Source organism: Streptomyces sp. NPDC014907 (genome assembly GCF_055562975.1).
Window position 1 is genome coordinate 330713 of the sequence record NZ_JBVHEG010000005.1, and the last position, 55985, is coordinate 386697.

The following is a 55985-nucleotide window of genomic DNA, read 5'->3' on the forward strand; positions in this document are numbered from 1 at the left end:
CACCACCCGCGAGGTGGCGGAGGCGATGGACGTGCCGTACGCCCACATGGCCAAGGTGGTCACCCGGCTCCAGCACCTCGGCGTGATCGAGGCGCGTCGCGGGCGCGGCGGCGGACTCGCCCTGACGGAGCTGGGCAGGCGCTCCTCGGTCGGCTGGCTGACCCGCAGCCTGGAGGGCGAGGAGGAGGTCGTCGCCTGCGAGGGCGATCCGCCGTGCCCGCTGCGGACCGCGTGCCGACTGCGGGGGAAGCTGCGCGAGGCCCAGGAGGCGTTCTACCGCGTGCTCGACCCGCTGACCGTGGCGGAGCTCGTGTCCTCGCCGACCGGTCCGCTGCTCCTGTCCCTCACGCCGCGCCCCCCTTCCTGACGACGCCCCTCCCCCGCCGCGCCCGCCCGGGTGCGGCTCTCCCTCACCTTTTAACAGTTAGATGATCTACCAGATTGGAAGTCCTCATGCTGTCCGAGCAGGCCGTCCCGGTCGTCCGCGCCACCCTGCCCGCCGTCGGCGGCGCCCTGGACGAGATCACCGAGCGTTTCTACGGCCGTCTCTTCGCCGCCCACCCCGAACTCCTGCGCGACCTGTTCAACCGGGGCAACCAGGCGAACGGCGAGCAGCGCAAGGCGCTCGCCGGTTCCATAGCCGCCTTCGCCGTCGCCCTGCTGGAGCACCCGGACCGGCGGCCCGACGCGATGCTGTCCCGGATCGCCCACAAGCACGCCTCGCTCGGAGTCACCTCCGAGCAGTACAAGATCGTGCACGAACACCTCTTCGCCGCGATCGTGGAGGTCCTCGGCGCCGCGGTCACGCCCGAGGTCGCCCGCGCCTGGGACGAGGTGTACTGGCTGATGGCCAACGCGCTCATCGCCGTGGAGGCCCGGCTGTACCAGGAGTCCGGCGTCACCGAGGGCCAGGTCTGGCGGACCATGGAGATCGCCGAGCGGCGGGAGGAGACGGCCGACACCGTCTCGTTCACGCTGCGTCACGCCGACGGGAGCCCCGCCGCCGCGTTCCGGCCGGGCCAGTACGTGAGCGTCCGGGTCGCCCTGCCCGACGGCGCCCGGCAGATCCGCCAGTACAGCCTCTCCTCCGCGCCCGGACGCCCGCAGTGGCGGATCACCGTGAAGCGGGTCGACGGCGACCCGGCGGGCGAGGTCTCGTCCTGGCTGCACGCCCACGCGCGCGAGGGGGACACCGTGGTGGTCTCGGCCCCGTTCGGCGACCTGGTCCTGCCCGCGGGCGACAGCCCCCTGCTGCTCGCCTCCGCCGGAATCGGCAGCACCCCGATGCTGGCGATGCTCGACCACCTCGTGAGCACCGGGTCGACCCGCCCCGTCACGGTCGTGCACGCCGACCGCGCCCCCGGACACCACGCGCACGCTACCGAGCTGCGGCGCCTCGTGGACGCCCTGCCGCAGGGAACGCTGCACCTCTGGTACGAGGAGCCGGGCGACTCCGGGGCCCGGCCGGGCCGCGCGGACGTCACGGCGCTCGACCTGCCGGAGGGCGTGACCGCCTACCTCTGCGGGCCCCTGCCCTTCCTGCGCACGGTGCGCGGCGACCTCCTCGGCATGGGCGTCCCCGCCGCCGGCATCCACTACGAGGTGTTCGGTCCCGACCTGTGGCTGGGCGCCGAAAGCTGACCCGTCCTCGACGGCTCGCCTTCGATCCCAAGAGGCATGGCGCCGTCGTGTCGGATACTGCATAGTGAGGGGCCGGGTCGGCCTCGCATTCAGCGGGTCCGCGACGATCAGACGGAAGCGACGGAGACGATGGGTTCGTTCGGGTCGGCAGAGGGCGCCCGGGGCGCCGGGCAGCCGGTGCGCGGGATCGCGCTCGACATCGGCAGTTCCCGGACCCGCGCCTGGGCGCCCGGGGCGGGCGTCTTCGCGGACGTGCCGAGCGGCCCGGTACGGCGCGGTCGCGTCACCGACGCGGCCTCGCAGCTCCGGCTGCTGCGGCGCCTGACGGCGGCGGCACCGGGCCACGGGCACGACACCGTGGTGATGCTGACCCATCCGGTGCTCGTCGGCCGGGAGGAGCGGGAGGCGGTGAAGCGGGTGGTGGACGGCCTCGGCGCGGTCCGGGTCTTCGCCGTGGACAGCGCCCGGGCCGCGGCGGCCCACGCGGCCCCGGCCGGCGGCGGTCCGCTGCTGGTGGTCGACCTCGGCGCACAGCTGACCGAGGTCACGCTCGTCGTGGACGGTCTCGTGCAGGACGCGCGGCTCGCCGAGATAGGCGTCGACGACCTCCCGGAAACGGGAAGCGCGCCGGACGCGGTCGCCGGAACCGCCACCGACATGGTGAGCGACCTGTGGCGGCACGACCGCACCGGCGCCGTCCGAGGGGCACTGCGCCGGGGCGTCCTGGTGACGGGCGGCGGGGCCTTCCGCCTCGACGTGACCGCCCGGCTGGCCCACCTCCTCGGAGCCCGCCTCCGTCTGGCGAACGACCCGTCGACCAGCGTCGTCCGGGGCGCGGGCCTGATGCTCGCCTCCGCCCTCCGCCACCCGGCCGCCTCACCCGCCCGGGTCTGAGACCGGACGGGGCCGACGCCGGACGAGGCGGGCGGACGAGGGCGGGGAACGACAGAGCCCCGGTTGGACGGGGGGTTCCAACCGGGGCCGTTCGCCGTGACGGGCGAAGGGCGGTCGCCTCCGGGGGGGGAACCTTGGGGACCGGGCCCCTTCGCCGTCACACAGGTGAAAACGGCGGACCGCTCCGGAATGTTCCGGGAGTTCCCTCATGGGCGGTGTGAGGCGCCTCACCCGTTTTCGGCGGGTCCCGTCAGTCCCTCTCGGGACGGTAGACGCTGCCCGGCTCGGCCTTCCCCGGGGCGAGGAGCTCCGGCACCGTCACGAAGGTGAAGCCCCGCCGCTTCAGTTCGTCGATGATCCGGGGGACCGCCGGGACCGTGCCGTCGTAGATGTCGTGGAGCAGGATGATCCCGTCGCCGTGCGCCTGGTCGAGCACGCGCCGCTCTATGAGGGCCGAGTCGGTGGTGGAGTAGTCCTTGGCCGTGATGCTCCACAGGACCTGGGCGAGGCCGAGTTCCCGGCTGACGTCGGACACCGTGCCGTCGGTGCGGCCCTGGGGCGGGCGCATCAGGGTGGGCTTCCGGCCGGTGATCTTCTCGACGGCCTCCTGGGTGCGCGACAGCTCGTCGCGGATCTCGGCGGCGTCGAGGTCCGTCAGTATCCGGTGCGTCCAGGTGTGGTTGGCGACCTCGTGGCCCTCGTCGGCGATGCGCTTGACCACCTCGGGATAACGGTCGACGTGCTTGCTGCCGAGCAGGAAGAAGGTGGCGGGAACCCCCTTCTCCTTGAGGACGTCGAGGAGCCTGGGGGTGTCCTTGCCCGGCCCCGCGTCGAAGGTCAGCGCTATGCACGTGGCCTCGGCGCAGTCGACGCGGCGGGCCGCGGCGCCCGCCTTGCCGTCCGGACCGGCCTCCTTCCGCGCCTCCCCCGGGGTGAGGGGGTCGACTCCACAGCCGCTCAGGGTCACCATCAGCGACGCGGCGGCGAGCAGGGCGACAGCCGCTCCCCCGCGTCGGCGCGGCCTGGATCGGAACATGGTGGAACCCGCTTTCCCCGGTGACGTCTTCGGCACGGCCGCCGCCGGCCTGGTCAGAGCGGGACGCGCGGTCGCACACGCACTCTACACAGGGTGTATAGCGAGGTCAGGGGCGGGTACGCCGACCTCGCGCGGGCACGCGGGCACGCGCGACGGGGTTGCACCTGCCGCCGTCCGCGTGCGACGCGGGCGCCGGGAGCGGCCATTCCTCCCGGACACTCCCGGCGCCCGTATGCGGCCGGCTCAGCGGGAGGCGAGCAGCAGGCGCGCCTCGGTCTCCTGGTCGCCGGAGACGGCGTGCAGGGACCGGACCTCGAAGCCCGTGGCCAGTGTCTTCTCCACCTCGCCGACGGCGTGGTAGCCGCCGGTGAGCGTGACGCCGACCGGGGCGGACAGACGCGTGGGGCGCACGTCCCGGTGCGGTCCGCCGGCCGTGTCGAACGTGGCCGTCCAGACCGTGGGAGCCGGTCCCGTCGCCGCCGGCGCGTCCGGCGCCGTCATGTCCTCCAGCCGGTAGACCCCGTCGAGGACCCCGAGGACGGCTCGGGCGTCCTCCCGGTCGCAGTCGCTCACCTGGACGGTGACGTCGGTGTCGATGTGCAGGTCGTACACGTCGCTCATCTCCTCGTGGCCCACCGGTCGCTCGTGGCGCCACGCGCGCCTCGCGCCGGGCACCCGTGGTGCCACCCCTCCAGCATCCCTCCCGGAACGCCGCACCGCGAGGGGCGTCGCGGCGCTCCTCAGTGGCGGCCGGTGATCTCCTCCACGGTGTCCGCCTCCGAGGCGCGCTTGTCGGGACGGTGGCGTACGACGCGGGCGAAGCGGAGGGTGACCCCGGCGGGGTAGCGCGTCGAGGTCTGGAGTCCGTCGTAGGCGATCTCCACGACCAGCTCGGGCCGCACCCGTACGGTGACCCCGTCGTCCGACACCGCGAGTTCCCCGAGCCGTTCGGTCTGCCAGCGCAGCATCTCGTCGGTGAGCCCCTTGAAGGTCTTCCCGAGCATGACGAACCCCCCGTCGGCGGAGCGCGCGCCGAGGTGGAGGTTGGAGAACAGGCCGGTCCTGCGCCCCTGCCCCCGTTCGACCGCGAGGACGACGAGGTCGACGGTGTGGACGGGCTTCACCTTCAGCCAGCCGCGCCCCCTGCGGCCGGCCTCGTAGGGCGCGTCCAGGGACTTGACGAGGACCCCCTCGTGCCCCCGGGCGAGGGTGTCGGCGAAGAACCGCTCGGCCTCAGCGATCGCGGCGGGGTCGTCCGGATCGGTGACGACCGTGCGGCGGACCCTGCGGTCCTCGGGGAGCAACCGGGCGAGGGCCGCGTGGCGGTCCCGTCCCGGCAGGTCGATCAGCTCCTCCCCGTCGACGGCGAGGACGTCGAAGAAGACGGGCGTCAGCGGGAACGCGGCGCTCGCGCCCGCCACGTCCGTGCGGGAGCCGACCCGCGCGGCGACGGCCTGGAAGGGCAGGGGGCGCCCCGTGCCGGGAGCGAGGCCGACGACCTCGCCGTCCAGGACGAAGGAGTCGGCGGGGACGGCGCGGGCGGCCGCGACCACCTCGGGGAGACGGTCGGTGACGTCGTCGAGGGAACGGGTGTGGACCCGGACGTCGTCGCCGCGCCGGTGGACCTGGACACGGATGCCGTCGAGTTTCTCCTCGACGGCGCAGGGTCCCGCGGCGGCGACGGCCTCGGCGACGGAAGCGGCGGTGTGCGCGAGCATGGGCTGCACGGGGCTGCCGATCCGCAGGGTGAACCGGCCGAGGGCGGCGGCGCCCTCGGCCAGGACGGCCTGGGCGACCGGGGGGAGGGAGCCCGCGAGCATCACGGCGCGCCGCAGGCCGGCGGCGGGTACGCCGGCCGCCCTGGCGACGCCCTCCAGGGCGACGGCGTCCAGGGCCCCCTGCCGTACGTCCCCGGTCAGCAGCCGCAGCAGGAGGTCCTGTTCGTCACGGGTGGCGGCGGCGAACAGGGCGTGGACGAGACGGGCCCGCTCGGCACGGGAGCCCGCACCGGAGACGGCCGCCAGCTCCGCCATCACCCCGTCGACCCGCTCCAGGGTGAGAACCGGCCGTACGGCGGGCGGGACGGCCGGGGGGACGACCTCCTTGAGGACGCTCCACCCGACCCCGATCCGTCCCTGCGGAAGGCGGCCCGACAGGTACGCGATGGCCAGGGGGCTCTCCGCGGGCGCGGCCTCCGCGAACAGTTCCGCCAGCAGGGCGGTCTTGCGCGACCGCGCGGGAGCGGCGGCGACCTCCCGGGACACCTCCGCGACACGGGTCAACAGCATGGGCCCATCCTCTCCAGCCCCTCTTTCCCTCGCACGTCGGTGACCCGCCGTTCCGTCCCGCGCGGGAACGGGGCCGCCGTCAGGGCCGCTCCACCGGGCGCCTCCGCCGCCGGGTGCGAGCCGCGCCGCCCGGCCGCCCCCGGCGGAAGCGGTCGAGGAGCCGGGTGCGGGCCGGACGGGAGGGCGGACGGCCGGACACCGCCGCCGGCCGCCCCGACGGCTCCGGAACCGGGGCTTCCGGGGTGGGTTCTTCCGAGACCGGTCCTTCCGGAAGCGTGGCCGCCGGGAACGGGCCTTTCGGAACCAGGGCTCCTGGGAGCGGATCTTTCGGAACCGGGCTTCCCGGGACCGGGCCCTCCGGGACAGTCCGGGCGGAGACGTCCGGGACCAGGGTCCACGCCGGTACCGGCCCCCCGGGCGGCACCGGCGACACCGGCGGCGTCGGTCGCGCCGACAGGGCCCGCGGGCCGCCCCGTACCGCCACCGGCAGGTCCCACGGGTCCGCCACCCCGGGCCGTACGGCGGGCGCCGCTCCCGGGAAGGAAGGCGGGCCGCCCGGCCGCGCGGAGGACACCGCACCCGTGCCCCGCCCGGCCGGGGGTGGCGGCACGGTCACGCTCTCCCCCGGATAGGGGGCCGGGCACGCGGCCCGCGCCTCGTCGAGGGCGAGCGCCAGGTTCAACCGGTGCCAGAGGATCTCGTCCGGATCGTCGGCCCGCGTCAGCCGCCCGGCGATCTCGCGCGCCGCCGCGGACACCGGCATCCCGGCCGGGGGCGGCGGACGCAGCCGGTCGAGGTGGGCGCGCTCGTACGGATCGTCCACGACCTCGGCCACCTGGACCGGGTCGAGCAGGGAGGCGACGGCGGCGGCCCGCGCCCACGGCTCGCCGGCGGCGCGCAACAGCAGGGCGAGCCGCCGCGCACGCCAGTTCCTCGGCCGCAGGTCCTCGTGGGCGGCCAGCCGCTCCCTCAGGTCCGGCGGCAGCCGCCCCGTGAGGAGCGCCGGACACGTCCGGCCGAACTCGGCCACTTCCGCCGCCGGGTACGTCCACACCACCGCCCGATAGCGGTTCAGCGAGAACCGCACCGGGCTGAGGTGCCCCGTCCGGGCCAGTCCGGCGAACCGGCCCGGGGCGATCCCGAGCAGCGCGGCGGCTTCCCCGGTGCCCACCGTGCGCACCCGGTCGCGCAGCCCTTCGGGGAAGTCCGGCGCGGCCCTGAGGCGGGCGAGCTCGCGCCGCTCGACGCGCCACCGCCCGGCCTCCCCGGCGGGCACCGTCCTCACCAGACCGAGCTGGACGCCGAGCCGGAACTCGTCGCGTCCCAGCTCCAGCTCCCGTGCGGCCCGCGCGGGCGTCACCGTGCGCGCCCCTTCGTCCACGGCCTCGTCGCGACCGTCCACCGGCCCGCCACGACCGCCCATCGCCCCGCCGTGGCCCTGCTCCGCCGGGCCGTGCCCGTCCACCGCCCCGCCGTGGTCGTGCGTCACCCTGTCGTGCCCGTCCGCCGTCATCCCGCGGCCCTCCCCCGTACGTCCGTGCTTTCCCGTCTCGCGCTCCCGCGTGATCCTCGTGACCCGCGTGACCCGCCGAAGAAAAGGTAACGCAGAGTGACGAGCCAGGGGCACCCTGTGGAAAACCGCCTGTGGACAACCCGCGGCAGAGGGTCAGAACAGGCCGTCGTCCGGATGACCGGGCTGCCGCGCCGCCACGGCGAGGTGTTCGCCGACGCGGTTGACCAGCAGCGTCATCTCGTACGCCACCTGACCCACGTCGGCCTCCGCCTCGCTCAGGACGCACAGGCAACTGCCTTCGCCCGCCGCCGTCACGAAGAGCAGCGCCTCGTCGAACTCCACCATCGTCTGCCGCGCCCGGCCCGCCCTGAAGTGCCGGCCCGAGCCCCGGGCGAGACTGTGCAGGCCGGAGGAGACGGCGGCCAGGTGTTCGGCGTCCTCGCGCGCCAGCCCGCCGCTCGCGCCCGTCACCAGACCGTCGTTCGAGAGCACCAACGCGTGCCGTATGTGCCCGACCCGCTGGGTCAGGTCGTCCAGGAGCCAGTCCAGTCCCTTGTCCAACGCCATCGGTGGTCCTCCCCCTAGGTGATGCGTCCCCGCCGACCGGGTTCCCGTGCTCCCCGCGTCACCGAGGTCCGCGTGTCGCCGCAAGCCTTACGCACTGTCGTGGACAGGGCAAGCACTGCACCGCGCCCGCGCGTGCCGCAGGATGGGGAACATGACGAGGATGACCGAGGAACAGTGGCGGGCCTTCGTGTCCGCGGGCACCCGCACCGGCAAGCTGGCGACCGTACGCGACGACGGCAGTCCCCACGTCGTACCGGTCTGGTTCGTGCTCGACGGCGACGACGTGGTGTTCAACACCGGCAGGACCACGGTGAAGGGCCGCAACCTCGCCCGCGACGGACGGGTGGCCCTGTGCGTGGACGACGACACCCCGCCCTTCTCCTTCGTTTCACTGTCCGGACGCGCCGAACTCAGCCAGGACGTGGAGGAGTTGCGCCACTGGGCCACCCGTATCGCCGCCCGCTACATGGGGGAGGACCGGGCGGAGGAGTTCGGCGAGCGCAACGCCGTCCCCGGTGAACTCGTGGTCCGGGTGCGGATCGAGAAGGTCGTCGCCGAAGCCGGCCTCGCCGACTGAGGCCCCGCGGGAGGGTTCCCGCCCTCGCGGGCGGCGGACGCGCCCCTCGCTCCCCGGGTGCGGAACCATGGCCGCATGAGCGACGACCCCATACGCGTCCGAGAGTTCTTCGGCGTACGCGCCGCCGGCTGGGACAGCAGGTTCCCCGACGACGGCCCCGCGTACGCCGCTGCCGTGGCCGAGCTGGGCCTGCGTCCGGGCGACGCGGTCCTCGACGCGGGCTGCGGGACCGGCCGCGCGCTCCCCGCGCTCCGTGCCGCCGTGGGCCCCTCCGGCACCGTCGTCGGGGCGGACCTCACCCCCGAGATGCTCGAACGGGCCGTGCGGGCCGGACGCGGCGGCGAGGACGGCGGAGCGCTGCTGCTCGCGGACGTGGGACGGCTTCCCCTCCGCGAGGGCGCCCTCGACGCCGTCTTCGCCGCGGGACTCGTCTCGCACCTCGTGGACGCCGCCGGCGGCCTGCGGGAACTCGCCCGTGTCGTGCGGCCCGGCGGTCGGCTCGCACTGTTCCACCCGGTCGGGCGGGCCGCCCTCGCGGCACGGCGGGGCCGTCGGCTCGACCCCGACGACCTGCGCGCCGAGCACCGGCTGCGCCCCCTGCTCACCGGGGCCGGCTGGCGCCCGGCCGGTTACACCGACGAGGACACGCGTTTCCTGGCCCTGGCCGTCCGCGAGGACCGGGCCGCCGACGACGGCGTCCGGACGGGACCCGCGTGACGGAGAAGCTCGCGTGACGGAGAGGCCCGCGTCAGGGGCGGGCCTGTGTGACGGGCGGGGTCGTATGACGGATGAGCCCGCGTGACGGGCGGGGTCGTGTGAAGGACAGGTCCGCGTGACGGGCGGGGGCGCGTGACGGGCGGGGCCCGAGGGCGGCAATGGGCGTGGGACAGGTGACCGGTCCGAGGGTGCTGCCGGGCCCGGGTACGAGACCTCCGGCGCGCGGACCGGACCCTCGACGCGCGGGTTACTCACTGGTTAAGGTGCGCCGACGACCGGATGGGGAGGCTGCCGTGGCTGGGACGGACCCGATCGCCGAGGCCGAGGCCGACGCCGACGCGCTGCTCGTGCTGACCGCCGCGCTGCTGACGCCCGCGAGCTTCCCGAGCGTGCTCGGCGACGACTACCCGGCCGCCTGCGCGGCGCTGGGGCTGCGGCCCCACCCGGAGGGGTACGGCCTCGTCTTCGGTCAGGACGGCCACGGGGCGCGGTGGACCGTGGTCGTCGACGACGTGTCGCTGGTCGCCGTGGCCATCTCCTCCTGGGACTGCGGCATGGCCTACGACCTGTCCCCGGACGAGCGTTCGGTGGTCACCGGCCTGCCCGGCTGGCCCCTGGACCTGGCGACCGCCGCCCCGGGGGTGCCCGCGCCGCACGACCCGGAACCGGAGGAGGGCGACCCCGCTCCCCTGGTCCCGCCGTCGGGCGACGAGTGGGGGCCGGCCCAGCGCCGTCTGGGCGCCGACGAAGTGGCGCTCCACTGGACCGCCTGGCGGTCCCGGATGAACGACGACGGCACGTACGCGGACGCCGGGGGCACGGAGGACGGGGACCCGGGGGGGGGGGGGGGGGCGGGGGGGGGGGGGGGCCCCCCCCCCCCCCCCCCCCCCCCCCCGCCCCGGGAAACCTCAGCTCTCCTGCTCGCGCTCCACCTGGTCGTTCCACTCGCGCTTGATGGCGCGCCACGCCTCGTCCGTCTTGCCCAGGCGCCAGTAGCCCGAGATCGACAGGCGCTCGCGCGCCACGCCCCGGTCGAGCCGCAGATGGCGGCGCAGCTCCTTCACGAAGCACGCCTCGCCGTGGACGAAGGCGTGCACGTCGCCCGCCGGGAAGTCCAGGGCCCGGACCGCGTCGACCAGCGCCTCGCCCACCGGGCGGCCGCCGCGGTGCAGCCACGTGACCTCGACGCCCGGTCCCGCCGCCAGCTTCTGCTCCTCCGCCGCGTCCGCGACCTCCACGAAGACGTGCGCCCGCGCTCCGGAGGGCAGCCGTTCGAGGGACGCCGCGATCGCCGGCAGCGCGCTCTCGTCCCCCGCGAGCAGGTGCCAGTCCGCCGCCCCGTCCGGCGCGTAGCCGCCGCCGGGGCCCAGGAACCGCACCGTCTCGCCCACCCGGGCGCGTGCCGCCCAGGGGCCGGCCAGGCCCTCGTCGCCGTGGACCACGAAGTCGACGGTCAGCTCGCGCCGCTCCGGGTCCCAGGCCCGTACCGTGTACGTCCGCGTCGTCGGCCACTGCTCCCGGGGGTACTCCTCCCGGATGCGCTCGATGTCGAACGGCTCCGGATAGGTGACCCCCTCCGGCGCGAAGAGCAGCTTCACGTAGTGGTCGGTGTACGTGCGGGCGTCGAACCCGTCGAGCCCCGGACCGCCCAGGACGACCCGCACCATGTGCGGAGTGATCCGCTCCGTGTGCACCACGCGCGCTTCGGTGGCCCTCGGTGCCTTGCGGGCCGGCTGTTCTGCCACGACGGACTCTCCTGACTGTGTGTACTTAGGTATGCCTAAGCTAGCACTTCGCCGTGCGAGCGGCCGGGGTGGCGCTCCAGGGCCGGCAGCAGCCGTCCGACGGCTCCGGCCAGGCCCCACCGCTTCACCAGCGCGTCCAGGGCCGCCGGGTCCCGGGGCGCCGGGGGCAGGGCCGGGTCGAACTCCGGCAGCGGCACGTCGGTGGCGACCCGCACCACCTTCGGCGCCACGTCCAGGTACGCCGCCGCCTCCGTGATCCCGCGCCGCTTGGCGGGCGTCAGGCCCGACGCCGGGTCGGCCGCCGCCGCCCGCACCCCCGCCAGGTCCCCGTACTCCGTGACGAGCTGGGCCGCCGTCTTCTCCCCGATGCCCTTCACGCCCGGCAGCCCGTCGCTGGCGTCCCCGCGCAGCGCCGCGAAGTCCGCGTACTGGTCGGGGCGCACCCCGTACTTCGCGCGGATCAGCTCCCCGTCCACCAGGTCGCAGTCGCCGACGCCCTTGCGCGGGTACAGCACCCGCACCCCCCGCGCGTCGTCCACCAGCTGGAACAGGTCCCGGTCGCCGGTGACGACGTCCACCGGGCCCCGGGCCCGGACCGCCAGCGTCCCGATCACGTCGTCCGCCTCGTACCCCGCCGCCCCGACCCGCGCGATGCCGAGCGCCGCGAGGACCTCCTCGATCACGGGCACCTGCGGGGACAGCGTGTCCGGGACCTCCTCCTCGTCCGGGCCCGCCCCCGTCTCCGCGGCCACCCGGTGCGCCTTGTAGGACGGGATCAGGTCCACCCGCCACCGCGGCCGCCAGTCCTCGTCCCAGCAGGCCACCAGGTCGTCCGGGCGGTGGTCCCGGACGAGCCGGCCGATGAAGTCGAGCAGTCCGCGCACGGCGTTCACCGGGGTGCCGTCGGGGGCGCGGACGGAGTCCGGCACGCCGAAGTACGCGCGGAAGTAGAGGCTGGCGGTGTCGAGGAGCATCAAACGTCGCGTCACCCGGCCGAGTCTAGGGCGCACCCCGCTCCCGGAAGGCCCGTACGGGGCCTCCGGGGGGTGGGGGCCGGAAGGCCGGCGGGCGGTCCGGACGGGACGGTCCGGGTGCGGCGTCCCGGCCGGCCCGCCGTGACCCGCGTCACCTTCGCGTTTGCACGCGCAGACCCCGGGCATGGGCGTGCCCGGAGCGGACCCGGTACGGAATTCAACCAAAGGAACACCGTGCGTGACGGGACGCGGGCCGATCCCGCCCGCTCCACGGCCCGGCCTCGCGGGGGTGGCGGGGCCGTTCTTCATCGCTACCCGTGAGGTGTATGTGTCCAGGCTCCAGGCCGACCATCTGTACAAGGTGTTCGGCAGACGACCCGACGAAGCCGTCCGGAGGCTCGTGAACGGCGCCGACCGAGAGGAGCTGCGCGCCGAGGGGACCACGGCGGCCGTCATCGACGCCGGATTCGTCGTCGAACCCGGCCAGATCTTCGTCGTGATGGGCCTGTCCGGCTCCGGGAAGTCCACCCTCCTCCGCATGCTCAACGGCCTGCTCGAACCCACCGCGGGCCGGGTCGTCTTCGACGGCGACGACCTCACCGCGCTCTCCCCCCGCGAACTGCGCGCCGTCCGCTCCCGCCGGATCAGCATGGTCTTCCAGCACTTCGCGCTCTTCCCGCACCGCACCGTCCTGGAGAACGCCGCCTACGGCCTGGAGGTCCAGGGCGTGGCCCGCGCCGAGCGCGAGACCCGCGCCGCCGAGGCCCTCGAACTGTGCGGCCTCGCCGGCTGGGAGAAGTCCTGGCCCGACGAACTCTCCGGCGGCATGCAGCAGCGCGTCGGCCTCGCCCGCGCCCTCGCCACCGACGCCGACCTGCTCCTCATGGACGAGTCCTTCAGCGCGCTCGACCCGCTGATCCGCCGCGACATGCAGGACCAGCTCCTCGTCCTCCAGCAGCGGCTGAAGAAGACCATCGTCTTCATCACCCACGACCTCAACGAGGCCATGCGCCTCGGCGACCGGATCGCGGTCATGCGCGACGGCGGGATCGTCCAGCTCGGCACCGCCGAGGACATCCTCGTCCGGCCCGCCGACGACTACGTCGCCTCCTTCATCCAGGACGTCGACCGCTCCCGGGTGCTCACCGCCTCCTCCGTCATGACGGAGGGCGCCGCCGCCGTGTGCCCCGACGGCTGCGCCTGCCGGGCCGTGGGGCCCGACACGCTCGTCGCCGACCTGTGCGCCGTCGCCGCGCTCGCCCCGCACCCCGTGACCGTGGAGGACGCCGACGGCAGGGTCCTCGGCGTCGTGCCCCCGGAACGCCTGCTCGGCGTCATGGGCGGACTCGACGCGGACGCCGGTGCGCCGGGCGGGTCCGGCAAGGGCATCCCGCGCGCCCGGAAGCCCCGGAACGCGCAGGGGGTGACCGCCGGTGCCTAGGCTTCCCCTCGGCCGGTGGGTCGACACCTCCGTCGACTGGCTCCAGGCCCGTCTCTCCTGGTTCTTCGACGCCGTCAGCGCCGGCGTCACCGGCCTCTACGACGGCATCGACGCCGTCCTGTCCGCGCCCCAGCCGCTGCTGTTCGCCGGCATCCTCGCCGTCGTCGCCTGGTGGCTGCGCGGATTCGCCGCCGGAGTCCTCGCCTTCGCGGGCTTCGCCCTGGTCGACTCCGTCGAACTGTGGGACGAGGCCATGGCGACGCTCTCCCTCGTCCTCGTCGCCACCCTGGTCACCCTGGTGATCGCGGTGCCGCTCGGCGTCTGGGCGGCACGGTCGAAGAGCGCCAGTGCCGTCATGCGGCCGGTCCTCGACTTCATGCAGACCATGCCGGCGATGGTCTACCTGATCCCCGGCATCATCTTCTTCGGCGTCGGGGTGGTCCCCGGCATCATCGCCACCATCGTCTTCGCGCTGCCCCCGGGCGTCCGGATGACCGAGCACGGCATCCGCCAGGTCGACGGCGAACTCGTCGAGGCCGCCGAGGCCTTCGGCACCACCCCGCGCGACACCCTGCTGCGCGTCCAGCTCCCGCTCGCCCTCCCGACGATCATGGCCGGTGTCAACCAGGTCATCATGCTCGGCCTCTCCATGGTCGTCATCGCCGGCATGGTCGGCGGCGGCGGACTCGGCGGAGCCGTCTACCGCGCCATCGGCAACGTCGACATCGGCCTCGGCTTCGAGGCCGGCGTCTCCATCGTCGTCCTCGCCATGTACCTCGACCGGATGACCGGCGCGCTCGGCCGCCAGGTCTCCCCGCTGGGCCGCCGCGCCGCCGCCAAGGCCCGCGCCGCGGGCGCGGGACGGTCCGGCGCGAAGCTCTGGGCCCACCGGCCGCAGCCCGTCACCGCCCTCGTCGGCGTGGTGGTCCTCGCCCTCGTCGCGGGAGGCACCGGCCTCCTCGGCGGAACCGGCACCTCCTCCGCCGGGAGCAACGGCAAGAAGGTCGCCATCGGCTACATCCCCTGGGACGAGGGCATCGCCTCCACGTACCTGTGGAAGGAACTCCTGGAACGGCGCGGCTACGAGGTCGACACCAAGCAGCTGGAGGCCGGCGCCCTCTACACCGGCCTGGCCGGCGGGCAGCTCGACTTCCAGACCGACGCCTGGCTCCCCGTCACCCACGCCCAGTACTGGAAGAAGTACGAGAAGGACCTGGAGGACCTCGGCTCCTGGTACGGCCCCACCTCCCTGGAGCTCTCCGTCCCCTCGTACGTGAAGGGCGTCGACTCCCTCGCCGACCTCAAGGGCAGGGCGGGACAGTTCAAGGGCCGCGTCGTCGGCATCGAACCCAGCGCCGGGATGATGGGCATCCTCAAGGACAAGGTCCTGAAGGAGTACGGCCTGGAGGGCGAGTACGAGGTCGTCGACGGCTCCACCCCCGGCATGCTCGCGGAGCTGAAGAGGGCGTACGAGCGGAAGGAGCCCATCGCCGTGACGCTCTGGTCGCCGCACTGGGCCTACTCCGCCCACGACCTGAAGAAGCTGAAGGACCCCAAGGGGGCCTGGGGCAAGGGCGACGGCGTCCACACCCTCGCCCGCAAGGGGTTCACCGAGGAGAACCCCGAGGTCGGCGACTGGCTGAAGAAGTTCGAGCTGTCCGAGAAGCAGCTCACGGACCTCGAAGCCGTCATCCAGGAGACCGGCAAGGGCAAGGAGCAGCAGGCCGTCCGCACCTGGCTCGGTCGGAACCCCGGCCTCGCGGAGAAGCTCACCCCGCGCTGACCCCCCGGCGGGACCGGAACGGTTCCCGTCCGGAAAGGGGTGGTCGCCGAGCGTGTCCGGCGGCCGCCCCTTTTTCGGCACGACGCGAAACCCCGCCCGAAAGCTGCGTAAGGTTCGGGTAACCGACCGGTACGAGGATCGCGACGGGCACGAGGCGCGAGGGAGGGAGCCGACATGGACGAGAAGGAATCGCCCCGCGTGGGCGCGGCCGTCAAGAGGCGCCGCAGGGCGCTCCAGCTCACCCTGGCCGTCGTCGCCTCCCGCAGCGGCCTCTCCGTGCCCTTCCTCAGCCAGGTCGAGAACGACCGGGCCCGCCCCAGCCGCCGCTCCCTGGAACTCGTCGCCGGGGCCCTGGAGACCACGGCCGGCGAACTCCTCGCCGCGGCCGAGGCCTCCCGCACCGTCGACGTCGTCCGGTCCGGCGAGCGTTCCCCGGACCTGCCCGAGGGCGTGCGGTCGCTCGTCCGCGGCCGTCACCAGCTGCACGCCCTGGAGTTCACCGGCGAGCAGGACGCGGGGCGCGAGTTCCAGCACCGCAACGACGAACTCCTCTACGTGGCGGACGGCGCCGCCGAGGTCGAGGCCGAGGGCCGCGCCCACCGGCTCGACCGGGGGGACACCCTCTACCTCTCCGGCGGGGTGCGGCACCGCTGGCGCGCCACCGAGCCCGGCACCCGGCTCCTGGTCGTGGCCGTGGCGGAACACGTGGAGGCGGAGGAGGAGTGAGGGCGGGAGCGGGGACGAGCACCGTCTCCGCTTCCCTCCCGGCCGGGGCCCGTGCGCGCCGGGTCCCTCCGGGGACCGCCGCCCCCCGAGGAGGGGCCGCCCGGTCACCCGGCGCGGACCGCCGCCGGCCGGACCCCGGGAGGCGCCGTCGTCCCCGGCCCCGCGAGCAGCGTCCCGCCGGCGAGTCCGCGCAGGGTGTGCCACCCCGCGCCCAGCCAGGCCGCCACGAGGAGCGCGTACAGGCCGATCGCGAGCCACCGGAAGGCGGCGAGGCCGGTGTGCGCGGCCAGCTCCCCGGCGCCGGTCACACAGGTGCCGACCGGGAAGGTGAACGCCCAGAAGGCCATCGTGAAGCCCATGCCCCGGCGCCGCGCCCGCAGGACCATCGCTCCGGCGAGCGCCAGCCACAGCAGCGCGAAACCCATGACGGGCACCCCGTAGAGCACGGCGAAGGCGGCGAGGCCGCGCGCGTACGGACCGGGCAGCACGCCCGGGGCCGCGCCGGCGAACTTGCCCGCGGCCGTCGTGGACTGGCCGAGGGGCCCCAGGACCAGGAAGAGCGCGGGGGTGAGCGCGAGGGGCGGGGGACCGGCGGTGACGAGCCGCCCGAAGACCAGCGGCAGTATGGCCAGGGTGGCGAGCAGGCTGATGCCGAACATCGCGTGACAGGCGATCAGGAGCGTCTGGCGCGGCTCGCCGGCGGGCAGGTGGGGCACGAGCAGCGGGCCGAGCGCGGCGGACACCATGGGGGCGACGACCGGCAGCAGCCACACCGGGGACGCGCCCTCGATCCGGTGGTGCGCCACCATCAGGTACGGCACGGCCACCGCCACGACCAGTCCGACCGCCGTGCCGGCGGTGAACAGCACGGCGTCGAGCGCGACGGCCGCCGGGAGGCCGGTCCAGTCCCGGCCCACCACCAGCGCCCCGCCGCCGACCGCGAGCAGCGCCATCGAGAGACAGCCGTAGAACGGGGCCACGGCCGGGTCCAGGAGGTGGGCGCGGGCCTGGTCGCGGTGGCGGGCCCAGTGCAGCGCGCGGGCCGGGAGCAGGACGAGCAGCATCACGAGCGACAGGGCCCAGACGGCCGCGCAGGCGGTACGGAGTCCGGGGACGTCGACCGGGAGGGCCGCCCCGGCCGTGGCGACGATCGCCGTGCCCATCACGGAGGCGTACCAGTGGGGTCCGAGGTGACGGACGGAACGGGTCCGGGGGTCCTGCCGCGCGCCGGGGGTGGTGGCGCGGGGGAGCGGGCCGGGGCCCGGGAGAGGGGGTGCGACGCTTGCCATGGTCCCACCGTCGTCCCGTTCCTCCGCCCCGACCAGGGAGCACGTGGCTATGACGCCATAAGCTGGGTTTATGAGCAGGGAGAGGCGGGACGGTGAGGGCCGGGACGGCGGGGCGCGGGAGGGCGGGGTCCCCGGGGCCGGGCCCGCGGGCGGGGCGGCGCGGGACGACGGCGCGAGCGGAGGCCCCGCGGCCGGTGGCGGTGTGACCGGCCATGGCGACGGTGGCGGTGTGACCGGCCACGGCGACGGTGCCGGTGGCGGTGTGACCGGCCATGGCGACGGTGGCGGCGTGATCGGTGACGGTGACGGCGGGGCCCGGCCCCACCTCTCCCACCGCGTCCCCGACCTGGGCGCGCTCGAACTGCTGCTCGCCGTGGCCCGGCACGGGAGCCTCGGCGCCGCCGCCCGGGAGGTCGGGATCACCCAGCCCGCCGCGAGCAGCCGCGTCCGCTCCATGGAACGACAGCTCGGGATGGCCCTGGTCGACCGTTCCCCGCGCGGCTCCCGGCTCACCGACGCGGGCGCGCTCGTCACGGACTGGGCGCGGCGGATCGTCGAGGCGGCGGAGGCCTTCGACGCGGGGGCGCAGGCCCTGCGCGGCCGGCGCGACTCCCGGCTGCGGGTGGCCGCGTCCATGACCATCGCCGAGTACCTGCTGCCGGGCTGGCTGATCGCCCTGCGCGCCGAACGCCCGGACACCGCCGTGTCGCTCCAGGCGGGCAACTCGGCGGCCGTCGCGGAACGCCTCTTCGCGGGCGAGGCGGACGTGGGCTTCGTGGAGGGACTGGCCGTGCCGGACGGCCTGGACGGCGTGGTCGTCGCGCACGACCGGCTGGCGGTCGTCGCCGCCCCCGCGCACCCGTGGGCCCGCCGCCGCGCCCCGCTGGGCCCGGCGGAGCTGGCCGCGACCCCGCTGATCCTGCGGGAACGGGGCTCCGGCACCCGCCAGGTCCTGGACGCGGCGCTCTCCGCCCACGGCGGTCTCGCGCGGCCCCTCCTCGAACTCGCCTCGACGACGGCCGTGAAGGCCGCCGTCGTCAGCGGTGCCGGGCCGGCCGTCCTCAGCGAACTCGCGATCGCCGAGGAGCTGGCCTCCCGCCGTCTGGTCGCCGTCCCCGTCGAGGGGGTGCTGCTGCGCCGGGACCTCCGCGCGGTCTGGCCGGCGGGCCACCGCCCCGCCGGCCCGGCCCGCGACCTGCTCTCGCTGACCCGCGCCCGCCCGGCGGGCTGACGCGGGTCCGGCGGCGTACGGCTCAGACGTGCGCCGCGCGGTGGGTGATCCGGCCGTCCAGGACCGTCAGCAGGACCGGCAGGTCCGGCAGGTCGGTCGCGGACGTGGTGAGCGGGTCCTCCGCGAAGACGGCGAGGTCGGCACGGTGGCCGAGCGCGATCCGGCCCGCCTCGTGCTCCTCGCCCGCCGCGTACGCCGGGGCCGTCGTCATGCCCCGCAGCGCCTCCAGCGGCGTCAGCGCCTGCTCCGGGCCGTGCGGGGCCTGGGTGAGGTCGCGGCTCGGGCGCCGGTGCCGGGCCCCCGCCATCACGCCGAGCGGCGGGAACGGCGCGATGGGCCAGTCCGAGCCGAGGACCACGGTCGTCCCGGACTCCAGCAGGTCCCGGCAGCGCCAGGCGCGGGAGGCGCGCTCCTCGCCGAGGCGGCGCGACCAGTTGTCGGTGTGGTCGGCGCGGGTGAAGTCGCAGCAGTGGGTGGGCTGCATGGAGGCGAGGACGCCGAGCTCCGCGAAGCGGCCCAGCGTGTCGTCCGGGACGGTCTCGATGTGCTCGACCCGGTGCCGCACCTCGCCGCCGCCCGCGGCGCGCGCCTTCTCGACGGCGTCCAGGACGTGCCGGACGGCCGCGTCGCCGATGGCGTGGGTCGCGGTGGCCACGCCCGCCCGGTGCAGGTCCCCGATGATCCGGGTGTACGCCTCGGGGTCCGGCCAGAAGGCGTGCGTGGACTCGCCGTGACAGTCGGGACGCTCCAGCCAGGCGGTGCCGTTGTCGATGGTCCCGTCCATGAAGAGCTTCACGCCGGCGACCCGCCACAGCGCCCCGCCGGTGCCCTGGAGCCCGATCAGCTCGCGTACGCCGTCGGCGTCGGTGCCGGGCTGGCACCAGGGCGCGACCCGGAGCCGCACCGGCAGCTCGCCGGCCGCGTCCAGCTCCCCGTACAGGGCGAGGCTGTCGCCGTTGGCGTCCATGGCGTGACCGCCGGTCAGGCCCGTGGCGGCCATGGCGCGCAGCGCGTCCGCGAGGCGCCGGCGGCTCTCCTCGCGCGTCGGCCGGGGGGCGACCCGCTCGACCAGTTCGCAGGCGGCGTCCTCCTGGAGGAGACCGGTCGGGCGCCCGTCGGCGTCGCAGACGACCTCGGCGGAGGCCTGGTCGAAGGTGCGCGGGCCGTCGACCCCGGCGAGTTCGAGCGCCCGGCGGCTGGCCAGGGCCGAGTGGGCGTCGAAGAGCAGCAGGAAGGCGGGCACCCCGCCGAGGACGGAGTCGAAGGGGGTGGTGTCCAGGGGGCGGTCGCCGAAGACGTTAGGGTCGAGGCCCCAGCCGAACAGCCACGCCCCGCGCTCCAGGGTCCGCACCTCGCGGGCGAGGGCCTCGCGCACGTCGTCGAGGTCGGAGCAGTACGACAGGTCGAGGCCGTGGGTCAGCTCGGCGCCGGTGACCGGGTGCACGTGGCCGTCGACGAGGCCGGGGGTGACGACGGCCCCCTTGAGGTCCACGACGGTGGTGGCCGGCCCGGCGAGGGCGCGGATCTCGCGGTCGTCGCCCAGGGCCGTGATCCGGCCCTCGTCGGAGACGGCGAGCGCGGTCTCCGGCAGGAACCTCCCCGTGCCGGGGTCGAGCAGGCGGGCGGAGAGCAGGACGAGACGGGTGCGCACGGGTGACTCCAGGAAATGAGGTGCGGGAAGGGGCGGACGGGAGGACGGGAGGTGCGGGCCGGGGCCCGGCGGGCGGGTGGTGCGGGCCGGTGCGGATCAGGAGGGCCCGGCGAGCGGCGGGGCGTCGGACAGGGCGCCGTCGGGCAGGCCGAGTTCGCGTTCCGCCGTGGTGACGGCCATGCGGGCCACGGCCTCCGGGCGGGTGCCGGGGCCGGTGTTGGCGTGGGCGCCGAGGCCGTCGACGACCACCAGGATGCGGATGGCCGTCGTGCGCGGGTCGTCCGTCCGGAACTCGCCCCGTTCGGCGCCCTCGCGGATGAGTCCTTCGAGGCGGTCGTCGGAGGCGAGTTCCTGCGCGACGACCCGGTCGCGCAGGAGGGGCCGGTAGCGGCTGAGGTGCCGGGCGTTGATCCACAGGCGGCTGATGTCGTCGTACGCCTCTCCGGCGGAGAGGGCGAAGTAGCGCGCGAGGTACTGCGTGGGGGTCCCGTGCGGCCGTTCGGCGGGCAGCAGCGCGTCCAGCTCACCGGCGGAGGCCACGCCGAACGCCTCGGCCACCAGCTCCTCCGAGGAGGGGAAGTAGTGGCTTATCAGCCCCGGGCGCACGGTCAGCTCGTCGGCGATCCGCCGCAGGGTGACGCATTCGAGGCCCTCGGTCAGGGCGACCCGGGCCGCGGCCCCCACGATCTCCGCCCTCCGGGCCTCCGGAGTTTTCCGGACGCGCTTGCGCTGGACGCTCGACGACATGACCGGGATGCTATTGAGTGCACGACCAATAAGCAACAGGACGGACGGCGCGCTCCCGGCGGCCCCGGCCCCCTCCCCGGCCGGAAGGGGCGCCGCCGCCCTCCGCGCGCCCGGCGCGCCGCGGGCCCGTACCGCCCGTCCGGCCCCTCCTCGGACGCGTACCGCCCGCCCCTTCAGGCGCGTACTGCCGCCCGGCCCGTACCGCCCGCCCGGCCTCCCCTCAAACGCGCACCGCCTGCCCGGCCTCCTCTCGGACGCGTACCGTCCGCCCGGCCTCCCCTCGGGCGCGCACCGCCGCCGCGGCCTCGACGAGCCCCCGCATCACCCGGGGGTCCTCGCCCATCTCCGGGTGCCACTGCACGCCGAGGGCCCAGGCCGGGGCGGCCAGCTCCACCGCCTCCACCGTGCCGTCCTCCGCGTGGGCCGAGGCCGTGAGCCCCGTGCCCAGCCGGTCCACGGCCTGGTGGTGGTAGGTCGGCACCTCGGCGGGCTCCGGCACCAGGGAGGCGTAGAGGGTGCCCGGCACCGGTTCGACCGCGTGCCGGCCGATCACCCCGACCGCCTCCACGTGCCCGTCCAGGTGCTGGACGAGGGTCCCGCCGAGCGCCACGTTCAGGAGCTGCATCCCCCGGCAGATGCCGAGGAGCGGGGTGCCGGAGGCGAGCGCCGCGTCGATCAGGGCCAGTTCCCAGGAGTCCCGGACGCGCGCCGGCGGCCCCGTGCGGGGGTCGCGCCCGGCCCCGTACCGCGCGGGCTCGACGTCCGCGCCGCCCGCGACGACCAGGCCGTCGAGCCGGTCCACGACCGCCGCCGCGGCGGCCGGCCCGTCCGGCGGCAGCATCACCGCAAGCCCGCCGCTCTCCCGGACGAGCCGGGGGTACGGGGCGGGGAGCAGCGCGGCCTCCATGTCCCACACCCCCCAGCGGGCCCGGTCCAGATAGGTGGTCACGCCGATGAGCGGTGCGGACACGGAAACTCCTCCGGGGAAGGTCGGGACGTCAGTCGCGTTCGAGCTCGGCCTCGGCCGCGGCGAGCGCCGCGAACTCCTCCTCGGGCGCCCTGGCCACCAGGCGGTGCCGACTGTAGAACGCGAAGTGGGCCAGGGCGATCACGTACACCCCGAGCGCCGCGAACGCGGCCGTCCGGTCCACCAGGAAGGTCGCGACCAGGGCCGAGAGGGCCAGGACGAGGGCCACCGACGAGGTCACGGTCCCGCCGGGCGTGCGGTACGGCCGGTGCAGCCCCGGCTCGCGGCGGCGCAGCACGATGTGGGAGAGCGCCATCAGGGCGTACGAGATGGTGGCGCCGAAGACCGCGATGTTCAGCATCCGGGCCCCGTCGCCCGTCCCGACGGCGAGGGCGAAGCCGATCGCGCCCGGGACGAGCAGCCCCAGGTAGGGCGACTTGCGGCGGCTGGTCAGGGAGAGGAAGCGGGGCAGGTAGCCCGCCCGGGAGAGGGCGAAGAGCTGACGCGAACCGGCGTAGATCAGGGAGAAGAAGGAGGCCACCAGGCCGGCGAGGCCCGCGTAGTTCACGAACCGGCTGAGCGCCGTCGGCTCCCCGTCGCCCTGGAGCGCCACGACCAGCGGGTTCCCGGCCTCCTGGACGGCCGCCGCGCCGCGCGCGCCGGTGGCGGCCAGGAACGTCATGACGGCGAGCATCACCAGGACGCCCAGGGAGGTCGCCAGCGCCCTCGGCATCGACCTGACCGGGTCCTTCGCCTCCTCGGCGGCCAGCGGCACCCCCTCGACGCCCAGGAAGAACCACATGCCGAAGGGGAACGCGGCCCAGATCCCGAGCAGACCGAACGGCAGCCAGGAGCTGGACCCGAAGGCCTCGCCGTCCACCGGGATGTCGTTCAGGCCGTCCACGTGGAAGTCGGTGAGGGCACCGGCCGCGAAGACGAGCAGGGCGGCGACCGCGACCGCCGTCACGACCAGGCTGAAGCGCAGCGCCTCGCCCACGCCCCACAGGTGGATGCCGATGAAGAGGGCGAAACAGGCCAGCTGGACCGGCCAGCCGGACTCCAGGCCGAAGAGCCCCAGGGACTCGACGTAGTCGCCGATGAAGAGGGAGATCGCCGCGGGGGCGAGGACGTACTCGATGAGGATCGCGGTGCCGGTGAGGAAACCGCCCCAGGTGCCGAGCGCGCGCCGGGCGAAGCCGTAACCGCCGCCCGCCGTGGGCAGGATGGCGGAGAGTTCGGCGAGCGCGAAGACCAGGCACGCGTACATCGCGCCCATCAGGACGGTGGCGGCGGCGAGGCCGCCGAAGCCGCCCTTCGACAGGCCGATGTTCCAGCCGGAGTAGTCGCCGGAGACCACGTAGGCCACGCCGAGCCCGGTGAGCAGCAGCCAGCCTGCGCTGCCGCGGCGCAGCGCGCGCCGCCGCAGGTAGTCGTCCTCCGCCGGGGCGCCGTCCCCGGAGGTGCCCCCGGGCGTGCTTCCGGACGTGTCTTCGAGCGTCATGGCAGCGTCAGCTCCCCGCAACGGGCCCAATGGATTGAGGCCATACCTTTGCGTCGCCCGCCGGGGGAGCGCAACCCCCGTGCGCCACTTTCGGGCCACGGCCCCGGACCCGCGCGGGCGTCCCCGTCGACGGCGCCCCTCCCCGCCGGGGGCCCTCCGTCAGGACGGCGCGGGCGCCCCTCTCACGCCAGGAACCCCCGCAGCAGCGCCGCCGTCCCCCCGCAGTGCTCCCGCATCACCTCGCGCGCCGCGTCCGCGTCCCCGTCCAGGACCGCCTCCACGAGCGCGGTGTGCTGGTGCTGGGAGTGCTCCAGGTTCCGCACGAGCAGCGGGATGCAGTCGAGCAGGTCGTTCAGCGTCGCCCGGACGCCGGCGTACCGGGCCGTCAGCGTCGGCGAGCCGGAGAGCTCGGCGAGCGTGAGGTGGAGCAGGCTGTCCTGGCGCCGGTAGTCGCCGAGCGGGGCGTCGTGGGTCGCCGCGAGCGCGGAGCGCAGCCGTTCCGCGCCCGCCGCGTCGAGGCCGTGGGCCGCGCACAGCCCGGCCGCCCCCACCTCCAGCACCTCGCGGAAGCGCAGGGTGTCCTCCACGTCGACCGAGGCGATCCGGCGGCGCAGCTCGTCCTCGCCGGCCGTCCGGGTCCGGGGCAGCACGAACGTCCCGCCGTACCGGCCGCGCCTGCTCTCCACGAGCCCCTGCTCCTGGAGCACCTTGAGGACCTCGCGCAGGGTCACCCGGCTGATCCCCATCCGGTCGGCCAGCTCCCGTTCGGCGGGCAGCCGCTCCCCGTCCGGCACCAGCCCGAGCCGTATCACCTGGAGGATCTGCTCCAGGGCCTCCTCGAACCCGTTGCCCGCCCGCACCGGCCGCAGCACGGGCGTCAGCCGGTCCGCCGGTTCACTCGTACTGACCACGTTCCCGTTTCTCCTCCTCCGGCCCTTCCCAATCAAAGGTCCTCCGCAATACCTTATGGCTTCCGGCAGGCCTGAGGAGGAGCAGTCCCGTGGCAGACCGCACACCCCCGCTCGGCGTCGAGGAGCTGCGGGCCCTCGTCGCGAACGGCGAGATCGACACCGTCGTCCTGGCCTTCCCCGACATGCAGGGACGGCTCCAGGGCAAGCGGTTCGCCGCGCCGTTCTTCCTGGACGACGTCCTCGGCCACGGCACCGAGGGCTGCAACTACCTCCTGGCCGTCGACACCGAGATGAACACCGTCGACGGCTACGAGATGTCCTCCTGGGACCGCGGCTACGGCGACTTCGCGATGCACCCCGACCTCACCACCCTCCGCCGCGTCCCCTGGAACGAGGCCACCGCCCTGGTGACCGCCGACCTCGCCTGGGGCGACGGCACCCCCGTCGTCGCGGCGCCCCGCCAGATCCTCCGCCGCCAGCTCGAACGCCTCGCCGAACACGGCCTCACCGCCCACGTGGGCACCGAGCTGGAGTTCATCCTCTTCCAGGACGGCTACGAGCAGGCATGGAACGCCGGCTACCGCGGCCTCACCCCCGCCAACCAGTACAACGTCGACTACTCCGTCCTCGGCACCGGCCGCGTCGAACCCCTCCTGCGCCGCATCCGCAACGAGATGACCGGAGCCGGACTCACCGTCGAGTCCGCCAAGGGCGAGTGCAATCCCGGCCAGCACGAGATCGTCTTCAAGTACGACGAGGCCCTGGTCACCTGCGACCAGCACGCCGTCTACAAGACGGGCGCCAAGGAGATCGCGGCCCAGGAGGGCCGTTCGCTCACCTTCATGGCGAAGTACGACGAGCGCGAGGGCAACTCCTGCCACATCCACCTCTCCCTCCAGAACGCGGACGGGGAGAACGTGATGGCCGGGGACGACGAACACGGCATGTCGGAGACGATGCGCCGCTTCCTCGCCGGACAGCTCGCCGCCCTCCGCGACTTCTCCCTCCTCTACGCGCCCAACATCAACTCCTACAAACGGTTCCAGCCCGGCTCCTTCGCCCCCACCGCCGTCGCCTGGGGCCACGACAACCGCACCTGCGCCCTCCGGGTCGTCGGCCGAGGGCGCTCCACCCGCTTCGAGAACCGCCTCCCCGGCGGCGACGTCAACCCCTACCTCGCCGTCGCCGGCATGATCGCCGCCGGCCTGCACGGCATCGAGCGGCGCCTCGAACTCCCCCCGCCCTGCACCGGGAACGCCTACACCGCCGGGTACGACCGCGTCCCCACCACCCTGCGCGAGGCGGCCGGACTCTGGGAGGCCAGCGAGATCGCCGCGGCCGCCTTCGGCCCCGAGGTCGTCGCCCACTACCGGACCATGGCCCGCGTCGAACTCGACGCCTTCGACGCCGCGGTGACCGACTGGGAACTGCGCCGCTCCTTCGAACGCTTGTGAGGAAAGAGTTGCTCCAGGTACTGAACCCGGCGACCGGGGAAGAGGTCGCCACCGTCCCGGCCGCCACCCCCGCCGACGTCGACGCCGCCGTGGCCCGCGCCGCCGCCGCCCAGCGCGGCTGGGCGGCGGCGGCGCCCGCCGACCGCGCCCGGCTGCTCCGCCGCTTCGCCGCCGTCGTCGACGAGCACGTCGAGGAACTGGCCCGGACCGAGGTCACCGAGGCGGGCCACACCATCGGCAACGCCCGCTGGGAGGCCGGCAACGTCCGCGACCTGCTCGACTTCGCCGCCGGAGGGGTCGAGCGCCTCAACGGGCGCCAGATCCCGGTGGCCGGCGGCCTCGACGTCACCATCCTCGAACCGCTCGGGGTCGTCGGCGTCATCGCGCCCTGGAACTTCCCCATGCCGATCGCCGCCTGGGCCACCGCCCCCGCCCTCGCCGCCGGCAACGCCGTCGTCCTCAAGCCCGCCGAGACCACCCCGCTCACCGCGCTCCGCCTCGCCGAACTCGCCCTGGATGCGGGCCTGCCCGAAGGGCTCTTCCAGGTCCTCCCGGGCACCGGCCCGGTCGCCGGGAACGCCCTGGTCGAACACCCCGGCGTCGCCAAGATCGTCTTCACCGGCTCCACCCGGGTCGGCAAGGCCGTCATGGCCAAGTGCGCCGACCGGGTGAAGCGGGTCACCCTCGAACTCGGCGGGAAGAGCCCCAACATCGTCTTCGCCGACGCGGACGTCGAGGCGGCCGCCGCCGCGGCGCCGATGTCCTTCCTCGACAACAGCGGCCAGGACTGCTGCGCCCGCACCCGCATCCTCGTCCAGCGGACCGCGTACGACCGCTTCCTGGAACTGCTCGCCCCCGCGATCGGGGAGGTCGTCGTCGGAGACCCCTCCGACGAACGCACGCAGATGGGGCCGCTCATCTCCCGTGCCCAGCTCGACCGCGTCCGCGCCTACGTCCCCGACGACCTCGAAGGCATCCGGGGCAAGGCGCCCGGGGGCCCCGGCTTCTGGTTCCCGCCGACCGTCCTCACCGGCCTGCCCGAGGACGCCCCCTGCGCCGTCGAGGAGATCTTCGGACCCGTCGCCGTCGTCCTCCCCTTCGAGGACGAGGCCGACGCGGTCCGCCTCGCCAACGCCACCGAGTACGGGCTGTCCGGCTCGATCTGGACCCGCGACGTCGGCCGTGCCCTGCGGGTCTCGCGCGCCGTCCGCGCCGGCAACCTCTCCGTCAACTCCCACTCCAGCGTCCGCTACTGGACACCGTTCGGCGGCTACCGGCAGTCCGGCCTCGGCCGTGAACTCGGCCCCGACGCCCTGACCGCCTTCACCGAAACCAAGAACGTCTTCCTCAGCACGGAGGCCCGAACCGCATGACCACCGAGGGAACCGAAGAGATCGTCTGCCGCCGCCTGGTCGGCCGCACCGCCGTCATCACCGGGGCCGGCAGCGGCATCGGTCTCGCCACCGCCCGCCGCCTCGCCTCCGAGGGCGCCCGCGTCGTCTGCGGAGACATCGACGAGACCGCCGGCAAGGCCGCCGCCGGGGAGGTCGGGGGCACCTTCGTCCGGGTCGACGTCACCGACCCCGAGCAGGTCGAGGCGCTCTTCAGGACCGCCTTCGAGACCTACGGCTCCGTCGACGTCGCCTTCAACAACGCCGGCATCTCGCCCCCCGACGACGACTCCATCCTGGAGACCGGCCTGGAGGCCTGGAAGCGCGTCCAGGACGTCAACCTCACCTCCGTCTACCTCTGCTGCAAGGCCGCCCTGCCCTACATGCGCCGCCAGGGCAGGGGCTCCATCATCAACACCGCCTCCTTCGTCGCGATCATGGGCGCCGCCACCAGCCAGATCTCCTACACGGCCTCCAAGGGCGGCGTGCTCGCCATGTCCCGCGAGCTGGGCGTCCAGTTCGCCCGCGAGGGCATCCGCGTCAACGCCCTCTGCCCCGGGCCGGTCAACACCCCGCTCCTCCGGGAGCTGTTCGCCAAGGACCCCGAACGGGCCGCCCGCCGCCTCGTCCACATCCCCCTCGGCCGCTTCGCCGAGGCCGAGGAGATCGCCGCCGCCGTCGCCTTCCTCGCGAGCGACGACTCCTCCTTCGTCAACGCCAGCGACTTCCTCGTGGACGGCGGGATCTCGGGCGCGTACGTGACCCCGCTGTAGGCCCCGCCCACGGGAACGGCCGGGCGTCCCGCGACGCCCGGCCGCCCCCGTGTCCGCTTTGGGGGCCCTGAAGGCCCTGGAGGTCCTGGAGGTAGTAGAGGTCCTCAAGGTCCTGGAGGCCCTAGAGGAAGGTCCGGCCCTCGCCCCGGTACGTCGGCACCGTCGCCGTGACCCGGTCGCCCTCGACCAGGCGCAGGCTCTCGAACCGCTCGCACATCTCGCCGGCCTTCGCGTGCCGGAACCACACCTTGTCGCCGATCCGCAGGTCGTCGGCCGGCGAGCCGAGCAGCGGCGTCTGCACCTCGCCCGGCCCCTCCCGTGGGTCGTACCGCAGCCCCTCCGGCAGGTACGGCACGGGCAGCCGGTCGGGCCCCGCCACCCCGGAGGCCGGGTACCCGCCCCCGAGCACCGTCACCACGCCCACGCCCGGCCGGCGCACCACGGGCTGCGCGAAGAGGGCGGCGGGCCGGCCGCTGAAGGACGTGTAGTGGTCGAAGAGGCGCGGCACGAAGAGCCCCGAGCCGGCGGCTATCTCCGTCACTGCGTCCTCGGCGGCGGTGTGCTGCACGCTGCCGGTGCCCCCGCCGTTCACGAACTCCAGGTCCGGTGCCACCGCCCGCACGGCCCGCACCACGGCCGCCCTGCGTTCCGCCAGCTCCCTGCGGGCGGCGGACTGCATCAGCCGGACCGCCCGCGACCGCAGCGGCCGGCCCGCGACCGCGTCCCCGACACCGGCGACGTGCCCCTCGTACGCCATCAGCCCGACCAGCCGGAACCCCGGCCGCCGCACCACCGAGCGGGCCAGCTCCGCCAGCTCCGCGGGCTCCCGCAGCGGGGAACGGCGGGCGCCGATCCGTATCCGGCCGCCCAGCACGCTCAGCGCCGTGTCCATCTCCAGGCAGATCCGGATCCGCTCCGCCCCTCCCGCGCGGGAGGCGTCGATCAGGTCCAGCTGCGCCACGTCGTCCACCATCACGGTCACGGCGGCGGCGAGCCCGGGGTCCCGTGCCAGCTCCCCGAAACCGGCGCGGTCCGCCGACGGGTACGCGAGCAGGACGTCCTCGAAACCGGCACGCGCCAGCCACAGCGACTCGTCGAGCGTGAACGACATGATCCCCGCGAAGCCCTCCCGCGCGAGCACCCGCTCCAGGAGCGCCCGGCACCGCACGGACTTGCTCGCCACCCGTACGGGTTTTCCTCCGGCCCGGCGCACGAGGTCCGCCGCGTTGGCGTCGAAGGCCTCCAGGTCGACGATGGCCACGGGTGCGTCGAGATGAGCGGTGGCCCGGTCGTAGCGGGCCCGATCGGTGGCACGGGGAGTCATGGCCCGAGCTTGCCAGACAGGTTTACGGGTGGGTAGCCCCTGAGTTCCCGCACGGTGGGGAACAGCCCGTAGAGTGGCGGGCATTGTCGACACGAGCGGGGGGACGGGGATGACCGGCGAGCACCGTTCCACACCCTCCCGCATCAGCGAACTCCTCCTCCCGGCCCGCCCGCCGTCGGCCGCCCCCGACGCTCCCGCCGCCTTCCCGGCGTCCGGCGGCCCGGCGGCTCCTGCCCCCGCTTCCCCGGCGGCCGGAGGCCCGGTGGCTCCCGGTGCCGCCTTCCCGGCGCCCGGCAGTCCGGCGGCTCCCGCCCCCACCTCCCCGGCGGCCGGTGGCACCGAACCGCCCGGCGCCGGGACGACCGCCCGTCCGCGCCCGGTCCGGACCTCCGAGGCCCCGCCGGTACCGCAGCGCCCGCCGGCGCTCCCGCCGGGTCCGGTCCCTCCGGCGGCGCCTTCCCCGGGTCCGGTCCCTCCGGCGGCGCCTTCCCCGGGCCCGGTCCCTCCGGCGGCGTCCCCGCAGAGTCCGGTCCGCCCGGCGGCGGGACCGGCCGCCCCGGCACGGCCGGTGCCCGAGCCCGCCGTCCCGGCGCGGCCGGTTCCGCCACGGCCGGTGAGCCCTCCCGCCTTCCCGGCCCCCTCCGTACCGCCGTACGACCACACCGGCCACACCGGCCACGGCTACACCGGCTACACCGATCACGGCCACCCCGCCGCGCCGTACGGGATACCCGTCGGGACCACCACGCGGCCGCGGCCCGTCCGGGGGCGGACCGTCGCGGTCGCCGTCTGCGCCGTGCTCGGGTTCGGGCTCATCGGCGGCGCCCTCGCCGGGGTGTGGCTGGCGGCCGGCGAGTCCGGGAAGCCCGTCGAACCCGCCGGGTACGCCGAGGCCCGGGAGCTCTGGCACGACGCCCCCGTCGACGTCCTCTTCCCCCGCACCCTCGCCGGTCCCGGCGCCGGTCCCGGCTCCGCCGCCCGCACCTGGACCCGGGTCATGGTCGCGCCCGACGCCCCCTGCTCGTCCGCCGTCCTCGCCGGGGGCCTGCTCGCGGCCGTCGAGCCGCTCGGCTGCGAGCGCGTCCTGCGCGCCACGTACACCGACGCCACCGCCAGCAGCGTCATCACCGTCGGCCTCACCTTCACCCGCGCCGACGCCGCCGCGCAGCGCACCCTCGGCCAGCGCCTCGCCGCGCGCCCCGGACAGGACGTCCCCCCGGCCCTCCCCGGCCCCTCCACCGTCGCCGCCGGCTTCGGCGACCGGCAGCGCGCGAGCTGGTGGGTGGGCGCCCCCGCGGACCTCCCCGTCGTCGTCACCGCCGTCTCCGGCTTCGCCGACGGCCGGACCGTCGGCACCCCCCTGCGCGCCGACCTGGCCATGGCCGACGGCCGTACCGACGCCGTCGCCCAGTCCGGCCTCGGCCACGAGGCCAAGGGCATCACGGAGAGCCTGACGCGCCTGCTGCGCACGACCGCCGCCGCGGCGGCGAAGGAGAAGAAGGCCCGGTGACCCCTCCCGCCCGCCGACGGGCGCGCGGCGGCGCGGCCGTCCTGCTCGCCGCCGCCTTCTCCGTCCTGCCCGCCACCACCGCCCCCGCCCACGCCGACACCATCCGGGCCCGGCAGTGGGGCCTGGAAACCCTCCGCACCACCGAGGCCTGGCGCACCACCAGGGGTGAGGGCGTCACCGTCGCCGTCCTCGACACCGGCGTGGACGCCGGCCACCCGGACCTGGAGGGCTCCGTCCTGCCCGGACGCGACCTCATCGGCTTCGGCGCCTCCCGGGGCGACCGCGCCTGGGCCCGGCACGGCACGGCCATGGCCGGGATCATCGCCGGGCACGGCCACGGCCCCGGAGACCGGGACGGGGTCCTCGGCATCGCCCCCGAGGCAGACATCCTTCCCGTACGGGTCATCCTGGAGTCCTCCGACAAGGAACGGGACAAGGCCCGCAAGAGCCGGGGCACCGCCCTCGCCGAAGGCATCCGCTGGGCCGCCGACCACGGCGCCGACGTCATCAACCTCTCCCTCGGCGACGACTCCGAGTCCGCCCACCCCGACGCGGGCGAGGACGCCGCCGTCCAGTACGCCCTGGCCAAGGGGGTCACCGTCGTCGCCTCCGCCGGCAACGGCGGCGAGAAGGGCGACCACATCTCGTACCCCGCCGCCTACCCCGGCGTCATCGCCGTCACGGCCGTCGACCGCTGGGGCTCCCGCGCCCCCTTCTCCACCCGCCGCTGGTACGCGACCGTCAGCGCCCCCGGCGTGGACATCGTCATCGCCGACCCCGACCGCCGCTACTACGAGGGCTGGGGCACCAGCGCCGCCGCCGCGTTCGTCTCCGGGGCCGTCGCCCTCGTCCGGGCGGCCCACCCCGGCCTCACCCCGGCCCAGGTCAAACGGCTGCTCGTCGACACCGCCCGCAACAGGCCGAAGGACGGCCGCAGCGACGACAAGGGGTACGGGACGGTCGACCCGGTCGCGGCGATCGAGGCGGGCGCCCGGCTCAAGGGCGGCGACCCGAAGAACGCCACCACCGGGTACCGGGGCAGCCACTTCGGTCCCGGTCCCGCGGCCCCCGCCGAGGAGGACCGCTCCTTCGGGCTGCTCGCGCCCCTCCTCGGCGGCCTCGGCGCGCTGCTCCTCCTCACCGCCGTGGCGCTCCGGCGCGCCCACCATCCCGGCTGAGGGCTGAGGGCTGAGGGCTGGGGGCTGAGGGCTGAGGGCTGAGGGCTGACGGCCGCCGGTCCGGCCCGCCCCTCCCGCCGCGCCGGGCGGCGGCACCCGGCGGGCCGCGCGCCGCCGCCCGGCGGTTAGGCTCGGGGCGTGGCGCTCAAGAACATCCCGGACCCCGGTTTCTCCGACGACGACGGCACCGCCGACCCGCGGCTCGCCGCGGCCCTCGCGGCCTGGGCGGAGGACAGGACCGCCCACGGGCCGGTCCTCGACGCCCTGCGCGGGGCCCGGCTGCTCGTCCCCGTGGTCGCCGTCCTCGGCGAGGTGGAGACCGACGGGAACGGCCTGCGCCGCGAGAAGACCAGCGACATGGCGGTCCCCACCCTCACGGCCGGCGACCGGCGGGCCCTGCCCGCCTTCACCTCCACCGCCTCGCTGGCCCTCTGGGACCCGGAGGCCCGGCCCGTGGCCGTCCCGCTGCACCAGGCGCTCCAGGCCGTCGCCCACGAGAAGGCGGACACGCTCGTCCTCGATCTCGCGGGCCCCGTGCCGTACCAGGTCACCGGTCCGGCCCTGCTCGCCCTCGCCGAGGGCCGCACCAGCGCCGACCCGCTCGACGACCCCGCCGTACGGGAGGCGGTCCGGGCCGCCGTCGCCGCCGAGCCCGCCGTCCTCCGCGCCCACCTGGGCCCCGGCACCGCCGACGGCACCCTCGCCCTGGTCCTCGCCGGGGACGCCGCCCCGGCGGAGGCCGCCCGGCGGGTGGCGAGCGCCCTGGCCGCCGACGAAACACTGAGGGCCCGCCTGGTGCGGGGCCTCGACCTGGCACTCCTGCCGGCCTCGGCCACGCCTCCGGGCGAGCCCTTCTACACGAAGCGGTGAGGGGGTCCGGCCGCGCGCCGGCCGGGCGGTTCCCCCTCCGGGGGCCGTCCCGCACCCCGTGACGGGTCCCGGCCGTACACCGGGCCCGTGGCCGTTCTCCTCCGGGGGCGCCCCCGTGACGGTTCCTGCCCCGTGCCCCCGCGACGGGTCCTAGCCGTACACCGGGCCCGTGTACTTCTCGCCCGGTCCCTGGCCCGGCTCGTCCGGGACCAGGGAGGCCTCGCGGAAGGCGAGCTGGAGGGACTTCAGGCCGTCCCGCAGGGGCGCGGCGTGGAAGGAGGAGACCTCCGTCGCGCCGGCGTCCAGCAGCCCCGCGAGGGCGTGCACCAGCTTGCGCGCCTCGTCGAGGTCCTTGTGCTTCTCGCCCTCCTCGGTGAGCCCGAGCTTCACGGCGGCGGCGCTCATCAGGTTGACGGCGACGGTCACGATCACCTCGACCGCCGGGACCTCCGCGATGTCACGGGTCATGGCGTCGAAGTCGGGGGAGTCCGGGTTCTCGTTCCGGGGCGTCTCGCTCATGCCCCCTACGATATGCGGCTCCCCGGTTGGTGGAGACCGCCGGGTCCTGCTAACCTTGTGTAACGACCGGCTGGACACCTGTGTGTCCGGCCCACAAGTGGAGGCTCCGTACTCCCACCTGGCCGCCCTCGCGGGCGGCGGGTCACCGGTCAGGTGGCGCCCATCGTTCCGTACGGACGATGGAGCCGCCCGATGTGCGCCCCGTGGCTGACCACGGCGGTGCTCCGGTATTTCCGTGGAGCCCCGCCTGTGTCCCGTCCGGGGCATTTTTCATGTGCCGGCTCGGTTGGTCTCAGAAACAGACGTTGCGCGTCCGTCCGCCAGGCGGTCGCGTGGTGCTACCGAGGAGGATCCATCAGCGCCGAGCCCCGCATCAACGACAGGATTCGCGTTCCCGAGGTGCGACTTGTCGGACCCAGCGGCGAGCAGGTCGGGATTGTTCCGCTTGCCAAGGCCCTGGAGCTCGCACAGGAGTACGACCTCGACCTGGTCGAGGTCGCGGCGAACGCCCGTCCGCCCGTGTGCAAGCTCATGGACTACGGGAAGTTCAAGTACGAGTCGGCCATGAAGGCCCGTGAGGCGCGCAAGAACCAGGCGCACACGGTCATCAAGGAGATGAAGCTCCGGCCGAAGATCGACCCGCACGACTACGACACCAAGAAGGGTCACGTCGTCCGGTTCCTCAAGCAGGGCGACAAGGTCAAGATCACGATCATGTTCCGTGGTCGTGAGCAGTCCCGTCCCGAGCTTGGTTTCCGGCTGCTGCAGCGGCTGGCGTCGGACGTCGAGGAGCTTGGCTTCATCGAGTCCAACCCGAAGCAGGACGGCCGGAACATGATCATGGTTCTCGGCCCGCACAAGAAGAAGACCGAGGCCATGGCCGAGGCGCGTGAGGCCCAGGCCGCACGCAAGGCCGAGCGCCAGGGCGTCGCCCCCGAGGAGACGTCCGAGGCCCCGGCCGAGACTCCGGCCCCCGAGGCTCCGGCCGACGCTCCGGCCGAGACCCCCGAGGCGTGACCCGGCGGGCTGCCACCCAGGCAGCCCCGGGCCCCGCCCGGAACCACCAGACGAAGAACTGACGCTCCCGGATGTCCGGTGCCCGCACCGGGGGAGCGCCACTGACGAGGAGAGAACGGCGCCATGCCGAAGAACAAGACGCACTCCGGTGCCAAGAAGCGCTTCAAGGTCACCGGCTCCGGCAAGATCCTGCGGGAGCGCGCCGGCAAGCGCCACCTGCTCGAGCACAAGTCGTCCAAGCTGACGCGTCGCCTCACCGGCAACGCCGAGATGGCCCCGGGTGACGCCGCCAAGATCAAGAAGATGCTGGGCATCTGATCTGATCTCCCGCCCTCGGCGACGAGGGCATCCGGCCGAGTCCGGGTTCCATCCGTTTTCCGGGTCGTGTGAGGACCACCACGACCCCGCTACAAGGAGTAAAACAAGTGGCACGCGTCAAGCGGGCAGTCAACGCCCACAAGAAGCGCCGGGCGATCCTCGAGCAGGCCTCGGGCTACCGCGGTCAGCGTTCGCGCCTGTACCGCAAGGCCAAGGAGCAGGTCACCCACTCGCTGGTCTACAACTACAACGACCGCAAGAAGCGCAAGGGCGACTTCCGTCAGCTGTGGATCCAGCGCATCAACGCCGCTGCCCGCCTGAACGGCATGACGTACAACCGCCTCATCCAGGGTCTGAAGGCCGCCAACATCGAGGTGGACCGCAAGATCCTCGCCGAGCTGGCCGTCAACGACGCCAACGCGTTCGCCGCGCTGGTCGAGGCCGCGCAGAAGGCCCTCCCGGCCGACGTCAACGCCCCGAAGGCCGCCGCCTGATCTTCCAGGCCGCAGCACCTCCGCCCGGACCCGCAGACGCCCACGCGCCTGCGGGTCCGGGTGCGTCGGCCCCCGAGACGCCCGGACCGCGCGGCTCCGCGCCGTACCGGAGCGCGCCGCCCCCAGGACCCCGCAGCCCCCGGCCCCGAAGAGAGAACCCCCGCACGCCATGGTCACCCCCGAGCTGATCTCCCCGCGTTCCCCGCGCGTCGTCGCCGCCCGGCGGCTCGCCAAGCGCACCTTCCGGGGCAAGGACCGCCTCTTCATCGCCGAGGGCCCCCAGGCCGTCCGCGAGGCCGTCGACCACCGGGGCCCCACCGGGGAGCCCACCCTGGTCGAGCTCTTCACCACCGTCGAGGCCGCCGGGCGCCACGCCGCCATCGTCGACGCGGCCCGCGCCGCCGGAGCCCGCGTCCACCACGCCTCCGACGCCGTCCTCGCCGAGGTCTCCCAGACCGTCACCCCGCAGGGACTCGTCGGCGTCTGCCGGTTCCTCGACTCGCCGTTCGAGGAGATCGTCGCCGCCCGGCCCCGGCTGGTCGCCGTCCTCGCCCACGTGCGCGACCCCGGGAACGCCGGCACCGTACTGCGCTGCGCCGACGCGGCCGGCGCCGACGCCGTCGTCCTCACCGACGCCTCCGTCGACCTCTACAACCCCAAGTCCGTGCGCGCCTCCGTCGGTTCCCTCTTCCACCTGCCGGTGGCCGTCGGGGTCCCCGTCGAGCAGGCCGTCGCCGGGCTCAGGGGCGCGGGCGTGCGCGTCCTCGCCGCCGACGGGGCCGGACAGGACGACCTGGACGCCGAACTGGACGCGGGCACCATGGGCGGGCCGACCGCCTGGATCTTCGGGAACGAGGCCTGGGGACTGCCCGAGGAGACCCGGGCCCTCGCCGACGCCGTCGTCCGCGTCCCGATCCACGGCAAGGCCGAGAGCCTCAACCTCGCCACCGCCGCCGCGGTCTGCCTGTACGCCTCCGCGCGCGCCCAGCGCCCCCGCGCCTCCGCCTGAACCGGACCGCGGGGGACCGCTCCGCCCCCGTCGCGCAGTAGAGTGGCGCACTCGGGGCCCACTGCGCCGCACGGAGAGGCGGGGAACGGGGATGACGGTCGGTACGCACACTCCCGCACAGGCACGGAGCGCCGGGCGGCGTGCCCCGGAACGGGACGCGGCCGGTGACTTCTCCGGCATCCACCCCGACGACCTGCCCGACGGTCTCGTCGTCGCCGACGAGACCGGCCGCGTCGTCTGCTTCAACGCCGCCGCCGCCCGCGTCACCGCCGTCCCCGCCGACCGCGCCCTCGGCCTCCCGCTGGACAGGGCGCTGCCCCTGGAAGACCTCAAGGGACGCCGCTGGTGGGCGCTGACCGACCCGTACGGCGGGCTCGCCACCCGCAGCGGCCAGCCCGAGCGCAACCTGCTCCTCCCCGGCGGCCGCGAGGTCCTGGTCTCCGCCCGGTACGTCCGCGAGCACCCCACGGGCCCGGTCCGCCGGGTCGTCGTCTCCCTGCGCGGCACCGAGGCGCGCCGGCGCACCGAACGCGGCCACGCCGAACTCATCGCCACCGTCGCCCACGAACTGCGCTCCCCGCTCACCTCCGTCAAGGGGTTCACCGCCACCCTCCTCCGGAAGTGGGAGCGCTTCACCGACGAGCAGAAGCGGCTGATGCTGGAGACCGTCGACGCCGACGCCGGTCGCATCAAACGGCTCATCGCCGAACTCCTCGACATCTCCCGGATCGACTCCGGCCGCCTGGAGGTCCGCCGCCAGCCCGTCGACATCGCGGCGGCGGTCGGCCGGCACGTCCACGCCCACACCGCCGGCGGCCAGTCGCCGGACCGCTTCTTCGTACGGATCAGGCCACAGCTCCCGCCTCTCTGGGCCGACCCCGACAAGATCGACCAGATCCTCGGCAACCTCCTCGAAAATGCGGTGCGCCACGGAGAGGGAACCGTCACCATCGAGGTGGCACCCGCCACGACGGGCGACGACGGAGAAGAGGGGACGGAGGTCACCGTGAGCGACGAGGGCCCCGGCATCCCCGAGGAATCCATGAGCCGCGTCTTCACCCGCTTCTGGCGCGGCAGCAAGCGCGGCGGCACCGGCCTGGGCCTCTACATCGTCAAGGGCGTCGTCGAGGCCCACGGCGGCACCATCACCGTCGGACGTGGCCCCCGGGGCGGGGCCGAGTTCCGATTTATCCTGCCCGTCGGCACCCCGGCCCACCTCCTCTGACGTCCCGCCCGCCGAGGGCGGGAACGATCAGGAGCCGCCCGGCCGCCCACGGGCTCATACGCGTTCCCCCGCCCCGTTAGACTCGACCTTTGGCACGTTTGCGCCCTTGACGTCGAGCGGGGCCGCCCAGCCAAGCCAACGGAAGCACGGGAAGAGATGTCCGCACCCAATAAGTCGTACGACCCGGTCGAGGTCGAGGCGCTGAAACCGGAAGAGATCGAGCGCATGCGGGACGAGGCGCTCGCCGCCTTCGCCGCCGCGGGCGACCTCGACGCGCTCGCGCAGGCGAAGACCGCGCACACCGGTGGCACCTCGCCGCTGGCGCTCGCCAACCGGGAGATCGGCGCCCTGCCCCCGCAGGCCAAGGCCGCCGCCGGCAAGCTCGTGGGCCAGGCCCGCGGCGCCGTCTCCAAGGCGCTCGCCGCCCGCCAGAGCGAGCTGGAGGCCGAGCGCGACGCCCGTGTCCTCGTGGAGGAGGCCGTCGACGTCACCCTGCCGTACGACCGCGTCCCGGCCGGCGCCCGCCACCCGCTGACCACCCTCATGGAACGCGTCTCCGACGTCTTCGTCTCCATGGGGTACGAGGTCGCCGAAGGGCCCGAGGTCGAGGCGGAGTGGTTCAACTTCGACGCCCTCAACTTCCTCCCGGACCACCCGGCGCGCCAGACCCAGGACACCTTCTTCGTCCGCGGGACCTCCCCCGACGGGAAGGCCACCACCGGCGACGAGTCCGGCGTCGTGCTGCGCACCCACACCTCCCCGGTGCAGGCCCGCACGCTCATCGACCGGGAGCCCCCGGTCTACGTCGTGTGCCCCGGCCGCGTCTACCGCACCGACGAGCTCGACGCCACGCACACCCCGGTCTTCCACCAGATCGAGCTGCTCGCCGTGGACGAGGGGCTCACCATGGCCGACCTCAAGGGCACCCTCGACCACATGGTCCAGGCGCTCTTCGGTTCGGACATGAAGACCCGGCTGCGCCCGAACTACTTCCCGTTCACCGAGCCGTCCGCCGAGATGGACATGCTCTGCTACGTCTGCCGCGGCGAGTCCGTCGGGAACCCGGACCGCCCCTGCCGCACCTGCGGCAGCGAGGGCTGGATCGAACTCGGCGGCTGCGGCATGGTCAACCCGAAGGTGCTCGTCGCCTGCGGCGTGGACCCCGAGAAGTACAGCGGGTTCGCCTTCGGGTTCGGCATCGAGCGGATGCTGATGTTCCGCCACAACGTCGAAGACATGCGAGACATGGTCGAGGGTGACGTCCGGTTCACCCGGCCGTTCGGGATGGAGATCTGATGCGGGTCCCGCTTTCTTGGCTGCGGGAGTACGTCGACCTGCCGGCGACGGAGACCGGCCGAGACGTCCAGGCCAAGCTCATCTCGGCAGGCCTGGAGGTCGAGACCGTCGAACGGCTCGGCGCCGGCCTGTCCGGCCCGCTGGTGGTCGGCAAGGTGCTCACCATCGAGGAACTGACGGAGTTCAAGAAGCCCATCCGCTTCTGCACCGTCGACGTCGGCGACGCCAACGGCACCGGCGAGCCCCAGGAGATCATCTGCGGCGCGCGGAACTTCGCCGAGGGCGACAAGGTCGTCGTGGCCCTGCCCGGCGCCGTCCTCCCCGGTGACTTCCGGATCGCCGAGCGCAAGACGTACGGACGCGTCTCCCGGGGCATGATCTGCTCCGGCGACGAGCTGGGCATGGGCGACGACGGCTCGCACGGCATCATCGTGCTGCCGCCGGAGCACGAGGTCGGCACCGACGCCACGGTCCTCCTGGAACTGTTCGACGAGGTCCTCGACATCGCCGTCACCCCGGACCGCGGCTACTGCCTCTCGATGCGCGGCGTCGCCCGCGAGGCGGCCACCGCCTACGGGCTGCCGCTGCGCGACCCGGCACTGCTCGACGTGCCCGCGCCCAACGCGTACGGCTACCCGGTCCGGATCGCCGACCCGTTCGGCTGCGACCGCTTCACCGCGCGCACCGTCGTCGGCGTGGCGCCCGAGGCCCGCACCCCGATCTGGATGCAGCGCCGGCTGCAGAAGGCCGGCATGCGGTCCGTCTCGCTCGCCGTCGACATCACCAACTACGTGATGCTGGAGCTGGGCACCCCGCTCCACGCCTACGACCGCACCCGGCTCAACGGCCCCATCGGGGTCCGCCGCGCCGAGCCCGGCGAGACCATCACCACCCTCGACGGCACCAAGCGCGTCCTCGACCCCGAGGACCTGCTGATCACGGACGACAGCGGCCCCATCGCCCTCGCCGGCGTCATGGGCGGCGCCCACACCGAGATCGCCGATCCCGAGACCGACCCCGAGACCGGGATCGTCACCGGCACCACCGAGATCGTCATCGAGGCCGCGCACTTCGACGCGATCACGATCGCCCGCACCTCCCGCCGCCACAAGCTCTCCACCGAGGGCTCCAAGCGCTGGGAGCGGGGCGTCGACCCCAAGGCGCCCAGCGCCGCGGCCCAGCGCTGCGTCGACCTGCTGGTGCTGCTCGGGGGCGGCACCGCCGAGGCCGGCGTCACCGAGGTCTCCGCCCCGTCCGCGCCGCGCACCATCACCATGCCGGCGAACCACCCGGACGAGGTCGCGGGCATGGAGTACGGCCGCGAGACCGTCGTCCGCCGCCTCCAGGAGGTCGGCTGCGACGTCTACGGCCAGGACGAGCTCGTCGTCACCGTGCCCTCGTGGCGCCCCGACCTCAACGCGCCGAACGACCTCGCCGAAGAGGTCATCCGCCTGGAGGGCTACGAGAACCTGCCCTCCACGCTGCCGAAGCCCCCGGCCGGCCGCGGCCTCACCGAGCGCCAGCGCGTCCACCGCCGCGTGGGCCGCGCCCTGGCCGGCGCCGGTTACGTCGAGGTCCTGAACTACCCGTTCATCGGCGAGCAGGCCCTCGACGACCTCGGCCTCGACGCGGACGACGCCCGCCGCCGGCTCGTGCGGCTGGCCAACCCGCTCTCGGACGAGGAGCCCGCGCTCCGCACGACGCTGCTCCCGGGCCTGCTCGGCGCGCTCCGCCGCAATGACAGCCGCGGCAGCCACGACCTGGCCCTCTTCGAGACCGGCCTGGTCTTCCGGCCCGAGGGGGAGCCCGGCACCGCCGTCCGGCTGCCCGTCGACCGCCGTCCCACCGACGAGGAGATCGCCGGGATCGACGCCGTGCTGCCCGCGCAGCCGCGCCGCGCCGCCGTCGTCCTCGCCGGCACGCGCGAGCAGGCCGGCTGGTGGGGCAAGGGCCGCCCGTCCGACTGGGCGGACGCGATCGAGGCCGGCCGGACCGTGGCCGCCGAGGCCGGGGTCGAGCTGATCATCGGCGCGGACCAGCACGCCCCCTGGCACCCGGGCCGCTGCGCCGCGTTCCACGTCGAGGCGGACGGCGAGAAGGTCCTCGTCGGCCACGCCGGCGAACTCCACCCCCGTGTGGTGAAGGCGTTCGGCCTGCCGGCCCGCACCTGCGCGATGGAGATCGACCTGGACCTCCTGGAGAAGGCGAACGGGGGCCCCGTGAAGGCCCCCCGGATCTCCTCCTTCCCGGTCGCCACCCAGGACGTCGCCCTGGTCGTCGCCTCCGGCGTCCCGGCCGCCGAGGTCGAGGCCGCCCTGCGCGAGGGCGCGGGCGAACTCCTGGAATCCGTCCGGCTGTTCGACGTCTACACCGGCGACCAGCTCGGCGAGGGCACCAAGTCCCTGGCGTACGCCCTGAAGTTCCGCGCCCCGGACCGCACCCTGACGGCCGACGAGGCCTCCGCGGCCCGCGACGCGGCCGTCGCACTGGCGTCCGAGCGCACGGGCGCCGTTCTGCGCGGCGCCTGACGCCCCGCACGGAGGACGCGGAGGGCCGCCCCGGGATTTCCCGGGGCGGCCCTCCGCCGTTCTCCGGAGCCGCGGACATCCGCTTCGCAAGAGCAGTGCTCGCGGCCGGGCGACCGCTTCGCGTCCGTGCGCGCACGTCCGCGCGGAACTCGTGTGCCCGTGCGCGTGGCGGACCCCGGCGCAGGGCGGCGTGCCGGGGGTGCTCACTCCTTCGGGTGAGATCGCCGGGGTGTTCCGCCGGGGCGCGGGCCCTGGGGAGAATCGACGCGGCCGCAGGGACGGACCAGCGTGCCGCGGGTGCCTCCGGGTGCCGTCGCAACCCGGTACGGGCTCGTGCGGGAGCCGTCGCGAGTGCGGGCCGTCGCGGCCGCCGTCCAGCGGGTGCTGCTGAGGAGGTCCGCGACCGCCGGGGGCGGTTCTTCCCCCTCGGTGCCGGGCCGCCCGGCGAGCCGCCCGCCGCCCTGGTGCGGCGGGTCCACGAGGAGCTGCTGCGCCACACGGGCGGCCGACCGACGACGCCGTGCTCCTCGTCGTGCGGAACGACCTTGCCAGGGTGCCGGCGCAACCCGCCGAACCCGGGCTGCGCCGCCCCCGGACCGTCCCCTCCTCCCGCCTTTGGGCGGAGGGGACCGGGACCGGTGCCGCCCGCCCCGCCACGGAGTGTCGGGCAGATCGGCGGGGCGGGCGGCACGGACCGGGCCGCCGCACTGTACGAGGGGGAGCCCGGCGGTCCGGTCGTCGCCTTGCGGCGAGGAGCACAGTCAACCGGAGGCGGGGCGGGGGCGGCAGAGCGCGCGGGGCGGAAGGAGGGGTGATCCGTTCACACCCCGTGCGAAGCCGCCCGCACCGGCTCCCCTCCCGGAACCTTCGTGCGCGGTCCCGTCCCGTACGGGGTCACTACCGGCTCCCTTCCTGGAACCTTCGTACACGGTCCCACCCCGTACGAGGTCATTCCGCGCCACTCCGCCCCGTACGAAATCGGCCACCGCTACGCTGAGTTCACCGAGCGACCGGAGCGGCCATGCAGCCCAACACCTTGCTCGACGCCCTGCTCGACGAAGCGGGCGTCTCGCACGCCGGCCTCGCCGCCCGGGTGAACCGGGCCGGCCGGGCCAGGGGACTCGCCCTGCGTTACGAACACACCGCCGTGGCCCGCTGGCTGAAGGGGCAGCGGCCGCGCGGCCAGGTGCCGGACCTGATCTGCGAGGTGCTCGCCGCGCGGCTGCGCCGGCAGGTGACCCTGGACGACATCGGCCTCGGCGTGCCGGACGGGCCGGCGACGGCGTCCGGTTCGTCCCTCTCCGGCTTCGTGGAGCGGGCGGCCGCGCTCTGGCGCTCCGACGAGCAGCGGCGGCCGCACGTCGTCACCGCACCGGTCCTGACCGGCACTTCGGCGGTGATGCCCGTGTGGGAGTGGGAGAACCCTCCCGGGGACGCGGACGTCTCCCGTACCGGACGGACCACCGTCTCGGCGGCCGACATCGCCGTGCTGACCGCCGCCAGGGCCCACTACGAGCAGATGTACCGCAAGGCCGGGGGCGTCGCGACCCGGGCCCGGATCGTCGGCTTCCTCACCACCGGGACGGCGCCGCTGCTGCGGGGCACGTACGGCGACGCCCTCGGACGCCGGTTGCACCGCGCCACCGGAGGGCTCGTGGCGGTGGCCGGTATCTGCGCCTACGACGCGGACGCGCACGGCCTGGCCCAGCGCTACTTCCACCAGGCCCTGCGGCTCGCCAAGGCGAGCGGGGACCGGGGGTTCGGCGCGTACGTGATCGCGCTCCTCGTCAACCAGTCGCTGTGCCTGGGGGAGTACCGGCAGGCGGTGGCGTTCGCGGAGGCGGCGCTGCGTGCGGCGGGACGGCGGATCACCCCGGCGCTCGCCGCCGACCTGGCGGCGATGCAGGCGAAGGCGTACGCGCGCCTGGGCGACGGCGCGACCGCGCTGGCCTGCGCCCGCCGGGCCGAGGCGGCGGCCGGGCGGATCAGCCCGGAGGGGGAGCCCCCCGAGACGGGCTACGTGCAGCCGGGGTTCGTCGACGTGCAGATCGCCGAGGCCCTCCTCTGCCTGGGTGATCTCCAGGCCGCCCACGAGCACGCCGCCGCGGCGGTCGGGGCGCCCTCGCACGACCGGGGCCGGGTGCACCGGCTCGCCGTCCTGTGCCGGATCGAACTGCGGCGGGGCGAGGCCGACGGGGCGGCGCGCACGGCGGTGGAGATGACGGAGCGGGCGCGCGGGATGGAGTCGCGGCGGCTGCGGGACCGGCTGCGGCAGGTGCGGGAGCACCTGCTCACGAGCGGTGCGGGGGACGCCCGGGAGGCGGCCGCGCTCATCGACGGGGCGCTGCGCGTTCCCCTGTGAACAAATGTGACCAGATGTGACTGGATGCGACCGAATGCGGTCGGGTCTGGGCGTGGGGGAGCAGTGGCCGCCGTCGGGCGTCCTGCGGCGGGTCCGGGGCGCGGCGGGACCGGGGACATGCCGGACGGCCCGTACCTGTGCGGGTGTACGGGCCGTCCGGGTGCTGCGGAGAGTGGTTCCGGGGACCCCGGAGGGGTCAGGAGTACGGGTAGAAGCCCGAGCCGGTCTTCCGGCCGAGCCGGCCCGCGTCCACCATGCGCTGGAGCAGCGGGGGAGCGGCGTACAGCGGCTCCTTGAACTCCGCGTACATCGAGTCGGCGATCGAGGCGATGGTGTCCAGGCCGATCAGGTCGGACAGCTTCAGCGGGCCCATCGGGTGGGCGCAGCCGAACTCCATGCCGTTGTCGATGTCCTCGCGGCTCGCGATGCCCGACTCGAACATCCGGATCGCGGAGAGCAGGTACGGCACGAGCAGCGCGTTCACCACGAAGCCCGAACGGTCCTGGGCGCGGATGGCGTGCTTGCCGAGCGTCTTCTCGGCGAAGACCTGCGCCCGGCTGATCGTGCCCTCGGAGGTGGTGAGGGCCGGGATCAGCTCGACGAGCTTCTGCACCGGGGCCGGGTTGAAGAAGTGGATGCCGATGACGTGGTCGGGGCGGGAGGTCGCCACGGCCAGCTTCACCAGCGGGATGGAGGAGGTGTTCGAGGCCAGGATGGCGTCCGGCCGGGTGACCACCTGATCGAGGACCTGGAAGATCTCGGTCTTGACCTGCTCGTTCTCCACGACCGCCTCGATGACGAGGTCGCGGTCGGCGAACTCGCCCAGGTCGGTGGTGAAGCTGAGGCGCGCGAGCGCCGCGTCCCGCTCCTCCTCGCTGATCTTGCCGCGTTCGGCGGCCTTCGCCAGCGAGTTGTAGAGCCGCGTGCGACCGATCTCCAGCGCCTCGCCGGTGGTCTCGGCGACCCTCACCTCGAGACCGCTCCGGGCACACACCTCCGCGATGCCCGCGCCCATCTGGCCGCAGCCCACTACTCCGACGCGCTCAATGTCGGCCATGGAGTCCGTCACCTCGTGCCTTTCGCTCTCTGCTGGCGGCGGGCCCGTGTGATTCCGCGCGTCCGCCTCGACCCCACGACGTTACCGCTCATTAACCGATGATCGATCGCCCAGGGTGGGCATGCTGTCCCGGTGGATGTGACGTATCCGACAGAGGAGGGGTACGAATGGCGCTTATCGGGAGAAGAAGGTTCGTGGCCGGGGCCACCGGAACGGCGCTCGCCGTGACGGGGACGACAGGGGCGTCGGTGCACGGGGCGGCTTCCGGAACGGCCCGGGGGGCCGTGGAGGCGGACGCGTCACCCGAGGAGCGGAGCCCGGCGCGGGGCCGGCCGGGACGCCGCCGCAGGGAGTTCCGCGGCATGTGGCTGGCGACGGTGGGGAACCTGGACTGGCCCTCGCGGCCCGGCCTGACCGCCGGGCAGCAGCGCGACGAACTCCTCGTCCACCTCGACACGGCGGCCGAGCGGCGCCTCAACACGGTGGTCCTCCAGGTCCGGCCGTCCGCCGACGCCCTGTGGCCCTCGCCCTACGAGCCGTGGTCCGCGTGCCTCACCGGCACCCAGGGCCGCGCCCCCGGCTGGGACCCCCTCGGCACGGCCGTCGCCGAGGCCCACGCGCGCGACCTCCACCTGCACGCCTGGTTCAACCCGTACCGGGTGGCGAACCACACCGATCCGGCCCGGCTCGTCGCCTCCCACCCGGCCCGGCTCCACCCGGAGTGGGTGCTGCCCTACGGCGGGAAGCTCTACTACAACCCGGGGCTGCCGGAGGTCCGGAGCTTCGTGCAGGACGCCATGCTGGACGCGGTGCGCCGCTACGACGTGGACGCCGTGCACTGGGACGACTACTTCTACCCGTACCCGGTCGCCGGACAGGTCTTCGCCGACGACGAGGCGTACGCGCGGTACGGAGGCGACTTCCCCGACCGGGCGTCCTGGCGGCGGCACAACACCGACCTGCTCGTCTCCGAGATGTCGGACCGGATCCGGGAGACCGGACGGAACGTGGCCTTCGGGGTGAGCCCGTTCGGGGTCTGGCGGAACGGCGGCACCGACCCGGAGGGCTCGGACACCACCGCGGGCGTCCAGACGTACGACGACCTGTACGCCGACACCCGCAAGTGGGTCCGGGAGGGGTGGATCGACCACATCGTGCCGCAGCTGTACTGGAACATCGGCCTGGCCGCGGCCGACTACGCCAAGCTGCTGCCCTGGTGGGACGCGGTGGTGCGGGGCACCGGCGTCGGCCTCTACATCGGCGAGGCGCTCTACAAGGCGGGCGACCCCGCACAGCCCGCCGCCTGGCAGGACCCCGGGGAGCTCTCGCGCCACCTGGAGCTGGCCCGGCGGTGCCCGGGGGTCGGCGGCCACTGCTTCTTCTCGGCGAAGGAGGTCGCGAGGGACCGGATCGGGGCGATGGCCGCCGTGGTGGCCGACCACTACCCGACCAGGGTCCGCCCGCCCCGGTAGCTCCCGCAGGGACGGGCGGTTCCGGGACGGCCGGGATCGCCCCCGGGGCGGGACCGTCCCGGGGCGCGGCGGGTTCCCGGTATCAGTCGGTCCCCGGTCCCAGCCGGTCCCCGGTCTCAGCCGGTCCCCGTCCCCGCGTCGTGGCGCACGACGGTGTCGGGGCCCGGTGACACCAGGGCCTCGTGCCCGTCGTCGAACCTCACGCGGTACGGGGGAGTGCCGTTCTCGCCCAGGACCTGCAGGACCTCGGCCGTGTGGTCGTGATGACCCACGGTCCGGCCGTGCACCAGCAGTTCGTCGCCCACGCTCGCCTGCATCGGAGTGACCTCCTCGCGGCCGATCCGTCTCCGCCCCCTTCGGGGCCTCCGACTTCCATGGTGGACCCGGACCCCCGGCCCCGTCGCGCCGGTGCGGCGGTCCACCGGTCCGCAGGTCCGCAGGTCTGCCGATCCACCTATCCACCGATGCGGCGATCCACCGATGCGGCGGTGCGGCGGTGCGGTGGGACCCGGGTCAGGACTTCGCCCGCTGGGTGACGGCGATGCAGACCAGGACCCCGCCGGCCGCGACGGGGGCGGCCAGGGGAAGGGTCTCGCCGAGCAGGAACACCGACCAGAAGAGGGTGAGGAGCGGCTGGGCGAGCTGGAGCTGGCTGGCCTTCGGGACGCCGATCGTGGCCATGCCCCGGTACCAGACGTACAGGCCGAAGAAGGTCGAGCCGGCGGCGACCCACACCAGGCCGAGGACGCCGTGGACGCTCGGGCGGACCGGCTCCGCGGACAGCGCGACCGCCGAGGCGACCAGCATCGGCGGCAGGCACAGGACCAGGGCCCAGCCGATGACCTGCCAGCCCGGCATCAGGGCGGCGAGCCGGCCGCCCTCGGTGTAGCCGGCCGCGCACACGAGCAGCGCCCCGAAGAGGTACAGGTCGCCCCCGGAGACCGCCCCGCCGCTCTGCTGGAACGTGAAGCCGAGCACCACCGCGGCGCCGGAGACGGCCGCGATCCAGAAGGTGCGGGAGGGGCGCCGCCCCGTCCGCAGGGCGGAGAGGGCCGCCGTGGTGAGCGGCAGGAGGCCCACCACCACGGCGGCGTGGGAGGTGGTGGAGGTGCGGAGGGCCAGGGTGGTCAGGAGCGGGAAGCCGACGACGACCCCGCCCGCGACCACCGCGAGCCCCGCCCAGTGGCGCCGCTCCGGCAGCGGCACCCGGCCGGCGAGCAGGAAGGCGCCGGCGACGAGCGCGGCGAGGGTGGAGCGCACGGCCACCAGGGACCAGGGGCCGAAGCTCTCCAGGCCCCAGACGGTCGACGGGAAGGTGAGGGAGAACGCGACCACGCCGAGTCCGGCGAGCAGGGTGCCCCGGAGCGGGGAGTCGGGGGCGGGGACGGGACGGGCGGGCCGGGGCCGGTCCCCGAGTCCGTTCCGGTGCGGGAGGCCCCGGCGGGCGCGGGCAGCCCGGGGCCGGTCGCGTCCGGCCCGCCCGCCGCCCGGAGGGGCGGAGCGGTGACCGCTATCGTCGTCGGCTCGGTAGCGCTATCCTGTGCTCTCATGCAACAGCGTAGCAGAGGCACCGAATTGGCGAAATCCCTGCGAGCGGAGCTGAACCGCTACTCACCCGGTGAGAAACTGCCATCGAGCCGGGCGCTCGTCGAGCGCTACCGCGTCTCCCCGGTCACCGTCACCCGGGCCCTCGCCCAGCTCGCCGCCGAAGGGCTCGTCGTCACCCGTCCCGGAGCCGGCGCCTTCCGCGCGGAACCGCGCACCCCCGCCCCGGCCGTCGGGGACACCTCCTGGCAGGAGGTGTCCCTCAGCGCCGACACCGCCGCCGAGACCGTCCCCCGGACCGTCGACGCCTCCGGCGTCCTCGTCACCCTCTCCGCGCCCCCGCCCGGAGTCGTCGAGTTCAACGGCGGCTACCTCCACCCCTCCCTCCAGCCCACGCGGGCCCTCGCCGCCGCCCTCGCCCGCGCCGGCCGCCGCCCCGGCGCCTGGGGCAGGCCGCCCACCGACGGCCTGCCGGAGCTGCGCGAGTGGTTCGCCCGAGAGATCGGCGGCAGCGTCACCGCCGCCGAGATCCTCGTCACCGCCGGCGGCCAGTCCGCGATCACCACCGCCCTGCGCGCCCTCGCCCCGCCCGGCGCCCCCGTCCTCGTGGAGTCGCCCACCTACCCGGGCATGCTCGCCGCCGCCCGCGCCGCCGGGCTCCGCCCCGTGCCCGTTCCCGCCGACGCCGGGGGAGTCCGCCCCGAACACCTCGACGCCGCCTTCCGCGCGACAGGGGCCCGCGTCTTCGTCTGCCAGCCGCTCTTCCAGAACCCCACCGGAGCCGTCCTCGGACCGGAACGCCGCCGGGAGGTCGTCCGCATCGCCCGCGCCGCCGGCGCCTTCGTCGTCGAGGACGACTTCGCCCGCCGCCTCGTCCACGAGGACGCCCCGCCCCTCCCCGAACCGCTCGCCGCCGAGGACCCGGACGGCGTCGTCGTCCACGTCTGCTCCCTCACCAAGCCCACCTCGCCCAGCCTCCGCGTCGGCGCCCTCGCCGCCCGGGGCCCCGTCCTGGAACGGCTGCGCGCCATCCAGGTCGTCGACAGCTTCTTCGTCCCCCGCCCGCTCCAGGAGGCCGCGCTCGAACTCGTCGGCTCCCCGGCCTGGCCCCGCCACCTCCGCGCCGTCTCCCAGGAGCTCAAGAACCGCCGGGACGTCATGACCGGGGCCCTCGCCCGGCACCTCCCCGAACTCGCCCTGCCGCACATTCCCTCCGGCGGCCACCACCTCTGGCTGCGCCTCCCCGACGCGCTGTCCGAGGCCTCCCTCCTCGCCGCCGCCCTGCGCGGCGGGGTCGCCGTCGCCCCCGGCCGCCCCTATTTCTGCGCCGAACCCCCCGCCGGGCACATCCGGCTGAGTTTCGCGGGTGTCGCGGGCCCCGCCGAGCTCGTGGAGGGGGTGGACCGCCTGCGCGCGGCGGTCGGCGAACTGACCGGCCGGCTCCCGGCCCCGGGCCGCGCGAGGGGCGCGGCCGGCCCGGAACCCGCGCCGGCGCCCGGGGAAACCGCCTGACAAGCCCGCGCGTTCCTGGAAGCCTGCGCCCATGAGCGACACCCCCGCCCCGGAGCGCCCCGTCATGCACGGGGCGTACGAGATCTCGGCCGATCCCGCCCGGATCGACGCCGCCCGCGTCCACCACTGGCTCTCCACCGACTCCTACTGGGCCCACGGCCGACCTCGGGAGAAGCAGGACAGGGCCATCGCCGGCTCGCTCAACGTCGGCGCCTACCACCGCGGCACCGGCGAGATGAGCGCCTACGCGCGCGTCGTCACCGACTACGCCACCTTCGCCTGGCTCTGCGACGTCTACGTCGACCGCCCGGCCCGGGGCGCCGGCCTCGGCACCGCGCTCGTCACCGCCGTCCGGGACCTCCTGGAGCCGTACGGGCTGAGCCGCGTCATGCTCGCCACCGACGACGCGCACGGCGTCTACGAGAAGGTGGGTTTCACGCCACTACGAAATCCGGACAAGCTGATGGCTCTCGGGCAGCGCTGACCCGGACCCCTCCTCCCTCCCGAAACGACCCCCTTGACCAGCGGCGCCACCGGCCTCACGATCGCGGCCATGAGTCTTCGGGTGACGCTCGTCACAGCGGCACGCAGCTCCTCCCTGCTCGCCGAACGGTTCGACGACGACCGGCCGCTGGACGAGGCGGGCTGGTACGAGGTGCAGCAGGCCGCGCCCGCGCTCATCCCGCTCGGCGCGGCCGAACTGCGCTACTGCTCCCCCACCCCCCGCAGCCGCGCCACCGGCACCGCCCTCGGATACGCGCCCCTCGTCCAGCCCGCCCTGCGCGACTGCGACATGGGCCGCTGGCGCGGCCTGACCCTCGCCGAGGTCGCCGCCCTCGAACCCGCCGCCGTCGACGCCTGGCTCACCGACGCCCGCACCGCCCCGCACGGCGGCGAACCGCTCCTCGCCTTCATCACCCGGATAGGGAACTGGCTCGACACCCGCCCCGCCGAGGACGGCGCCATCGTCGCCGTCGCCGAGCCCTCCGTCGTGCGGGCCGCCCTCGTGTACGCCCTGAAGGCGCCGCCCGCCACGTACTGGAACGTGGAGGTCCGCCCCCTCTCCACCGTCACCCTCGCCGGCCGCCCCGGCCTCTGGCACCTCCAGCTCGACGCGGCCCTCCGCTGACCACCGCCGCCCGCACCGCCGGTGCCGGGGGCGGAGCGGAGGTGACGGTGGAGAGGGGGAGGGAAGGGAGCGCCGGCGGGGAAGCGCCGACGGAGGACGGAGGGGCGGTGCCCGACCGGCTAGCCTGAACCCACGATGAACCGTTTGAGCACGTCATGGGGCGCCTTCACGCTGACCCGCCATCCCGAGGACCCGCGCGACCCGCTGCGCGCCTGGGACGCGTCCGACGAGTACCTCCTGGAGCACCTGGCCGGGACCGGCACCGACCTCTCCGGCACCGTGGCCGTCCTCGGCGACCGCTGGGGGGCCCTCGTCACCGCCCTCCAGGCGGCGGACCCCGGCGAACTCGTCCAGATCACCGACTCGTACCTCGGCGGACGGGCCACCCGGACCAACCTCGCGCGCGCCGGGGCCGCCCCGGACGCCGTCCGGCTGCTCACCACCCAGGACCCGCCGCCCGCGCGGATCGACGTGCTCCTCGTCCGCGTCCCCAAGAGCCTCGCGCTCCTGGAGGACCAGCTGCACCGGCTCGCGCCCGCCGTCCACGAGGGCACCGTGATCGTCGGCACCGGCATGGTCAAGGAGATCCACACCTCCACGCTCAAGCTCTTCGAGCGCGTCCTCGGCCCCACCCGCACCTCGCTCGCGGTGAGGAAGGCCCGGCTGATCCACACGTCCCCCGGCCCCGCCGCCGATCCGGGCCCGAACCCCTGGCCGTACCGGTACGCCCTCCCGGCGGACACCCCCGCGCCCGGTCTGCCCGGCCGGACCGTCGTCAACCACGCCGGCGTCTTCTGCGCCGACCGCCTCGACATCGGGACCCGCTTCCTCCTCGCCCATCTGCCCCGGGACCTCGGCCGGGCCCGGGTCGCGGACCTCGGCTGCGGCAACGGCGTGGTCGGCCTCGCCGTCGCCCTCGCCGAACCCGGCGCGGAACCGGTCTTCACCGACGAGTCGTACCAGGCCGTCGCCTCGGCCGAGGAGAACTTCCGCACCCACGCGGGCGACGGGCGCGCGGCCGAGTTCCTCGTCGGCGACGGACTCGCGGACCTGCCCCCCGGCTCGCTGGACCTGGTCCTCAACAACCCGCCGTTCCACAGCCACCAGGCCACCACCGACCGCACCGCCCGCCGGATGTTCGCGGACGCCCGGCGCGCCCTGCGCCCCGGCGGGGAACTGTGGGTCGTCGGCAACCGGCACCTCGGCTACCACGTCACCCTCCGCCGGATCTTCGGCAACAGTGAACTGGTCGCGAGCGACCCGAAGTTCGTGGTCCTGCGCGCGGTGCGCCGCTAGAAGGGCCCCGCGGGGCGGTCCGCCGCTCCGGGCCCGCGCGTCCCGTCCTCGCCGGGAACCGTCCGGCGACGGGAGAAGGCCGGTCCGGCACCAGGGGTGCCGGACCGGCCTTCTCGCGGCCGAGGGGCCGCCGACCGCGTCACGCCGACGCGCCACGCAGGCGTGGGCGTGGGCGCCGCGCCGTGCGTCAGTCCGTGCCGAACTCCATCGCGGCCCGGTCGAGCAGCTCGTCGTCGCCCGAGGACTCGCCGCGGGAGGCGATGGCCTCGGCCCCGCCCTCCGGCATGTTCCCGATGAGCCCGGTCGCGGCGGCCTGGGCGGCGCCGATGGCCGGGTTGGCCGTGCCGATCAGACCGAGGCCCGCGTACTGCTCCAGCTTGGCGCGCGAGTCGGCGATGTCGAGGTTCCGCATGGTGAGCTGACCGATCCGGTCCGCCGGACCGAAGGCCGAGTCCTCGGTGCGCTCCATGGAGAGCTTGTCCGGGTGGTAGCTGAACGCCGGGCCCGTGGTGTCGAGGATCGAGTAGTCCTCGCCGCGCCGCAGCCGCAGCGTCACCTCGCCGGTGACGGCCGCGCCGACCCAGCGCTGGAGCGACTCGCGCACCATCAGGGCCTGCGGGTCCAGCCACCTGCCCTCGTACATGAGCCGGCCGAGCCGCCGCCCCTCGTTGTGGTACTGGGCGAGGGTGTCCTCGTTGTGGATCGCGTTGACCAGGCGCTCGTACGCGGCGTGCAGCAGGGCCATGCCGGGGGCCTCGTAGATGCCGCGGCTCTTGGCCTCGATGATCCGGTTCTCGATCTGGTCCGACATGCCCATGCCGTGGCGGCCGCCGATGGCGTTGGCCTCCATCACCAGGTCGACGGGGGAGGAGAACTCCTTGCCGTTGACGGTGACCGGACGGCCCTGGTCGAAGCCGATCGTCACGTCCTCGGCGGCGATCTCGACCGACGGGTCCCAGAACCGGACGCCCATGATCGGTTCCACGGTCTCGACGCCCGTGTCCAGGTGCTCCAGGGTCTTGGCCTCGTGGGTGGCGCCCCAGATGTTGGCGTCGGTGGAGTACGCCTTCTCCGTGCTGTCCCGGTAGGGGAGGCCGTGGGCGAGGAGCCACTCCGACATCTCCTTGCGGCCGCCGAGCTCGGTCACGAAGTCCGTGTCGAGCCACGGCTTGTAGATCCGCAGGTGGGGGTTGGCGAGGAGGCCGTAGCGGTAGAACCGCTCGATGTCGTTGCCCTTGAAGGTCGAGCCGTCGCCCCAGATCTGGACGTCGTCCTCCAGCATCGCCCGGACCAGGAGGGTGCCGGTGACGGCGCGGCCCAGCGGCGTGGTGTTGAAGTAGGCGCGACCGCCCGACCGGATGTGGAACGCGCCGCAGGTGAGCGCGGCGAGGCCCTCCTCGACCAGCGCCGCGCGACAGTCGACCAGGCGCGCGACCTCGGCACCGTAGGTCTTCGCACGGCCGGGCACCGAGGCGATGTCGGGCTCGTCGTACTGGCCGATGTCGGCGGTGTAGGTGCAGGGGATGGCGCCCTTGTCGCGCATCCATGCGACCGCGACGGAGGTGTCGAGGCCGCCGGAGAAGGCGATGCCGACGCGCTCGCCGGCGGGCAGGGAGGTGAGGACCTTGGACATAGGAAGAGTATGCATCATCTCGCATGGTCATGCAAAGAGGGGTCGAGTGCCCTCTTGCGGTCCGCCTCGGTCGCCCCGGCGGAGCTCGTTGCATAAAAGTGCGATGCCACGTATAGTCATGCCATCCATGAGGAGGGTTTCGATGACGGTACGAGCAGCGGTGGCGGGTGCGAGCGGATACGCGGGAGGAGAGCTCCTGCGCCTGCTCCTGGCGCACCCCCACGTCGAGATCGGGACGCTGACCGGCCACTCCCACGCCGGCCGGCGGCTCGGGGAACTCCAGCCCCACCTGCTCCCGCTCGCCGACCGCCTGCTCGCGCCCACCACCGCCGGGGAACTCGCCGGGCACGACGTCGTCTTCCTCGCCCTGCCGCACGGCCGGTCCGCCGCCGTCGCCGAGGAGCTCGGCCCGGACGTCCTGGTCGTCGACATGGGCGCCGACTTCCGGCTGAACGACCCCGCCGACTGGGAAACCTACTACGGCTCCCCGCACGCCGGGACCTGGCCCTACGGCCTCCCCGAACTGCCGGGCGCCCGCGCCGCCCTGGAGGGGTCCAAGCGCGTCGCGGTGCCCGGCTGCTACCCCACCGCCGTCTCGCTCGCGCTCTTCCCCGCGTACGCCCACGGACTCGCCGAGCCCGAGGCCGTGATCGTCGCCGCCTCCGGCACCTCCGGCGCCGGCAAGGCCCTCAAGCCGCACCTGCTCGGCAGCGAGGTCATGGGCAGCATGTCCCCGTACGGGGTCGGCGGCGGCCACCGCCACACCCCCGAGATGATCCAGAACCTCAGCGGACCGGCGGGGGAGCGGGTCACCGTCTCCTTCACGCCCACCCTGGCCCCGATGCCCCGCGGCATCCTCGCCACCTGCACGGCCGCCGCGAAGCCCGGCGTCACCGCCGGGGCCGTACGGACCGCGTACGAGAAGGCCTTCGCGGACGAGCCGTTCGTCCACCTGCTCCCCGAGGGACAGTGGCCGGCCACGGCGTCCGTCTACGGTTCCAACGCCGTTCAGGTGCAGGTCGCGTTCGACGCCGCCGCGAACCGGATCATCGCGATCAGCGCCCTCGACAACCTCACCAAGGGCACCGCCGGCGGCGCGGTGCAGAGCATGAACATCGCCCTCGGGCTCCCCGAGGGCACCGGACTTTCCACGACCGGGGTCGCTCCGTGAGCGAGGCGCGCACGACCCCCGGTCCACAGACGACGAAGCCCGCGCCCCCGTACCGCGCGGGCGGAGAAGCGAACGGAGAAGCACAGTGAGCGTCACCGCAGCGAAGGGATTCACGGCGGCCGGCATCGCCGCCGGGATCAAGCAGAACGGCAACCCGGACCTGGCCCTCGTGGTCAACACCGGGCCCCGCCGCGCCGCCGCGGGAGTCTTCACCTCCAACCGCGTCAAGGCCGCCCCCGTCGTCTGGTCCCAGCAGGTCCTCGCCGACGGCGAACTGACCGCCGTCGTCCTCAACTCCGGCGGTGCCAACGCCTGCACCGGCCCCCTGGGCTTCCAGGACACCCACGCCACCGCCGAGAAGGCCGCGGAGGTCCTGAGCGCCGCCGGGACCGAGGTCGGCGCCGGCGAGGTCGCCGTCGCCTCCACCGGCCTCATCGGCGTGCGGCTCCCCATGGACAGGCTCCTCCCCGGCGTGGAGAAGGCCGCGGCCGAACTCTCCGAGCACGGCGGCGAGAAGGCCGCCATCGCCATCAAGACCACCGACACCGTCCACAAGACCGCCGTGGTGACGAAGGACGGCTGGACGGTCGGCGGCATGGCCAAGGGCGCGGGCATGCTCGCCCCGGGCCTCGCCACCATGCTGGTCGTCCTCACCACCGACGCCGACGTGGACGCCAAGGGCCTCGACGACGCCCTCCGGGGCGCCACCCGCGTCACCTTCGACCGGGTCGATTCCGACGGCTGCATGTCCACCAACGACACCGTCCTGCTCCTCGCCTCCGGCGCCTCCGGCGTCACCCCGGACCGGGAGGCGTTCGCCGAAGCCGTACGGGCCGTCTGCGACGACCTCGCCCGCCAGCTCATCGGCGACGCCGAGGGCGCCAGCAAGGACATCCGCATCGAGGTGGTCAACGCCGCGACCGAGGACGACGCCGTCGAGGTGGGCCGCTCCATCGCCCGCAACAACCTCCTCAAGTGCGCCATCCACGGCGAGGACCCCAACTGGGGCCGGGTGCTCTCCGCCATCGGCACCACGGCCGCCGCCTTCGAGCCGGACCGGCTCAACGTCGCCATCAACGGCGTCTGGGTCTGCAGGAACGGCTCCGTCGGCGAGGACCGCGACCTCGTCGACATGCGCTACCGGGAGGTCGTCATCACCGCCGACCTCGCCGCCGGCTCCGAGTCCGCCGTCATCTGGGCGAACGACCTCACCGCCGACTACGTCCACGAGAACAGCGCGTACTCGTCGTGACCGGCGCCACGCGGAAGCACACCGCGCTCCCCAAGGCCCGGACCCTCATCGAGGCGCTGCCCTGGCTCACCCGCCACCACGGCAGGACCGTCGTCATCAAGTTCGGCGGCAACGCCATGATCGACGACGACCTCAAGGCCGCCTTCGCACAGGACGTCGTCTTCCTGCGCCACGCCGGCCTCAAGCCGGTCGTGGTGCACGGCGGCGGCCCCCAGATCAACGCCGCCCTCGACCGGCACGGCCTGGTCAGCGAGTTCAAGGCCGGCCTCCGGGTCACCACCCCCGAGGCGATGGACGTCGTGCGGATGGTGCTCGCCGGGCAGGTCCAGCGGGAACTGGTCGGGCTGCTCAACCAGCACGGCCCGTTCGCCGTCGGCATGACCGGCGAGGACGCCCGCACCATCACCGCCACCCAGCACCGGCCGGTCATCGAGGGCGAACAGGTCGACAT

Annotated in this window: 49 protein-coding genes and 2 pseudogenes (2 of these 51 running past the window's edge); 32 read left to right on the forward strand and 19 right to left on the reverse strand. The window is 74.6% G+C overall.

The window, feature by feature from the left end:
• The 3 genes from ACZ3IL_RS16675 to ACZ3IL_RS16685 all read left to right on the forward strand — a co-directional run.
• Nucleotides 1–367 carry the 3' portion of an RrF2 family transcriptional regulator gene (locus ACZ3IL_RS16675; protein WP_467390982.1) on the forward strand. 77 nt of this gene lie to the left of the window's left edge, so the window shows 367 of its 444 coding nt (coding positions 78–444); its start codon lies off the left edge, out of view; it ends in the stop codon at nt 365–367.
• An 86-nt stretch (nt 368–453) separates the two neighbouring features.
• The gene (locus ACZ3IL_RS16680; protein ID WP_467390984.1) at nt 454–1641 is read left to right on the forward strand and encodes a globin domain-containing protein; all 1188 of its coding nucleotides are present in this window, start codon (nt 454–456) and stop codon (nt 1639–1641) included.
• A gap of 129 nt (nt 1642–1770) precedes the next feature.
• Nucleotides 1771–2535 carry a rod shape-determining protein gene (locus ACZ3IL_RS16685; RefSeq protein WP_467390986.1) on the forward strand — a complete coding sequence of 255 codons (765 nt, stop codon included), beginning with the start codon at nt 1771–1773 and terminating at the stop codon, nt 2533–2535.
• 250 nt (nt 2536–2785) lie between these two features.
• Here the strand turns inward: ACZ3IL_RS16685 and ACZ3IL_RS16690 are convergent, their stop codons facing one another.
• The 5 genes from ACZ3IL_RS16690 to ACZ3IL_RS16710 form a co-directional block, all read right to left on the reverse strand.
• Nucleotides 2786–3571, reverse strand: coding sequence for a polysaccharide deacetylase family protein (locus ACZ3IL_RS16690; RefSeq protein WP_467390988.1), 786 nt, complete (start codon nt 3569–3571; stop codon nt 2786–2788).
• Nucleotides 3572–3814: 243 nt separating this feature from the next.
• Entirely contained in the window at nt 3815–4192 is a 378-nt protein-coding gene (locus ACZ3IL_RS16695) for a hypothetical protein (RefSeq protein WP_467390990.1), read from the reverse strand.
• Nucleotides 4193–4311: 119 nt separating this feature from the next.
• A complete protein-coding gene (locus ACZ3IL_RS16700) occupies nt 4312–5859 on the reverse strand; it encodes an ATP-dependent DNA ligase (RefSeq protein WP_467390992.1) in 1548 nt (515 codons plus the stop codon).
• Between the two features lie 79 nt (nt 5860–5938).
• Complete coding sequence (locus tag ACZ3IL_RS16705; protein ID WP_467390994.1) at nt 5939–7372, reverse strand: DUF6397 family protein; 1434 nt, start codon at nt 7370–7372, stop codon at nt 5939–5941.
• Nucleotides 7373–7525: 153 nt separating this feature from the next.
• On the reverse strand, nt 7526–7939 hold the full coding sequence (locus ACZ3IL_RS16710) for a roadblock/LC7 domain-containing protein (RefSeq protein ID WP_467390996.1): 414 nt from the start codon (nt 7937–7939) through the stop codon (nt 7526–7528).
• A gap of 151 nt (nt 7940–8090) precedes the next feature.
• Here ACZ3IL_RS16710 and ACZ3IL_RS16715 point away from each other — a divergent pair, with 151 nt between their 5' ends.
• From ACZ3IL_RS16715 to ACZ3IL_RS16725, 3 genes and pseudogenes are all read left to right on the forward strand, one after another.
• The gene (locus ACZ3IL_RS16715) at nt 8091–8516 is read left to right on the forward strand and encodes a PPOX class F420-dependent oxidoreductase (RefSeq protein ID WP_467390998.1); all 426 of its coding nucleotides are present in this window, start codon (nt 8091–8093) and stop codon (nt 8514–8516) included.
• Between the two features lie 75 nt (nt 8517–8591).
• The gene (locus tag ACZ3IL_RS16720; protein WP_467391000.1) at nt 8592–9233 is read left to right on the forward strand and encodes a class I SAM-dependent methyltransferase; all 642 of its coding nucleotides are present in this window, start codon (nt 8592–8594) and stop codon (nt 9231–9233) included.
• Between the two features lie 293 nt (nt 9234–9526).
• A pseudogene (locus ACZ3IL_RS16725) lies at nt 9527–10010 on the forward strand (hypothetical protein); the annotation flags it as partial.
• A 131-nt stretch (nt 10011–10141) separates the two neighbouring features.
• On the opposite strand, the gene ACZ3IL_RS16730 reads toward ACZ3IL_RS16725, so the two are convergent.
• Nucleotides 10142–10978 (reverse strand): siderophore-interacting protein, encoded by an 837-nt coding sequence (locus ACZ3IL_RS16730; protein ID WP_467391002.1) that lies wholly within the window; start codon nt 10976–10978, stop codon nt 10142–10144.
• Nucleotides 10979–11013: 35 nt separating this feature from the next.
• Nucleotides 11014–11952 carry a 5'-3' exonuclease gene (locus ACZ3IL_RS16735; protein WP_467391341.1) on the reverse strand — a complete coding sequence of 313 codons (939 nt, stop codon included), beginning with the start codon at nt 11950–11952 and terminating at the stop codon, nt 11014–11016.
• 328 nt (nt 11953–12280) lie between these two features.
• On the opposite strand from ACZ3IL_RS16735, the gene ACZ3IL_RS16740 reads away from it, so the two are divergent.
• The 3 genes from ACZ3IL_RS16740 to ACZ3IL_RS16750 all read left to right on the forward strand — a co-directional run bounded on the left by ACZ3IL_RS16740 (nt 12281) and on the right by ACZ3IL_RS16750 (nt 15902).
• Complete coding sequence (locus ACZ3IL_RS16740; protein WP_467391004.1) at nt 12281–13393, forward strand: quaternary amine ABC transporter ATP-binding protein; 1113 nt, start codon at nt 12281–12283, stop codon at nt 13391–13393.
• Nucleotides 13386–15176 carry an ABC transporter permease/substrate binding protein gene (locus tag ACZ3IL_RS16745; protein ID WP_467391006.1) on the forward strand — a complete coding sequence of 597 codons (1791 nt, stop codon included), beginning with the start codon at nt 13386–13388 and terminating at the stop codon, nt 15174–15176. The genes ACZ3IL_RS16740 and ACZ3IL_RS16745 overlap by 8 nt, the downstream gene beginning before the upstream one ends.
• Nucleotides 15177–15350: 174 nt before the next feature.
• On the forward strand, nt 15351–15902 hold the full coding sequence (locus tag ACZ3IL_RS16750; RefSeq protein WP_467391008.1) for a helix-turn-helix domain-containing protein: 552 nt from the start codon (nt 15351–15353) through the stop codon (nt 15900–15902).
• A gap of 104 nt (nt 15903–16006) precedes the next feature.
• On the opposite strand, the gene ACZ3IL_RS16755 is transcribed toward ACZ3IL_RS16750, so the two are convergent.
• Nucleotides 16007–17191 (reverse strand): TDT family transporter, encoded by a 1185-nt coding sequence (locus tag ACZ3IL_RS16755; protein ID WP_467391010.1) that lies wholly within the window; start codon nt 17189–17191, stop codon nt 16007–16009.
• 292 nt (nt 17192–17483) lie between these two features.
• Here ACZ3IL_RS16755 and ACZ3IL_RS16760 point away from each other — a divergent pair, with 292 nt between their 5' ends.
• A complete protein-coding gene (locus ACZ3IL_RS16760; protein WP_467391342.1) occupies nt 17484–18422 on the forward strand; it encodes a LysR family transcriptional regulator in 939 nt (312 codons plus the stop codon).
• A gap of 22 nt (nt 18423–18444) precedes the next feature.
• On the opposite strand, the gene ACZ3IL_RS16765 is transcribed toward ACZ3IL_RS16760, so the two are convergent.
• The 5 genes from ACZ3IL_RS16765 to ACZ3IL_RS16785 form a co-directional block, all read right to left on the reverse strand.
• Nucleotides 18445–20073: an amidohydrolase gene (locus ACZ3IL_RS16765; RefSeq protein ID WP_467391012.1), complete on the reverse strand. Its 1629-nt coding sequence runs from the start codon at nt 20071–20073 to the stop codon at nt 18445–18447.
• Between the two features lie 96 nt (nt 20074–20169).
• Complete coding sequence (locus ACZ3IL_RS16770) at nt 20170–20820, reverse strand: TetR/AcrR family transcriptional regulator (protein ID WP_467391014.1); 651 nt, start codon at nt 20818–20820, stop codon at nt 20170–20172.
• A gap of 220 nt (nt 20821–21040) precedes the next feature.
• Complete coding sequence (locus tag ACZ3IL_RS16775) at nt 21041–21790, reverse strand: gamma-glutamyl-gamma-aminobutyrate hydrolase family protein (RefSeq protein ID WP_467391016.1); 750 nt, start codon at nt 21788–21790, stop codon at nt 21041–21043.
• A gap of 28 nt (nt 21791–21818) precedes the next feature.
• On the reverse strand, nt 21819–23288 hold the full coding sequence (gene eat / locus ACZ3IL_RS16780) for an ethanolamine permease (protein WP_467391018.1): 1470 nt from the start codon (nt 23286–23288) through the stop codon (nt 21819–21821).
• A gap of 182 nt (nt 23289–23470) precedes the next feature.
• Nucleotides 23471–24199: a FadR/GntR family transcriptional regulator gene (locus tag ACZ3IL_RS16785; RefSeq protein ID WP_467391020.1), complete on the reverse strand. Its 729-nt coding sequence runs from the start codon at nt 24197–24199 to the stop codon at nt 23471–23473.
• 89 nt (nt 24200–24288) lie between these two features.
• Between ACZ3IL_RS16785 and ACZ3IL_RS16790 the strand changes: the two genes are divergently transcribed.
• Genes ACZ3IL_RS16790 through ACZ3IL_RS16800 form a run of 3 tightly spaced genes read left to right on the forward strand, consistent with a single transcriptional unit; the run spans nt 24289 to nt 27817 of the window.
• Nucleotides 24289–25653 (forward strand): glutamine synthetase family protein, encoded by a 1365-nt coding sequence (locus ACZ3IL_RS16790; protein ID WP_467391022.1) that lies wholly within the window; start codon nt 24289–24291, stop codon nt 25651–25653.
• A gap of 8 nt (nt 25654–25661) precedes the next feature.
• Entirely contained in the window at nt 25662–27026 is a 1365-nt protein-coding gene (locus ACZ3IL_RS16795) for an aldehyde dehydrogenase family protein (protein WP_467391024.1), read from the forward strand.
• Nucleotides 27023–27817 (forward strand): 3-oxoacyl-ACP reductase, encoded by a 795-nt coding sequence (locus ACZ3IL_RS16800; protein WP_467391026.1) that lies wholly within the window; start codon nt 27023–27025, stop codon nt 27815–27817. Before ACZ3IL_RS16795 ends, ACZ3IL_RS16800 begins: the two co-directional genes overlap by 4 nt.
• A gap of 121 nt (nt 27818–27938) precedes the next feature.
• Here ACZ3IL_RS16800 and ACZ3IL_RS16805 read toward each other — a convergent pair whose 3' ends face one another.
• Nucleotides 27939–29141 (reverse strand): amino acid deaminase/aldolase, encoded by a 1203-nt coding sequence (locus ACZ3IL_RS16805; protein ID WP_467391028.1) that lies wholly within the window; start codon nt 29139–29141, stop codon nt 27939–27941.
• Between the two features lie 613 nt (nt 29142–29754).
• Here ACZ3IL_RS16805 and ACZ3IL_RS16810 point away from each other — a divergent pair.
• The 3 genes from ACZ3IL_RS16810 to ACZ3IL_RS16820 all read left to right on the forward strand — a co-directional run bounded on the left by ACZ3IL_RS16810 (nt 29755) and on the right by ACZ3IL_RS16820 (nt 32699).
• Entirely contained in the window at nt 29755–30651 is an 897-nt protein-coding gene (locus tag ACZ3IL_RS16810; protein ID WP_467391030.1) for a hypothetical protein, read from the forward strand.
• Nucleotides 30648–31829: a type VII secretion-associated serine protease mycosin gene (mycP, locus tag ACZ3IL_RS16815; RefSeq protein ID WP_467391032.1), complete on the forward strand. Its 1182-nt coding sequence runs from the start codon at nt 30648–30650 to the stop codon at nt 31827–31829. Before ACZ3IL_RS16810 ends, mycP begins: the two co-directional genes overlap by 4 nt.
• Before the next feature lie 138 nt (nt 31830–31967).
• Nucleotides 31968–32699 carry an SseB family protein gene (locus ACZ3IL_RS16820; RefSeq protein ID WP_467391034.1) on the forward strand — a complete coding sequence of 244 codons (732 nt, stop codon included), beginning with the start codon at nt 31968–31970 and terminating at the stop codon, nt 32697–32699.
• A gap of 150 nt (nt 32700–32849) precedes the next feature.
• Here the strand turns inward: ACZ3IL_RS16820 and ACZ3IL_RS16825 are convergent, their stop codons facing one another.
• Entirely contained in the window at nt 32850–33218 is a 369-nt protein-coding gene (locus ACZ3IL_RS16825; RefSeq protein ID WP_467391036.1) for a DUF1844 domain-containing protein, read from the reverse strand.
• Between the two features lie 354 nt (nt 33219–33572).
• Here ACZ3IL_RS16825 and infC point away from each other — a divergent pair, with 354 nt between their 5' ends.
• From infC to ACZ3IL_RS16865, 8 genes are all read left to right on the forward strand, one after another.
• Nucleotides 33573–34235: a translation initiation factor IF-3 gene (infC, locus tag ACZ3IL_RS16830; RefSeq protein WP_467391343.1), complete on the forward strand. Its 663-nt coding sequence runs from the start codon at nt 33573–33575 to the stop codon at nt 34233–34235.
• Between the two features lie 123 nt (nt 34236–34358).
• Nucleotides 34359–34553 carry a 50S ribosomal protein L35 gene (gene rpmI, locus ACZ3IL_RS16835; protein ID WP_015032399.1) on the forward strand — a complete coding sequence of 65 codons (195 nt, stop codon included), beginning with the start codon at nt 34359–34361 and terminating at the stop codon, nt 34551–34553.
• A 107-nt stretch (nt 34554–34660) separates the two neighbouring features.
• Nucleotides 34661–35047, forward strand: coding sequence for a 50S ribosomal protein L20 (gene rplT / locus ACZ3IL_RS16840; RefSeq protein WP_467391038.1), 387 nt, complete (start codon nt 34661–34663; stop codon nt 35045–35047).
• Nucleotides 35048–35216: 169 nt separating this feature from the next.
• The gene (locus ACZ3IL_RS16845; RefSeq protein ID WP_467391040.1) at nt 35217–36056 is read left to right on the forward strand and encodes a TrmH family RNA methyltransferase; all 840 of its coding nucleotides are present in this window, start codon (nt 35217–35219) and stop codon (nt 36054–36056) included.
• A gap of 91 nt (nt 36057–36147) precedes the next feature.
• Nucleotides 36148–37281 carry a sensor histidine kinase gene (locus ACZ3IL_RS16850; protein ID WP_467391042.1) on the forward strand — a complete coding sequence of 378 codons (1134 nt, stop codon included), beginning with the start codon at nt 36148–36150 and terminating at the stop codon, nt 37279–37281.
• Nucleotides 37282–37437: 156 nt separating this feature from the next.
• The gene (gene pheS, locus ACZ3IL_RS16855; protein ID WP_467391044.1) at nt 37438–38577 is read left to right on the forward strand and encodes a phenylalanine--tRNA ligase subunit alpha; all 1140 of its coding nucleotides are present in this window, start codon (nt 37438–37440) and stop codon (nt 38575–38577) included.
• On the forward strand, nt 38577–41105 hold the full coding sequence (gene pheT / locus ACZ3IL_RS16860) for a phenylalanine--tRNA ligase subunit beta (RefSeq protein WP_467391046.1): 2529 nt from the start codon (nt 38577–38579) through the stop codon (nt 41103–41105). Before pheS ends, pheT begins: the two co-directional genes overlap by 1 nt.
• Before the next feature lie 1021 nt (nt 41106–42126).
• Nucleotides 42127–43467 carry a transcriptional regulator gene (locus ACZ3IL_RS16865; protein ID WP_467391048.1) on the forward strand — a complete coding sequence of 447 codons (1341 nt, stop codon included), beginning with the start codon at nt 42127–42129 and terminating at the stop codon, nt 43465–43467.
• A gap of 196 nt (nt 43468–43663) precedes the next feature.
• Here ACZ3IL_RS16865 and ACZ3IL_RS16870 read toward each other — a convergent pair whose 3' ends face one another.
• Entirely contained in the window at nt 43664–44524 is an 861-nt protein-coding gene (locus tag ACZ3IL_RS16870) for a 3-hydroxybutyryl-CoA dehydrogenase (RefSeq protein WP_467391050.1), read from the reverse strand.
• A 167-nt stretch (nt 44525–44691) separates the two neighbouring features.
• On the opposite strand from ACZ3IL_RS16870, the gene ACZ3IL_RS16875 reads away from it, so the two are divergent.
• Nucleotides 44692–45996, forward strand: coding sequence for a glycoside hydrolase family 10-like protein (locus ACZ3IL_RS16875; RefSeq protein ID WP_467391052.1), 1305 nt, complete (start codon nt 44692–44694; stop codon nt 45994–45996).
• Between the two features lie 116 nt (nt 45997–46112).
• Here the strand turns inward: ACZ3IL_RS16875 and ACZ3IL_RS16880 are convergent, their stop codons facing one another.
• Together ACZ3IL_RS16880 and ACZ3IL_RS16885 are read right to left on the reverse strand one after the other, a co-directional pair.
• Entirely contained in the window at nt 46113–46313 is a 201-nt protein-coding gene (locus ACZ3IL_RS16880) for a DUF1918 domain-containing protein (RefSeq protein ID WP_467391054.1), read from the reverse strand.
• 196 nt (nt 46314–46509) lie between these two features.
• Nucleotides 46510–47546: pseudogene (locus ACZ3IL_RS16885) on the reverse strand (DMT family transporter).
• On the opposite strand from ACZ3IL_RS16885, the gene ACZ3IL_RS16890 reads away from it, so the two are divergent.
• The 4 genes from ACZ3IL_RS16890 to ACZ3IL_RS16905 all read left to right on the forward strand — a co-directional run bounded on the left by ACZ3IL_RS16890 (nt 47545) and on the right by ACZ3IL_RS16905 (nt 51478).
• Nucleotides 47545–49053, forward strand: coding sequence for an aminotransferase-like domain-containing protein (locus ACZ3IL_RS16890; protein WP_467391056.1), 1509 nt, complete (start codon nt 47545–47547; stop codon nt 49051–49053). The pseudogene ACZ3IL_RS16885 and the gene ACZ3IL_RS16890 overlap by 2 nt on opposite strands.
• A gap of 31 nt (nt 49054–49084) precedes the next feature.
• Nucleotides 49085–49537, forward strand: coding sequence for a GNAT family N-acetyltransferase (locus ACZ3IL_RS16895; RefSeq protein ID WP_467391059.1), 453 nt, complete (start codon nt 49085–49087; stop codon nt 49535–49537).
• 69 nt (nt 49538–49606) lie between these two features.
• Nucleotides 49607–50182 carry a histidine phosphatase family protein gene (locus ACZ3IL_RS16900; RefSeq protein ID WP_467391061.1) on the forward strand — a complete coding sequence of 192 codons (576 nt, stop codon included), beginning with the start codon at nt 49607–49609 and terminating at the stop codon, nt 50180–50182.
• Between the two features lie 135 nt (nt 50183–50317).
• The gene (locus tag ACZ3IL_RS16905) at nt 50318–51478 is read left to right on the forward strand and encodes a methyltransferase (protein WP_467391063.1); all 1161 of its coding nucleotides are present in this window, start codon (nt 50318–50320) and stop codon (nt 51476–51478) included.
• Nucleotides 51479–51665: 187 nt separating this feature from the next.
• Here ACZ3IL_RS16905 and argG read toward each other — a convergent pair whose 3' ends face one another.
• The gene (argG, locus tag ACZ3IL_RS16910; protein ID WP_467391065.1) at nt 51666–53111 is read right to left on the reverse strand and encodes an argininosuccinate synthase; all 1446 of its coding nucleotides are present in this window, start codon (nt 53109–53111) and stop codon (nt 51666–51668) included.
• A 142-nt stretch (nt 53112–53253) separates the two neighbouring features.
• Between argG and argC the strand changes: the two genes are divergently transcribed.
• The 3 genes from argC to argB all read left to right on the forward strand — a co-directional run.
• Entirely contained in the window at nt 53254–54282 is a 1029-nt protein-coding gene (gene argC / locus ACZ3IL_RS16915) for an N-acetyl-gamma-glutamyl-phosphate reductase (RefSeq protein ID WP_467391067.1), read from the forward strand.
• Nucleotides 54283–54367: 85 nt separating this feature from the next.
• Nucleotides 54368–55534 carry a bifunctional glutamate N-acetyltransferase/amino-acid acetyltransferase ArgJ gene (argJ, locus tag ACZ3IL_RS16920; RefSeq protein WP_467391069.1) on the forward strand — a complete coding sequence of 389 codons (1167 nt, stop codon included), beginning with the start codon at nt 54368–54370 and terminating at the stop codon, nt 55532–55534.
• Nucleotides 55531–55985, forward strand: the 5' end (the start) of a protein-coding gene (gene argB / locus ACZ3IL_RS16925; RefSeq protein WP_467391071.1) for an acetylglutamate kinase. 460 nt of this gene lie beyond the right edge of the window; the window shows 455 of its 915 coding nt (coding positions 1–455); it begins with the start codon at nt 55531–55533; the stop codon falls past the right edge of the window. The genes argJ and argB overlap by 4 nt, the downstream gene beginning before the upstream one ends.

Excerpts from the sequence above, each read along its gene's own strand:
- ACZ3IL_RS16800 (WP_467391026.1), top strand. The coding sequence starts at position 27,023 with ATGACCACCGAGGGAACCGAAGAGATCGTCTGCCGCCGCCTGGTCGGC.
- ACZ3IL_RS16700 (WP_467390992.1), bottom strand. The coding sequence starts at position 5,859 with ATGCTGTTGACCCGTGTCGCGGAGGTGTCCCGGGAGGTCGCCGCCGCT.
- ACZ3IL_RS16875 (WP_467391052.1), top strand. The coding sequence starts at position 44,692 with ATGGCGCTTATCGGGAGAAGAAGGTTCGTGGCCGGGGCCACCGGAACG.
- eat (WP_467391018.1), bottom strand. The coding sequence starts at position 23,288 with ATGACGCTCGAAGACACGTCCGGAAGCACGCCCGGGGGCACCTCCGGG.
- ACZ3IL_RS16715 (WP_467390998.1), top strand. The coding sequence starts at position 8,091 with ATGACGAGGATGACCGAGGAACAGTGGCGGGCCTTCGTGTCCGCGGGC.
- pheS (WP_467391044.1), top strand. The coding sequence starts at position 37,438 with ATGTCCGCACCCAATAAGTCGTACGACCCGGTCGAGGTCGAGGCGCTG.
- ACZ3IL_RS16850 (WP_467391042.1), top strand. The coding sequence starts at position 36,148 with ATGACGGTCGGTACGCACACTCCCGCACAGGCACGGAGCGCCGGGCGG.
- ACZ3IL_RS16690 (WP_467390988.1), bottom strand. The coding sequence starts at position 3,571 with ATGTTCCGATCCAGGCCGCGCCGACGCGGGGGAGCGGCTGTCGCCCTG.
- ACZ3IL_RS16770 (WP_467391014.1), bottom strand. The coding sequence starts at position 20,820 with ATGTCGTCGAGCGTCCAGCGCAAGCGCGTCCGGAAAACTCCGGAGGCC.
- rpmI (WP_015032399.1), top strand. The coding sequence starts at position 34,359 with ATGCCGAAGAACAAGACGCACTCCGGTGCCAAGAAGCGCTTCAAGGTC.
- ACZ3IL_RS16720 (WP_467391000.1), top strand. The coding sequence starts at position 8,592 with ATGAGCGACGACCCCATACGCGTCCGAGAGTTCTTCGGCGTACGCGCC.
- ACZ3IL_RS16845 (WP_467391040.1), top strand. The coding sequence starts at position 35,217 with ATGGTCACCCCCGAGCTGATCTCCCCGCGTTCCCCGCGCGTCGTCGCC.
- ACZ3IL_RS16880 (WP_467391054.1), bottom strand. The coding sequence starts at position 46,313 with ATGCAGGCGAGCGTGGGCGACGAACTGCTGGTGCACGGCCGGACCGTG.
- ACZ3IL_RS16825 (WP_467391036.1), bottom strand. The coding sequence starts at position 33,218 with ATGAGCGAGACGCCCCGGAACGAGAACCCGGACTCCCCCGACTTCGAC.
- ACZ3IL_RS16685 (WP_467390986.1), top strand. The coding sequence starts at position 1,771 with ATGGGTTCGTTCGGGTCGGCAGAGGGCGCCCGGGGCGCCGGGCAGCCG.
- ACZ3IL_RS16755 (WP_467391010.1), bottom strand. The coding sequence starts at position 17,191 with ATGGCAAGCGTCGCACCCCCTCTCCCGGGCCCCGGCCCGCTCCCCCGC.
- ACZ3IL_RS16680 (WP_467390984.1), top strand. The coding sequence starts at position 454 with ATGCTGTCCGAGCAGGCCGTCCCGGTCGTCCGCGCCACCCTGCCCGCC.
- ACZ3IL_RS16895 (WP_467391059.1), top strand. The coding sequence starts at position 49,085 with ATGAGCGACACCCCCGCCCCGGAGCGCCCCGTCATGCACGGGGCGTAC.
- ACZ3IL_RS16865 (WP_467391048.1), top strand. The coding sequence starts at position 42,127 with ATGCAGCCCAACACCTTGCTCGACGCCCTGCTCGACGAAGCGGGCGTC.
- ACZ3IL_RS16750 (WP_467391008.1), top strand. The coding sequence starts at position 15,351 with ATGGACGAGAAGGAATCGCCCCGCGTGGGCGCGGCCGTCAAGAGGCGC.
- ACZ3IL_RS16705 (WP_467390994.1), bottom strand. The coding sequence starts at position 7,372 with ATGACGGCGGACGGGCACGACAGGGTGACGCACGACCACGGCGGGGCG.
- ACZ3IL_RS16905 (WP_467391063.1), top strand. The coding sequence starts at position 50,318 with ATGAACCGTTTGAGCACGTCATGGGGCGCCTTCACGCTGACCCGCCAT.
- ACZ3IL_RS16870 (WP_467391050.1), bottom strand. The coding sequence starts at position 44,524 with ATGGCCGACATTGAGCGCGTCGGAGTAGTGGGCTGCGGCCAGATGGGC.
- ACZ3IL_RS16735 (WP_467391341.1), bottom strand. The coding sequence starts at position 11,952 with ATGCTCCTCGACACCGCCAGCCTCTACTTCCGCGCGTACTTCGGCGTG.
- ACZ3IL_RS16805 (WP_467391028.1), bottom strand. The coding sequence starts at position 29,141 with ATGACTCCCCGTGCCACCGATCGGGCCCGCTACGACCGGGCCACCGCT.
- ACZ3IL_RS16695 (WP_467390990.1), bottom strand. The coding sequence starts at position 4,192 with ATGAGCGACGTGTACGACCTGCACATCGACACCGACGTCACCGTCCAG.
- ACZ3IL_RS16890 (WP_467391056.1), top strand. The coding sequence starts at position 47,545 with ATGCAACAGCGTAGCAGAGGCACCGAATTGGCGAAATCCCTGCGAGCG.
- argG (WP_467391065.1), bottom strand. The coding sequence starts at position 53,111 with ATGTCCAAGGTCCTCACCTCCCTGCCCGCCGGCGAGCGCGTCGGCATC.
- ACZ3IL_RS16900 (WP_467391061.1), top strand. The coding sequence starts at position 49,607 with ATGAGTCTTCGGGTGACGCTCGTCACAGCGGCACGCAGCTCCTCCCTG.
- ACZ3IL_RS16710 (WP_467390996.1), bottom strand. The coding sequence starts at position 7,939 with ATGGCGTTGGACAAGGGACTGGACTGGCTCCTGGACGACCTGACCCAG.
- argC (WP_467391067.1), top strand. The coding sequence starts at position 53,254 with ATGACGGTACGAGCAGCGGTGGCGGGTGCGAGCGGATACGCGGGAGGA.
- pheT (WP_467391046.1), top strand. The coding sequence starts at position 38,577 with ATGCGGGTCCCGCTTTCTTGGCTGCGGGAGTACGTCGACCTGCCGGCG.